The following is a 53,919-nucleotide window of genomic DNA, read 5'->3' on the forward strand; positions in this document are numbered from 1 at the left end:
ATTAGGCACGCCGCCAGCGTTCGTCCTGAGCCAGGATCAAACTCTCCGAAAAAGAGTAAGATTAGCTCTTAATTTTAAAAATAGAATTAACGTTGACGTATGGTTTGTTTAGTTTTCAAAGAGCAATATCAAAACAACTTTTATAATATAGCATTTCATTTCAAGATTGTCAACAGTTCTGCCGATGTTCCTTAAAAGAAACATTACTGCAAAAAACAGACGTTCATCTTACCAACGTAAAATATAAACTGTCAATTTCTATATTAATTTAAAAGAATAATATTCTACTATCACTCAATTAACTGTGCTATATCAATTCGACAAAATGTATATTACCATCAAAACCATTTCTATTTCAAGCTATTTTTTAAAGAAATATTATTAAAAATATTTGCAATCCTCCTAAAATGTTTTGGCTTCAAACCATAACTCAAAAAAAATCAACCATCTAAAATTCAGAATGGTTGACTTTTGACATAGACTTTTTAAATATCTAATCCAATTGAGATATATTTCACTTCTAAAAATTCTTCAATTCCATAGTGTCCACCTTCTCTTCCAAGGCCGCTTTCCTTAAAACCGCCAAATGGAGCTTGAACTGTTGAAGGTAGAGCATCATTTAAACCAATTATTCCATATTCCAAACCTTCAGTAATTCGAAAAGAACGACTTAGGTTTTCGGTATAAACATAGGCTGCTAAACCGTAGTTAGAGTTATTCGCTCGCATAATTACTTCCTCTTCGGTCTTAAAAGTGGAAATTGGCGCGATTGGACCGAAAATTTCATCTTTCATACATTGCATATCATCATTTACACGATCAAGAATAACAGGTGAATAAAAATAGCCTTCTTCTGTATCAGGTTTTTTTCCTTTAAAAACCACCTTCGCGCCATTTTTTAAGGCGTCTTTCATTAAGAATTCTACCTTTTCAATAGCTGATTGGTCGATTAGCGGACCAATATCCACGCCTTCTTCGAGACCATTTCCAACCTTAACCTTCTCAAGTTCCTTTTGAAAGATTTCGATGAATTCCTCTACTACTGATTCTTGCACATAAATTCGATTCGTACAAATACATGTTTGACCAGCATTGCGGAATTTTGATTGAATCAAACCTTCTGCAGCTTTTTGCAAATTTGCATCATCCATGACAATAAATGGTGCATTTCCACCTAATTCTAATGATACCTTTTTTACTGTATCTGCTGCACCCTTCATTAAAGTCTTTCCTACTTCAGTAGATCCTGTAAAAGTAAGCTTTGTTACTCTACTGTCTTTCAACCATGTTTCACCGATTTCAGAGGATCTACCAGTTACAATATTTAGAACTCCTGCTGGAATACCTGCCTCTTCTGCAAGTTCAGCCATCTTCAAAGCTGTTAGCGGTGTTTGATTAGCTGGTTTAACCACTGCCGTACAGCCAGCGGCTAAAGCTGGTGCAACCTTTCTCGTTATCATCGCAGCTGGAAAATTCCATGGGGTTATGGCAGCAATAACTCCAATCGGTTCCTTCCTTACTAGAATTCTTTTATTTGGATGGGAGGCAGGAATCGTTTCTCCGTAGATTCGTTTTCCTTCTTCAGCAAACCAGGAAATAAATCCATTCGCATAAGAAATCTCACCAGCAGCTTCCTTTAATGGCTTTCCTTGTTCAATGGTCATGACCTTAGCAAGCTCTAATTTATTTTCTTCAATTAGATAATGCCATTTCATTAAAATATGATAACGTTCTTCTGCCGTTTTCTTAGACCATGTTTGAAAAGCACGATGCGCTGCATCAACTGCCTTAATAGCTTCAAATTCACCACCTGTAGGAACTGCGCCAATAATTTCATTCGTTGCAGGATTTACAATTTCCGTAAATACTTCATGATCACTGCCAACCCATTCCCCATCGATATACATAGGATAAATCTGATATTTTTCTTTTACATTACTCATCTATTTCATCCCCTACTGATTTTGAAGAGCCAAAGCGGCTTCAATCGCTTCCTCGAGAATATTTAGACCTTCCTCAAGCTGTTCATCTGTAATAACTAAAGGCATTAGCACGCGAATCACATTGCTGTAAATTCCTGCATTTAAAAGAAGTAATCCTCTTTCATTAGCTTCTTTAATGATTTTTCCAACAATTTGTTTATTCGGTGTTTTATCCAATCGATTCGTGACAAATTCCATTGCGCACATCGCGCCAAGCCCACGGACATCCCCGATCTGTTCAAATTTTTCCGCAAGCTGAGACATTTTTTCCCTTACTCTTACACCAAGGTACTCCGCACGATTATTGAGCCCTTCTTCTTCAATAATGTCTAAAACAGCTAATGCCGCCTTACATCCTAATGGACTTCCTGAATAGGTTCCTCCAATTTCACCAACATCAACTGATTCCATTATATCTTTTCTACCAATGACTCCACTGATTGGAACTCCTGCTCCCAATGATTTTGAAATGGTCATTAAATCAGGAACCACATCAAAATGTTCTATCGCAAAATATTTACCAGTTCTGGCGAAACCAGTTTGAATTTCATCTGCCACAAATATTATCCCGTATTGCTTACAAATCTCTCTGACGGCTACCACAAATTCCTTATCAGGAACAATAAATCCCCCTTCACCTTGAACAGGTTCCATCACAACGGCAGCAATTGTTTCTGGTGCTACTTCTGCAAGTAAAAATTGCTCAAATTGCTCAATTGTAAATTGAATATACTGATTCTCACTCATTCCTTCAGGTCTACGGTATACGTATGGATATGGCGCCTTATACACTTCAGGTGCAAACGGACCAAAGCCAAATTTATATGGTTTTACTTTGCTCGTCATCGTCATTGTCATAAGAGTTCTTCCATGGAATCCTCTTGTGAAAGAAATAATTCCTTGACGCTTAGTATACTTTCTGGCAATTTTAACCGCATTTTCAACAGCTTCCGCTCCACTGTTGAAAAAAGCTACCTGCTTTGAAAAAGATCCAGGTGCTAATTCAGCTAGTCTTTCAGCTAGCTCTATATAAGAATTATACATCATCACATTGAAACTAGTATGAATAAACTGCTCAGCTTGCTCTTGAATGGCCTGCACGACCTTGGGATGCGAATGTCCCACATTTAGGGTTCCAATAGCACCAGCAAAATCAATATAAGTATTTCCATCAACATCTTCAACAATGGCACCCTCAGCTTTTTTTACAAATGATGTACAATTATTGCTGATTCCCTTTGGAACAATAGCGTTTCTTCTTTCAAGTAGACTTTTAGAAATTGGACCTGGAATTTCTGTTAATTGCTTTACAAATTTCTTAGTATCCATTTGACACCACCCCTTTTCTTTAACTTATGATTCCTATTTGTCTAATTGTGCTAGAACCTCTTTAAAGGTTTTAATGACTGTATCAACTTCTTCATAGCTGATTGTAAGAGATGGTTCCACTCTAATTGTTTTTGAATTAATTAAAGTACCTGCTACTAAAACTCCACGATCAAACATACCTTTAGAGACCTCATAGCCAATTTCGTCTTGGTGAAATTCGATTCCAATCATTAGTCCCTTGCCTCTTATATCAAGGACCGTATCTTCATGTCCAACCGCAGCCTCTCTTAAGCCATTTAAGAAGTATTCTCCTACTTGAGCAGCACGTTCAGGAAGTTTTTCTTCAATTAAAACACCAATCGTCGCTATGGCTGCAGCGCATGCCAGCGGATTTCCGCCAAAGGTAGTTGTGTGCATGAATGGATTTTCAAACCAACTTTTGAAAACTTCCTCTTTAGCCACAACAGCCCCAGCTGGCATTACTCCCCCTCCAAATGCTTTGGCAAGACAAATAATATCTGGCACAACATCATATAGTTCAGAAGCAAACATTTTTCCTGTTCGACCCATACCCGTTTGAACTTCATCAAGAATCAACAATGCACCATATTCATTACAAAGAGCTCTTACTTCCTTCAAATAATTATCTGGTGGAAGAATAATTCCACCTTCCCCTTGAATTGGCTCTAGAATAACAGCTGCTACATCCTCTCCTACTAAGGAACAAGTTTCAAAAGTCTTTCTCATCATATCAATGTCTCCGAAAGGCACATGACGAAAACCTGGAATTAATGGTAAAAACGGTTTGCGGAACATTCCTTTTGCTGTACCCGATAATGAACCCAAGCTTTTTCCATGAAAAGCTCGTGTCGTTGAGATAAATGTAGTCCGTTCACTATACATTTTAGCTAGCTTTAATGCTGCCTCCACACTCTCAGTCCCGCTGTTAGTAAAAAATGAATATTTCAAATCACCTGGTGTAATATCCGCTAGAATTTTTGCGAGCATAGCGCGAAGCGGGTCGAGTAAATCCTGACTATGCAGTGCTTGGCGATTTAATTGATCCGTAACAGCTTTTACAACCTTGGGATTACGATGACCAACATTATAAATTCCAAAACCTCCAAGGCAGTCAATATATTGCTTCCCATTTACATCAGTAAAACATGAACCCCCATCTGACCATTCCACTGCAGCAAATTGAGTATCCTTTGTTACCGTTTTACGATAATCCAAAAACCCTGGATTCACATGCTCACGAAATCCTTCTACTGTTTGTTGAGTAATCCATTTTGCATCTTCTTCTGTCACTTGCTCTTTTTCTATTAAACTTAAAACCTTATGAATATAATCCGTCACATCTGTTTTTTCCGTTGTTGGTACTACCTCTTTATTCAAATCAATACTCATCCTAATCACTCCTATTCATTTTTGTTTGCGAACCAACCAATAGGTTCAACTTGTAAATTGATATTTATTTGCTTAATTTCTTGAAATTCCTCTAAACCAAATGTTCCTAAGCTTCGTCCAATTCCACTCTGCTTGTATCCTCCCCATGGTGCCTCGTTATAAGTTGGGTGGTAAGCGTTAATCCAGGTGATGCCTGCCCGTAATTTTTTGATAACCCTTAAAGCCTTTGCCCCATCATTAGTAAATACCGCACCCGCAAGTCCATAATCGGTATCATTAGCAAGCTTAATAGCTTCTTCTTCATCCTTGAACTTTTGAATCACCACAACCGGTCCAAAGATTTCCTCTTGGACAATTCTCATGTCCTGCTGCACATCAACAAAAACGGTCGGCTCTACGAAATATCCGGTTTCCAAACCATTTGAAACAATTCGATTGCCACCTGCGGCAATTTTCGCACCTTCTTGTTGACCAATTTCAATATACTTAAGTACTTTTTCTAGATGCTGTTGACTTACAAGAGGGCCCATTTCAGAATCCGGATCATTACCAGGTCCCACCTTAATTTCATTAGCTCGTTCCACAAATTGGTTTACAAACTCATCATAAACACTCTCTTCAACGAGAATTCTTGATCCGGCTGAACAAACCTGCCCCGCTCCGGAATAGATTCCAAATAACGCATAGTCTACAGATGTTTCTAAATCTGAATCAGCAAAAATGATATTGGGAGATTTCCCTCCTAACTCAAGAGATACCTTCTTCATCGTGTCTGCTGCCATCTTCATAATATGTTTTCCTGTTTTGGTCCCTCCGGTAAATGAGACCATATCAACTTTGGAACTGGCAGCAATCTCATGCCCGACAACTGGACCAGCGCCAAATACCATATTGGCTACTCCTTTTGGAATTCCAACCTCATCCATAATTTCAAAGAGTTTTTTTGGAGTTACAGGCGTAATTTCTGATGGCTTAAAAACAATTGTGTTACCAGCGGCAAGTGCAGGTGCAATTTTCCAAACACTCATAAGAAGGGGATAATTCCAAGGGACAATTAATCCACATACACCAATTGGCTCTCGAACGACCATCGCTTGCATCGGATCTGCAACATGATAGGTTTGGCCATCTGGTTTTGTAATAAGACCTGCATAATAACGAAAACACGCTGCTGCATCTAAAATATCGTATCCTGCTTCTCTTAATGTCTTTCCGTTATCCAGAGTTTCAAGTCTCGTTAATTCTTCTTGATTTTCTTCAATTTTGCCGGCGATTTTAAATAAGTAGGAGGCTCTTTCAACAGCAGGTAAATCCGACCAAATCCCCTCATCAAAAGTTTTTCTTGCAACATCGATTGCTTCTCTGGCATCTTTAATGGTTCCTTCAGGTGCGTACGCGATCACTTCCCCATTTGCCGGATTTACAATTGGGCGTTTTTCATGATTACTTGATTCTTTCCATTCCCCATTTATATACATTTGTAGCTCAATCATTGCGTAAACCCTCCTTATTTAACTTCATAAATTATTAGATGCAAAAATCATGCCAACTAATCAACCCCATGTAAGCAGAAAGATACTCATAATCATCGGCCATTAATCTATTCAGATTTGCATAGGGTATTTATTTTTGCATAGTGAGAAAAGAAGAAAAAAGCTAATTTCCCCCAAAATGGAGAAAATCAGCTTTTTAATATAAGGAAAAACCATCCGCAATTTTCTTTTCACTCAATATTTTTTGATATTTTCTACTGACTGATGACTGACTAATTCCTAATGCTTTCGCTGCTTTTGTCGTTGTTTTGTATTGCTTCATCGCAAGAAGAATTAATTGCTCCTCGACGTGTTCCATTGCTTCCTGCAATGGAATTACTCTTGTAATAACTGGTTTGGATTTTTTTATATCATACCCGAGTGACAGAAATTGACTCACAAATTCCGCATCGATCGTTTTTGATTCTGCCGAAACAACTAATCTTTCTATAATATTTTGCAGTTCCCGAACATTTCCTGGCCAAGAATAAAATTCTAGTACATTGATGGCATCTGGAGTTAGGTGATAGTTTTTATTGTATCTTTCATTTAATTGTTGTAAAAAGTGAAAGGCTAGAACGGAAATATCTTCTGTACGTTCTCTTAATGGCGGTATATAAAGTGGTATAACATTTAACCTGTAAAATAGATCCTCACGGAAATTTCCGTTTTCGACCATCTTTTCCAAGCTCTTATTTGTTGCAGCAATAATTTGGACGTTTACTTTAATCGGGGTTGCACTTCCAATTGGAATCACTTCATGCTCCTGTAATACCCTGAGTAATTTTACTTGCAAATGAAGGGGAAGTTCTCCAATTTCATCTAAAAATAACACTCCTCCATCAGCCTGTTGAAAATATCCTTCCTTTCCGTTTTTATTTGCACCTGTAAATGAACCTTTTGTATATCCAAATAGCTCACTTTCTAATAAATTTTCTGGGATAGCTCCACAATTCAAGCTAATAAATGGTTTATTCGCTCTTCTTCCCAATTGATGAATTGCCTGGGCAATGACTTCCTTTCCTACTCCTGATTCTCCATTAATGAGTACCGTTGAAGAGAAATCAGCAATTTTTTTCGCTTGATTGATAATATGTTCCATCTTGGAACTGCGGTAAATCAATTTTTTCGTCAATTCCGATTGATATTTAAACGTATCAAGCTCTTTTTTATATTGTTCTGAGATTTTTTTCATCTCCTTAAGCTCCGTTTTTAAACGTGCTGTTTCTGTAATATCTCTTGATGCAATAATGATCCGTTCTAATTCGTTTTTTTCATTAAATACCGGATTCCCGACAGCCAGAATCTTCCTTCCATAATTCGTTACCTGTACGATGGAAACCTTCTTTTTCTTTTCTAATACTAACCGAGTAACCGACGGGGAAAATAATCCCTCATCCTCGAGTTTCAAAATGTTTTTCCCAATCAGTTCCTTTAAATCCACATTCCAGAAACCAGGAATAATATTATCACTAAACCGCATCAATTCACCCTTATGGTTTACAACTAGAATTTCATCATAGATACTCGATAAAATAGCATTTAAATCCTTATTCAAATTTTTTATATTCTCAATTTCTAAAGCCATTTCTTCAACCATAGGCAAATCTTGAACAATAATCACCATTCCTTCTACTTCATTCATAAAATTGATAATTGGGCTGTAATCAACAAGAATCCCCATTTCATCTGTTATTTGGACAGTATTAAGAATGGTATTACCAGAGGAAAAAACTGTATTGACATGATGACAATTAAAAATATCCTCAGCCTTCTTGTTGAATATCCTTTCATGGGACGACTTTATCATCTTAAGACCAGCATCATTATAATTAATAATCCGTTTATCCTTATCGACGACAAACATTCCCATCGGAATTGAGGCAAGAATAATTTTCAACAGATTCCCACTCGTATTTTCCTGCTTGAATAATTCTGCCAAGACATCTTCCCTTCGAATATATCCAGCAAAGTTAAAATCTTGGCTTTTAACAATCGCAATCGGTTCCCCTATAATTTGAAACAGGGCTGGGAAAGTAATGTTATTGGATAATTGACATAAACTTTCAATTTCTCTTGAATGTTCCAAAAGAGTCTTTAAAATTATTTTTTGGGTTTGAACATTCCCTTGGACTATTTCATTAATATGTACGTAAGCAAACAGGCGATTTTGTTTCTTTAGAAATAAAAAAGGATCCTTTAATTTTTCTATTGATATGACTTCATCCTCTCCCATTTCATCGATGACTAACTCTACCATTCCTCTGATTTTTTCCTTTTTTACTGAAAACATATCTCAAGCCATCCCCTTTGTTCCCTTAGCATCCTCATAAATATATTTTATATAATATTTTTTCAAAAGTCTAAAAACTCTATTTACTTTTCTCGACAAAAACCTACATATCCACACAAAAAGGAGATGAACACTCATCTCCTTTTCCCATTTATTTCAATATTGTTCTTGTAATGCCGAGGATTGCAGCACCATTTTGAAAAAGTCCTGAAACTCTTGGATATCATCCTCCTCAATATCCAAAGCCCTTGCCCAGTTTTGTTCGATAGAGATATCATCGGTACAAAGTAATACCATTCTTCCACTTTGAAGTGAAGTTACCATGGCCTTACCTAAAAAATAATTTGAATAAGTAATCGAGAGATCATAACGATGATTTTGCGTTAAAATACAGTAATAATGAACTGATTGTTTTTCATTTAGTTCTGATATAATTTCAAATTTCATTTAGTCATCTCCTCTTTTTAAAAATTAAAATTTCACCCATCCTCGTAAGCGTGATGCTTCGGCTATTTTTTGAATGCCTTCGATATATGCAGCAATTTTCATATTGACACGATATTTTTTCGCGGTATTGAAAACTTTGAGAAAACTAGTAGTCATTTTCTCTTTTAAACGTTCTTCTACCTCTTTCTCAGTCCAGTAATATCCTTGATTATTTTGGCACCATTCAAAGTAGGAAACGATAACCCCGCCTGAATTGGCGAGTATATCTGGAACGACCATGATTTTCTTTTCATTTAAAATTTGGATTGCTTCCTTTGTTGTTGGTCCGTTTGCAGCCTCAACGACTATTTTGCATTGTAATCTTTCAGCATTAAACTTTGTGATTACCCCACCAATCGCTGCCGGAATCAAAATATCACATTCCTTTTCCAATAATTCCTGATTAGAAATGGAATTTCTAAATAAATTTGAGACTACTCCAAATGAGTCTCTGCGGTCTAATAAATATGGGATGTCAAGGCCTTCTGGGTTATATACCGCCCCAACAACATCTGATATGCCGACAACTTTAGCACCATTTTCATGTAAGTACTGAGCAAGATAACTGCCGACATTTCCAAAGCCTTGAATAATGACCCTCATCCCTTCCATTGGAAGCTTTTGCAATTGGCTGATGAGTTGAATTGTATAGAAGACACCTAATGAAGTAGCAGTTTCCCTTCCTTTTGATCCCCCTAATAACAATGGTTTTCCAGTAATAAATCCTGGAGAATCAAATTCTCGAATATGATCATATTCATCTAGCATCCAAGCCATAATTTGCGAATTGGTATACATATCAGGAGCTGGGATATCCTTGGTTGGACCCACAACTTGACTAACCGCTCTAACATAACCCCTGCTTAGTCTTTCTAATTCATCCATACTCATTTGTCTTGGATCACAGACAATTCCTCCCTTTGCTCCGCCATAAGGAAGATCGGTGATTCCACATTTCAAGCTCATCCATCCCGCCAATGCCTTTACCTCTTCCGGTGTAACATCCGGATGAAAACGAATTCCTCCCTTAGTAGGGCCAGTTGCATCATTATGCTGCGCACGATAACCAATAAATGTTTTTGTCGTACCATCATCCATTTTGATTGGAATATTTACTTCCAGAAACCTCATTGGATTTTTCAAAAAATCATAAACTTCAGAAGGATATCTCAAAATTTGGATTGCCTCCTGTAAAATTTCCTGAAATTCTTTAAGGGGACTTTGCTCCTCTTTTCCCTTCTTCAATGAAGTACTCTTAACAATAGATGAATTTGTCGACATAATTAACACCTCTTTTATTCATTGTTATTTATAATAAATGCATTTTTCATGCCAAAGAAGGCAAATCACCATTTTTCTTGAGGTAACTCAAAATCATAATCTTGATTTTAAATTTTTATAACCCTTCCATATGTACATTTGCATGGGTTATTCATTTTTGCATGAGAACCATCAATATCCAAAAAAAGAACACATTCATCTTTTAAAATGTGTTCCAAAAATCTAATATGTAGTTCTTATCACATTTGTATTTCTTCCATCTCATATTGAGGAGGGGCTTCTTTAAACGCTTTAGTTATATAAATCAGATAGAAGAATCCTAACATAAACCAAATTAACCCCATTGTTAATGAGCTGCCTTCAATATTTATCCAGAGAATAGCAACAGCAAAGGCACCGAGTAATGGCATTACTAAATAGTTAAAAAATCCTTTTACTGTCTTATGTTGTTTTTCACGAATGACAAAATGACTGATTACTGACACATTGACAAAGGTGAAGGCCATTAGGGCACCGAAATTAATTAAAGACGTCGCAGTCACTAAATCTAAAAAAATCGCCGTTAAAGATACAATTCCTACGATGAAGACATTAATAGATGGAGTTTTGTATTTAGGATGAATGTAACCAAACCATTTGTCCGGAAACACATTGTCTCGACCCATAACATAGAGTAATCTTGAAACACTTGCATGTGAAGCAAGTCCTGAAGCAAGCGTATTTACGAATGTTGTACAAAGAAAAATAGATTGAAATAATTTTCCACCAACGTAAAGGGCAATTTCCGGTAAAGCCGCCTCAGAATCTTTAAATCTAGAAATATCAGGAAAAAAGGATTGAATAAAATAAGAAGTTGCAATAAAGATGACACCACCCCATAAAGCTGTTAAGAAAATGGCCTTTGGAATGGTTTTTACTGCATTTGGGGTCTCTTCCGATAAAGTTGTAACTGCATCAAATCCTAAGAAGGAAAAACAAAGAATGGTCGCCCCAGTAATCAAAGTCGAAGCCTGTAAACCATCATGGAAAAATGGCTGAATGCTAAATACTTGGCCCGTACCTTCACCACTATTAAGCCCTTTAATAACAAGAATTATGAAAACAACCATAATAGATAACTGGATTAGAACAAATAGCGTATTAAAATTGGCTAAAATATTAACACTTCGCAAATTCAAAAATGTAACTAATCCAACAAATAAGATGACCCAAATCCAAGAGGGAACAGAGGGAAATAAAGCATGTAAATAAATTCTACATAATAAAGCATTAACCATTGGCAAAAATAAATAATCAAGCAAGGATGACCAACCAACTAAAAATCCCAAATGACTATTAACTGCCTTTTGAGTATACGTATAAGCAGATCCCGCTGTTGGATAGACCTTCACCAGTTTTCCGTAACTTGATGCTGTGAACAGCATACAAATTAATGCAATAACATATGCCGTTGGGACATGTCCTCCTGTTTCACCAGACACAATCCCAAAGGTGTCAAACACCACCATTGGCGTCATATAAGCCAAACCCATCATGACGATTTGCCACAACTTTAGTGACCGATTTAATTGTGCTCCATTTTTCACCTATCATTCCTCCTATTATCTTTTTCTTTTAAACCGGCATTGCTTTAATCTTTTTCGCCTCCAACTTTTTAACTTCAATATATTTAATCTATTTGCAACTTTTATGCCAATTCACCCATATTTTTGTATTTCAACTAAAAAAGTGTAAATTTTCAGTAAATAATTTATTAATCTATTTCTTTTTTCATTAACACTATTTCAAAAAAAATATTCAAATATTCACTGCTGCATAGATTATTCAGTTTCACATATATCATCAGAAAATCTTACATAAGTCCTAGGATAATTGCGGAAAATCATTTATGATTAAAATAATTTTCAAACTTTTACTTTTCTAAAATCATTCCATTCTCAATTATCATTTTTCACAAAAACTTGAACTTTTACTTCTTGACCAAATTAAATAGCAGATACTCATATAGCAAGCAAGGATCATTTTCCTAGTTTGCTATATTTTTTTACTATATTAATTGTAATTATATAGAAATTTTTTTAAAAAATAGGAGGATTATCTTAGTAGAAGTCAGAATATAAAGAATATTAAGATGAATGACTATTCATTTTTTCATCTTAATAGGCATTTTATTAAAAACATGGGGGTAGAATGTATGAAATCATTACATTTGTTTTTGGCTGAGCTTGCCAAAATCAAAGAGAAGAAAGGAGTGCTGATATCTGTTATTGCTGTTTTGCTCATCCCAGTTGTGTATGCGGCCATTATCTTATCTCCAAGATGGGGTCCGTATGATCATCTCGACAATCTTCCAGTCGCAGTTGTCAATGAAGACAAGGGAGCAGCCTCTGGTGAAGAACAAATTAATGTTGGGAACGATTTAGTCACCGATTTAAAGAAGAGTAACTCATTAGGTTGGGATTTTGTCTCGAAAGAAGAAGCAAAGCAGGGCTTGAAGGACATGAAATATTACCTCGTAATCGAAATTCCCGAAAACTTCTCGCAAAATATTACGACGGTCTTAGATTCATCACCCAAAAAAGCTGAGCTTAAATTTACTCAAAATGAAGGTTTACATTTCATGGCAGCCCAAGTTACAAATAATGCCATGAATCAGCTTCGAGAACAGCTAGCTAATCAAGTTACAGAAACATATGCCAAAAATATCTTCTCACAACTTGGTGGTGTGGCAAATGGATTTAAAGAAGCGGCTGATGGATCTGAGCAAATCTACAATGGTTCTACAAAACTCAAAGATGGAACTTCCCAAATTTTAACCTCGCTAAATGAAAAATCAGATGATATTGGAACACTTGCTGAAGGCTCAAAAGAGCTTAAGGCAGGAACAGGTGAATTATTATCTAATATAACATCAAAGCAAGGAGATATTGCCAAACTTGCTGCTGGATCAACTGAATTAAAAGGTGGCACAGGTGAAATGCTTGAAAATCTGAAAGAAAAATCAAATAGCATTTCACAATTGGCAAACGGAGCAAAATCATTAGAAAAAGGTGCTAAAGGTTTAAGTAGTGGCTCAGATCAAGTACTTGATGGATTAAAACGAGCTCAAGTTGGAAGTTCTCAAATAAATGGTGGATTATCACAATTAGCACCTGGAACAAAGAGCCTTGCCGATGGTACTGGAAATGCTGAAGAGGGAGCGAAGCAATTAGCAGCACTTGCAAATGGTATTAATGACGGAATTGCTCAACTTGCCAATCACCCTTTATTAAAGGATAACCCTGATGTCAAAAAACTGCTTGCTTATAGCGCTCAGCTTTCTAGTGGCATGGATAATTTATCAACTAATATGACCTCATTAAAGGATGGAGCGAAAAAAATCGATGGAGGAATCCAACAGCTAGCTCCTGGTGCACAAACATTAGACGCAGGGATTAAAGATCTCGTCATTGGGCAAACACAGTTAAACGATGGAGCGAAACAATTAGCAAAAGGTGCAAGCCAAGTTTCCAGTGGGAATGCTACTGTTGAAACCGGTTGGAAGTCACTTACAGCTGGGGCCGCTAAACTTTACACGGGTTCAACCCAAGTCAGCGAAGGAAATCAATCTGTAAACAATGGATGGAAACAATTATCTGCTGGTGCTTCAAAAATTGATGATGGTATGGGGCAAGTCAGTTATGGAAATCAATCTGTTAGAGTCGGCTGGTCCACATTAACGGACGGAGTTAAACAAGTAGATCATGGGCTGTTTGACTTAAAAACAGGCAGCAATGAATTAGCTTCTGGCTTAAAGGATGGGGCCGAGCAAACAAGTCAATTAAAACCTAATGAGGATAACATGACGATGTTTGCAACACCTGTGGAATTTAAAGGAGATGTTATTCATAAATATCCATTCTACAGAGATTCCAATGCTCCTTATATTTTATCTCTTGCCTTATTTGTTGGAATTATCATTATGTCTTTTGTTGTGGAATTCCAAAAACCTGCTTTATTACCTGCATCTAGTTTTTCGTGGTTCTCCGGTAAATTGATGAATCTAGCATTACTAGCTATCGTTCAAGGCATAATTATTTCATTATTTTCCTTAATCTTTCTAAAACTCGAAGTTGAAAGCGCTTTATTATTTGTGCTATTCTCCATTGGCGTAAGCTTAACATTTCTAATGATTGTCTTCTTCTTTGTCACAATTGGTGGGAACATTGGTAGATTTATTATGTTAGCCTTTATTGTTCTCCAATTATCAACTACTGGTTCAAGTCTTCCAATCGAAATGTTGCCAGAAAATCTGCGCCAATTAAGTACGTATTTACCTTTAACCTACTCAATTGAAGGGTTTAGAAATATTATTACATTGGGGAATTTTAGTATTGTATGGTCGAATATCGCTGTCTTAATAGGATATTTGGTGATCTCAGCAATATTAGCCTACATTGTATTCATCTTTAAATTTAAACGACAGTCTCCTAAAACAGAATAACTTCCCAAAATTTGAAAAACCGCTATTATTAGCGGTTTTTCTTGATATATAACAGGTATTACTCAACTTCCCCTTCCCAAGCAAGCATTCCACCGAGCATATTAATGACCTTATATCCCTGACCTTCTAAAAATTGTGTGGCAAGTGCGCTTCTTCCACCAGAATGACAGACAATCGTATATTCCTTTGACTTATCTAATTCATGTAATCGAAATTCAAGTAAACCTAATGGTATATTTTCTGCCACGGGAATTTTCCCTGTAGCCACTTCTTCTACCTCACGAACATCGATAATATTTAATCTTTTTCCTTCATTAATTAAGTTTTCAACCTCTTTTGCCGTTACTTGTTTCATCATCATATCCCCCTATAAGTTTGCTCTTATACCCCTTAAGGTATTAATATAACAAAATAAAAAGGTGGTGACAACAACCTCGCCTTTTCCCACCAGTTATAAAAATTTCTTTTTCCTAAATGCATTAAAACAACCTTAATGATTGTTGTTACTTTAGAACATCCTTACAATCTCTTAACGAAGTTTAGAATTGCTTGCTTTTCGCTTCATTCAAGCAATTTGAATGAGCCCCTCATTCGAACTCTATGGTCTTTCAATTTATTCAATTAAGAGGCGTGCACCTGTTTATTCGCGAAAATTGAATTTTTTTTCGCGAACGTCCTTTTTATTCGCGAGTTCGGAAAAATACTCGCGACTTCTATGAAATGTGAGCGAAAAATTCAGTTTGTTCGCGAAATGATTGATTTATGCGCGAAAGCTCCTTTTTTATTCTCAAATCCATCACAATGCCCTTCATTTCATCCAAAGTTGTTCCAACTTATTTAATGTAAAAGCAACAACCAAAATAAATTACCTGCTTTTTACAAGAAGATTAACAGCTTCCTTCACTATTTCTTCTGTTTGATGATCTCCATGCTCTTCTGCATTCCTCACACAATGAATTAGATTGGAGCTAACGATAACCCCGATCGTACGATCAATGGCACTTCTTGTTGCAGACAACTGGGTAATAATATCCTTGCAATCCTTTTCTTCTTCCATCATCCGTAATATCCCGCGCAATTGACCTTCAATTCGTTTTACGCGGTTTTTCATTTTTACATCATATTCCAACATATTCCCTCCTTCTAGATTCTTTCACCTGATTATATTCATCATCATATACCCCCATCGGTATTTATGTCAATTAAAATATAAATAAAAAAAGATAACTAAACTTTCTCATCGCATGCTGTTTGATTCTATTATGGTGAAAACGAAATGCCATTATTCTAAAAAGAAAAAACAGGAGATCCCCCTGTTTTTTCTATCATTATAGATACTTCCGATGAATGCTCTTTCCATCATAGGTGAATAACATAACCTTCCCTTCAATCACAGTTTCGAGATGAACTCCTCTGCCCCATAATTGATAAATATAAGGAAGGACCTTTTCTAAATATTTCACATCCAGTTCAATTTCTTCGAACGAATGTTTTAGATATAATTCTCCATTTTTTTGATAATCTCCATCGTTCACAGTAATATATGGAAAACCGCCGTTAACTCTCATGCTGACTAGCTGATCTCTTACCTGTTCCCATGCTTTATCCACAATTTTATAATCCTTGCCCTGTTTTTGAAATAAGTACATATCTTCCCGATAAACTAAATCCTTCGTTAAATAATTACGAAGAAAGGAAATATCCGATTCAATTTCACGGACTTCAAAGATTTTTTCTCGACCGGAATTTGGTTTTACTCCATGTTTTTTCATTTCTTCAGTCGGATTATTATACCTTTCTTCAATATCTTCAATAATCTTTAGACCTAAATAATATGGGTTAATCCCTGTACGAGAAGGCTGAACAACTCCTGCATTCAGTTTTGCAAATTCTATTGATTCCGATGAGGTTAATTCCATCTCACGCAGAATTCTTTGATGCCAATAAGACGCCCAGCCTTCATTCATAATTTTTGTCTCAAGCTGTGGCCAGAAATACAGCATTTCTTCACGCATCATGGTTAATATATCCCGCTGCCAATCCGCTAATTCACGACTATAAAATTCAATAAATAATAACACATCCTTTTCTGGATGCGGCGGAAATTTTTTCACCTTTCTTCTTCTTTCCCGTTTTGCTTGATGATCCGATTCATCTAAATTCCAAAGTTCATCATATGGAGTGGATTGTACGGATTCTTCCTCCTCGTATTGGTCATCCTCCAAGCTCCATGAAAGCTTAGGCCTCATCAAGGATGGATCGATATGTTCTTCAATCGCGAGCACAGCATCCAGAAACGTCTCTACCTCCTGTTTTCCATATTCAATCTCATATTTTCGAATCCGTTCTGCCGTTGCTGCCATACTTTCCACCATATCTCGTTTCGTATTTTGAAAACGAACATTATTTTTGAAAAAATCACAATGGGCCAAAACGTGGGCAACAATTAATTTATTTTGAATGAGCGAGTTTGAATCAAGAAGAAAGGCGTAACATGGATTGGAATTAATCACAAGCTCATATATTTTGGATAATCCAAGATCATAATGAATTTTCATCTTATGAAATTGTTTTCCAAAACTCCAATGGCTAAATCTGGTGGGCATGCCATAAGCGCCAAATGTATAAATAATGTCTGCAGGGCAAATTTCATATCTCATCGGATAATAATCTAATCCAAAATGATCAGCAATTTCGGTAATTTCCTCGATAGCACGCTGTAGAGCATTCGGATTTTCTTTAGGCATTAGCATCTTCCCCCTTTTTGTTCTTATCACAATGTATGAGGGCAAAGAGAAAATGATGAATTATGAAGTTAGAAGTTGTTTCTTTTTTCAACAAAATGAAAAGAAGGATGACATCTCAACCTTCTTTTGTATCTTTTCTTCTTATTTTTCCTGCTCTTCTATTGAAAGGTTTAACAACTTTTGATTATTTAGATTATGAATAATTTTTACGATCACAAATTTCGGCTTCTTATTTTCAAGTACCTCAAAACGAAAAGAGTCCATTACTTCTGTAGCTGAAACCTTTTGTCTCCCCATGTATTGATATTCCACTACTTCTTTACCAGGATAATCCTCTTTGACAACTGAAATCGCAATTCTTCCGTATTTTTCATAATCGGTTTTTTGTGCATGCCCATTCCCTGATTGAAAAATTAAAAAGATACTAATGACAATAGATAATAAAATGGAAATCCTTTTCATCATGTCCTCCTAGTTTTATTTTGATATTAGCTTTGAGGCTTCTTCAATTAAAAGTATCCCCACATACTGATTGCGCTTCCATTCTTCTTCAAAGTAGGTTAATGGGGGATTTGTTTCTTTCGTATAAGGACAAATTTCAATCGTCATAGCTGGAAGATGAAAGGTTGTAATAAACCAATCCGTATATCCAGCACCTGTTGCTATCTTTGGTGGCTGACTCAAACGGTATTGAGTTGACTGCGCAATCTTTTCCGCAATTTTTCGATCTCTTTCGAAATTCTTGCCATTTTTATAGTTCCAAAATATTTCTCTCCCAGCGGAATGATAAGCCACGGCAATCGTAGGTTTTATTTTTTTCGTAAATTTAGTAATCGCTACCGTTTCCTTTGCCGCCAGTGGTTTTTTCCCTTTATAAAATTGATAAAAAGGAGTCTTAGGTCCACTATCAAGTTCCTTCCACCCGACTGGATATTGTCGATTTAAATCTATTCCTTTTGCATTTGCCTTCCATCTTGAAAAATTAGATGACCCATCATTCATTCTTTTTAGCAGCCAGCGTCGAAAAAAGGAAAATTCATCTAATCCATTTTGCTGAATCATAACTCCATCTGGATTTAACATGGGAACAAACCAAATCGAAACTTGATCAAGAAGTTGAAGAGAATTTCCCCCGTATTCGTCTCCTTGCTCATAGGTTTTAGCGTATTCTTCAATCATTTTCATTAAGATAGAGGTTGTGAGCCACTCTCTTCCATGATGAGCCCCAATCATCAAAATATTTTGCTCTCCTTTTCCAAGCCTTACTGCCCAAATATTTCTTCCATAGTGAGAAATTCCAATTGATTTCACCTGAATATGCTTACCATATTTAGATTGTAATTGGTTAAGGTCTGTTTCTAATTGAGAAAATGAATAGATTTGATTGGGATTAACCAATTCCCCTTTAGTAGGAGTTGGTATAGTTAAAAGAAATAAAAGAACAAGCAAGAAATAACACTTTTTCATCACATACCTCATTTATCCCACACTTAACGGACATTTTGACTCCCACTTCAAGATTCTGAGAATACGAAGAAGATAAGTGGGAGATCAACTGTCCGTAAAGGACTGATAAGAGAAATAAGATTTTTCTTTGAACTTCAGCCCTTAGAAAAATCAATCAGGCTTTGCGTGACTAACCATCAGTGGGGGATGAATGACAGACTAAAAGTGCGACGTCAATCGCAACGTCTGCACACTTCACGTCCTGTGCGTCGAAAACCCCCAACTGATGGAAGTTTCACTTTATACCTTCTTTTGCGCTTTTAATATTGCTTATTTTGGGCCATTTTATTCTGGAAATAACTGAGAACATGATTAAATCAAGAAGACCAACATTTACTGTATGTTTTTTTTAAAATTCCTCATATACTATTTTCAACTCCTTAAAAAGGAGGAGAAAACAAAAATGAATAAAATGGATTATGATCGAGCTTTGTATTATACACATAGATCTGAATGGGACAATTTATTAATTCTCATGGTACGAACAAAAGACCATTTTCTTTCAAAAAAAATAGAGCATTTCCTGCATGCCTATAATTTTGAAAAAGACTATTCTGTCATTGAAAAAAGTTTATATTCTCTACTACGATACATTGACCATGCAAATGAATCATCAGAAGATGAACTGGAAGAGACCATATATTGCCACACAACTTAACACAAAGAATTCCACTAATGAAAAAAAACACGGCGCTAGCGCCGTGTTTTTTCATTAAATAAAGTGAAACTTCCATCAGTGGGGGTTTTCTTCATCCCCCACTGATGGTTAGTTGAACCAATCACGCTCATAACGCCACGTCCTGTGGCTTCGCCTGACTAGGACATCCTGTCCGTCGTCGGACCTTTACGGGCAGTTGATCCCCCACCTATCTTCTTTGCATACGCAGAATCTTGAGGTAGGGGTCTTACTGCCCGTTAAGGCGGGATAAATAGGATGAATGAAGTTATTTTGAAATATTCTTTAGCCTTAATTGGATTTCATCTATAAATTGATTTTCAATCATTTGTAATGATTGCCTGCTACTATCCAACGAGTCGCTTTGAACACTAAAATAAAATTTCACTTTAGGCTCTGTACCCGATGGTCGAATACAAATCCAAGCTCCATCTTCAAGGAAATATTTAATTACATTTGATTTTGGTAAATGAATTTCCTCCCAATCATTTCCTTTGGTCAGACGTTTACTTGTGAAATAATCCTCACTTTGAATAATGCTCTTTTCCCCTAACATTTCTAAAGGATGATCGCGAAATGACGCCAATAATTTTTCAATTTGTTCAGCCCCTTCTTTTCCTTTTAAAGTTAAAAAACGCTGACCCTCTTGATAATATCCATATCGGGCAAAAATAGACATCAGTGCTTCATACAAGGACATTCCGTTTAATTTATAATAAGCACAGGCTTCAGTAGCCAGCAATGCTGCTTGAATCGCGTCCTTATCTCTTGCGAAATCTTTAATTAAATAACCATAGCTCTCCTCATAGCCAAAAAGAAATGAATACTCACCAGACTGTTCAAACTCCTTAATTTTTTCTGCAATAAATTTAAAACCCGTCAATACATCTTCTGTTCTAATATCATAGGAAGAAGCAATCACTCGGCCTAACTCGGATGTGACAATCGTTTTTAGCATGACCCCGTTCGTTGGAAGCGTACCCTTTTGTTGCTTCTGCGTTAATAGATAATGGAGCAGCAAAGCACCCGTCTGATTCCCGGTTAACACAACATATTCGCCCTCATGATTCTTAACAGCGATACCCAGGCGATCCGCATCAGGATCTGTCGCAATTAATAAATCGGCTTGGACTTCCATTCCTTTTCTTATCGCAAGTTCAAATGCAGCATGCTCTTCTGGATTAGGACTTTTCACGGTTGAAAAATTAGGATCTGGCTTTGCTTGCTCAGAAACAACATGAACATGACGATAATTCAGAGCTTTCAGTCCATTTTTTAAAGGGGCATATCCTGTCCCATGTAACGGTGTAAAGACAATTTGAATATCTGATTGATTAGCCAAATCAGGATTCTCCGAAATGGATTTGAGCTTTTCAATATAGGCCTGATCAACTTCAGTCCCAATGATTTGGATCAATCCTTTTTCTCGTAAGCTCATATCATCTTTTACCTCAATTAAGAGCTCATCCTCTATTTCATTCACCATCGAAATAAGAACATCAGCTGCAAGAGGAGGAAATTGTCCACCATCTGACCCATATACCTTAAAACCATTGTATTCGGACGGATTATGACTTGCGGTTATCACAATTCCTGAAAAGGCATTTAATAAGCGAACCGCAAAAGATAATTCAGGAGTTGGTCTGAGTTCATCAAAAACATAGGTTTGAATTCCTTTTGTAGCCAATGTTTTGGCCGCTTCCATTGCAAATTCACGCGACTTGAAGCGGGAATCATAAGCGATTACAACTCCTCTAGCTTTTTCCTCTTTTCCAAAGGACTGTATGTAAGTTGCAAGTCCAGCCGAAGCTTTGCGAACTGTATAGATATTCATACGGTTTGTCCCTACACCTATTACCCCGCGCATGCCACCTGTGCCAAATTCCAAGTCCTTATAAAAAGCATCCTCAAGGAATTTTTCATCTGAGAGAAGAGATTCTAATTCCAATTTTAATTCTTTATCTAAATCATGAAATTGCTGCCATCTTTTCATTTTATTGATCCAAGCCATTGCTACTCCTCCTATTCCCATGTAATTTCTTTTCTATCTAATATATAAATTAAACGCTTAAAAAAGACATAGTTTGTCCGTAAGCGAATAGCTTATTACTATATTCCCTACAAAATCTGTGGTAATATATTTGAATAATGCAACTCTTTTTCTTAGTAATTATATAGGGATTACATAATTTTTAAAATAGATATTAATCCATAATCTGTATGAATTGTCAATTCTATAATAACTAAAAGGAGTCTAATATGAAACCATCAAATAAGGACAAGCGGGAAAATCTGCTCTTTTTGGCATGGGCAGCATCTGTGATTGCTATGTTTGGTAGCCTTTATTTTTCTGAAATTCGCCAATATGAGCCATGTGAACTTTGCTGGTATCAAAGAATTTTGATGTATCCATTCGTGGTGATTTTAGGAATTGCGGTTGTAAAGAAAGATTTCCGAATTTCTTTTTATTCGATGATTTTATCTTTGATTGGAGCATGTATTTCTTTATATCATTACTCACTCCAAAAAATATCCATACTGGCTGAATCCGCACCCGCATGTGGACGAGTTCCCTGCACCGGACAATATATTAATTGGTTTGGATTTGTCACCATTCCTTTTTTAGCACTAATCGCCTTTATGATCATTTTCATTTGCAGCCTGGTAATTTGGAGAAATTCGAGAGGAGAACAGTAGATGAAAAAAATCATTATCTTCCTTGCAGTCATTATTATACTATTTGCAACCGTTGGACTTTTAACGAAAATGCAAAAAGATGAAAAAGTGTCAGAAAAAAATCCATATGGAAAAGATAATTTACATCCCGAAACCGTCGATCAATTAGATGATCCTAATTATCAAAATCTTATTTTACCTGACGAGTTAGCAAAGAAATTAAAAGAAAAGAAAGATGTGACTGTCTATTTTTACAGTCCAACTTGTCCTCATTGTCAAAGAACTACTCCAGTTGTCGCACCTTTAACAAAAGAGATGGGGATTAATTTAGTTCAATACAATCTGCTAGAATTTGATCAAGGCTGGGATGACTATCACGTTGAGGAAACTCCAACTATTGTTCAATATAAAAATGGAAAAGAAACAGCAAGAATTATCGGTTACCACGAGAAAGCAGAATTTGAGAAGTGGTTTAATGAGCATAGTAAGTAAAAGAAACAAAAAAGGGTTGAACTCTAAAAACTATTTTTTAGAGTTCAACCCTGTTCTTTAGATTGATTTATTGGATACAATACTAATAGATAAAAACTAATTTTTTTCGTTTAAGTTGATTGAAGTGGAAGATCCGAAGACTTTTGAGGGAATACAGGGCAGGGGAGACTTCCCGTCACACCCACAGAAAGTGAAGCACATAGAACGGAAATCAGCAGACAATTTAATAGAACCAAACAAAAGGGGTATCCCTAAAGGTTATACTTTAGGGATACCCCTTTTGCTTCTTATATTAAAAGTTCATTATCTGCTTTTGTATAAATACTAAATGTACCATTTTTCACATGCCTTGAATCTAAGAATTGATGAAATTCAAAAGGAAATGATAATCCAAAATCATTAAGTATTTCAATATTTCGATAAAAAATCACTTCATACTTTTCTTTTTCATCACATGATAATAAAATGTATTTAATGGTTTCTAGGCTCGCAATGACCTGAAAAGCTTCCTTTAATGTTCCAAAATATTCAAAATGCCGAGTTGATGTTTGCAACACCTTTAAACGCTCAAATTCCTTAATATCTTCATCTGAAAAATAAAGGGGAAAAATACTTGTATAATATTCCTGAATAAGTTCTTTCACTTTATTCTCTTGATCTGGAGTAGATGCATAAACGACCTTCACTAACAAACCCACCCTTAAAAAGAATCCTTATATCATTTATATACCTTTTTATATAAAATAGAATAACATATATTACTAAAGAGAAACGGTGGTAAATATACCCACGACATAGACATATTTTTCTAATTAAATAGGTGGAATTCATTATAGACAAGTGAATGAAAAAAAAGGAGATTTAACCCGTGATTCATACAGAAAATAAAGGGGAATGGTTTGAACTAACTGTTCCAAAGAATTGGCAAGGGCATACGATTACAAAAGTTTTTAAAGAAATTTGGATGGCCCCCAAAAAGCAAATACACTATCTGAGAATGAACAAACAAGTCAGGCTTAATGGAGAATCGGCCAATTGGGAGCAAGAATTGAACGCTCACGACAAACTTCAAATACAACTTTTTATTGATATTCCAATGAATCTGGTGCCCTTTTATAAGGATTTGAATATAATATATGAAGATTCTCATCTTCTAGTTGTTAATAAACCTGCAAATATGAGTACCCATCCTAACTCCCCTGAGGAAACAGATTCACTTTCAAATGCAGTTGCCTATCATCTTTTAGCACAAGGAGAGGCTCGGAAAATAAAGCATATTCATAGGTTAGACAAAGATACAACAGGAGCAATTCTTTTTGCAAAACATGACCTTATGGGTTCAATGCTTGATGGCATGCTTGAAAAAAGAGAAATTAAACGAACGTACCTCGCATTAGTTCATGGACTATTGAAACAAAAGAAAGGAGAGATTCATCTTCCAATTGGTCGTGATCGTCATCATCCAACGAGAAGAAGAGTATCTCCAAGTGGGCAAGATGCCATTACTCATTTTGAAGTATTAAAAAAAGACATAAAGAAGAATACGACATTGATTAAATGTAGCCTTGATACCGGTAGGACACATCAAATTCGGGTTCATTTAAGTCATATTGGTCACCCATTGGTTGGGGACAATCTTTACGGGGGACAACCGATTTTCCTCCGACCAGCATTACACGCTGTAAAAATGGAATTTCTTCATCCTTTTACCATGGAAGAAATCGTTTGTCATGCCCCGTTTCTCGACGAACCACCTATTTTTCAAGAAATTGACCCTTATGATCTATAAGAAGAATCGATAGAAGAAAAAAAAGCAAACCAATCAGAAATGATGGGTTTGCTTTTTGATTTATATATAGCCTCTTTTGGATATGATTCGATCTATTATTCCCCTTTTGTTTCAATTGTCCAAAGGTATAAATTCCTTTGAACGATCTTCTTCTCCATCCTATTGTCCTAATAATATTATGGTGTGAACATGTCCGGGGCTAAAAATCTCGTTTCATATAATCAAAAAAATAAAGGCTCCTCCAAATCTAGACAGTTCCCTAATAATTTTTCCTTCATCCCTCCACTCCAAATATATGAATAAAAAAATGATAGGTCGCGACATTATCATAATTTTAATATAACTTCGATTATTATTATATAATTAAATTTAATACTATCTTTTACTAATTATAAATATTATGTGAACAATTTAACATTTTCCTAAAGAATGCGCTGTTTCCTCAAAGATTGTTGTTTTTTGAAAAAAACATTTTAATCTCTTATCGTAACATTTGATTCAGATTTAATTACTTTGGAGTTCATTCTAGCTATCCAAATAGCTCTTCATATAACGTCACCGAAAGAAAAGCTAACCTTTCTTCACAAAGGAGAGGCTAGCTTTTCTTATAGTTATTTTTATAGAGGTATTTCTGATTTGCTTACTTCAGGCACTTCCCCACTCATACTTTCCAAAAAGGCAACAAGTGCTGAAACCTCTTCATCGGTCAAATTTAGAGGCTGAATTAAGGAATCCTTGTTTGTGTCGTTTCCTCCTCCTTGATTATAATAGTTAACAACATCCTCCAACGTTGCCAAACTTCCATCATGCATATATGGTGCCGTATGAGCTACACCGCGCAAAGCAGGAGTTCTAATCTTCCCTTTATCTGCTTTATCATTCGTTACAGCAAAACGGCCGTCATCTCCAGTCATGCCTAAATTATGATAGCTATTATCAGACAAAGTTGCACCAGCATGACAGGAAATGCAATTTGCTTTGCCGGCAAATACTTTCATTCCTTCTTTCGCTTCATCAGAGATAGCATTATCATCACCTTTGAGATATTGGTCAAAAGCAGTATCCTTAATGACAATTGTTCTTTCAAATGAAGCTATGGCTTTAGCAATCGTATCCGCTGTAATCTTATCATCGAAAACATTTTTGAAATCACTTACATAAGCTGGTACACCATTTAATTCTTTAATTAGCTGGTCAAGATTTGAATTCATTTCATGCTCAGCCTGAATTGGTCCTAATGCTTGAGCTTCTAAACTATCAGCTCTACCATCCCAAAAATAGTCCTCGTAATATCCTGCATTGATAATGGTTGGACTGTTCCTTGGACCCTTAAATCCATTAAATCCAATGAACGTTTTTAAACCATCACCAAAAGCAGCTCCCGTTGCGTGACAGGATGCACAGCTTAATTTGTTATTTCCAGAAAGTCTTGGATCAAAAAACAGCTTATTCCCTAATTCAATCTTTTCATCTGTCAATGCATTATCATCTGGAATTGGCATATCTCCGAGCGGTGCAAATTTTGCCTTTGCTGCCTCCAAGTCTTTATCCGCTTTTTGATTATCTTGATTTGATGAGGTTTTATCTGAATTCCCACATGCACCAAGTAAAAATAGTCCTAAAATAACGGAAAATACTAGAATTAACTTTTTCAAAAGATCCCCCCCGTTTTGTTATTTCTGAACGTAGAAAGGCATTGTTGCAGTTAAATGAATTATTGTCGCGACATTTTCCTAATTCATCATAACTTTGATAATTATTATATAATTAAATTAAATATTATTTACAGATAATTACAACTATTTTGTGAACTTATTCATAAAATATCTTATTTAGTGTGGGAATATTCATAACGGGAATTCAATTCGTATAATTGTATAAAATACTTATTATCCTTAATTGGACTTTTTGTAAAGATTATGTAAAGTTTATGTAAAGTTTTCTTAAAACACTTTTCCTTTATAAGCATTTTCGTATACAATTTTCTTTGGTCTTTAAAGTCCTATCATTCTTTGGATAATTTATTGGGGGTAAAAAACATGGCTTTCAAGAAAAAGGATAAATTTTCTGGTCTATTGAGCAATATTGCGACCAATTTAAAAGAAGGGGCAAACTTCTTTGCTGACTATAAATTAAAAAATGTATCCGATCTTAAAACCTTTTCAGAAACAATGAAAGATTATGAACACAAAGGTGATTCTTTTGTTCATGAAATGATCAAAGAGTTAAATAATGCCTTTATCACTCCAATTGAACGTGAGGATATTTTACAGCTTACCATGAGTATGGACGATGTACTGGATGGTTTAGAGCACACTTCTGCATTATTTGAAATGTATAATATCACACAAGCAGATGAGTTTATGCTGAAATTTGTCGAAGCGATTCGCAACTGTACAAATGAAATTGAAACATCTGTTGAATTACTAAGCACAAAAAAACTGCAAAAAATTAGAGAAAATGCAATTAAAATTAAAGATTACGAATCAAAATGTGATGGCATTCAACGTCAATCCATTAAAAATCTATTTACTGTGGAAAAAGATCCGATTCGAATCATTCAGTATAAAGAAATATATGAAAGCTTGGAAGATATCGCGGATAGCTGCCAAGAAGTTGCAAACACCTTAGAATCAATTATCATGAAAAATGCATAAGGAGCCTAAGAAAAATGGATGCTTTATTAATTCTCACCTTGTTGATTGTGATAGGCGCCTTTGCATTTGATTTTATCAATGGGTTTCATGACACAGCTAATGCGATAGCAACTGCCGTATCGACCAAGGCTTTAAAACCAAGACATGCTATTATTTTGGCGGCAACAATGAACTTTCTCGGCGCTATGACGTTTACCGGTGTTGCTCAAACAATTACAAAAGATATTGTAGATCCTTTTACCTTACATAATGGATCTACCGTCATTTTAGCTGCACTTATTGCTGCTATACTATGGAACTTAATTACTTGGTATTTTGGCATACCATCCAGTTCTTCACATGCCATCATAGGTGCTATAGCCGGAGCAGCCATTGCTGCAGCTGGTTTTGGCGCATTAAACTACAAAGGATTTATCAAAATTATCGAAGCGCTAATCATTTCTCCCATTTTAGCTTTCGTTGCTGGATATATTGTCTATAGTATTTTTAAAATTATCTTTAAAAATCATAACCTATCCAAAACCAATCGAAATTTTCGTTTCTTCCAAATTGGAACAGCTGCTATTCAGGCATACACACATGGAACAAATGATGCCCAAAAGGCAATGGGTATTATCACAATGGCTTTAATTTCTAATAACTATATCCATACATCTGATATTCCTATATGGGTTCAAATTGGATGTGCGACTGCCATGGGATTTGGAACCTCAGTTGGTGGCTGGAAGATCATCAAAACCGTCGGTGGACAAATTATGAAAATTCGTCCAGTAAACGGGGTTGCAGCCGATTTAACTGGTGCCATGATTATATTTGGTGCTACCTTCATCCATTTACCAGTTAGTACAACCCATGTTATCTCATCTTCGATTTTAGGAGTTGGAGCTTCCCACCGCCTTAAAGGTGTCAAATGGGGTACTGCACAAAGAATGCTCATTACATGGGTTATAACACTTCCAATTTCTGCCTTTGTATCTGCGTTAATATATTTATTATTAAATTTATTATTTTAAATTTAAACTATTAGATAGTAAAAATAGGAAAGGTATCCAATTGGATACCTTTCCTATTTTTTTTAATATGCGGATAAAAAATGGAAAATTCCATTGTATTTTGGACATAAAATTGTTAAAATTACTATTCTAGAATAGGGAAAAATCGTTATTTCAATACTAACTTCTTTCTTGTTTCTCCTATAATTTACCAAATTATTTTATTTTGAATAATGGAATATATTTTAAAACATGCACTATTCTCTTTATTTCTAACATATCTACTATTTTTACTTTTCCTCAAACTATTGACCAACTATTTATTAGTAAATTAAAATTATTAACATATTCTAAAAAAATAAATTAGGGGGTTTACGATGGAAGCGACATTAAATGCTAAAGAGCAAGAAAAAGCCAGAAAAAAACATCCTCCTGGATTATATCTTCTTTTCTTTACAGAAATGTGGGAAAGATTTAGCTATTATGCCATGAGAGCAATTTTGGTATTATATTTAACTTCTTCCTTGATTGATGGCGGTTTAGCCATGAAGGAAGGCTTTGCCATGAGTCTATATGGATTCTTTACTGGTGCTGTTTACTTAACACCAATGGTGGGTGGATGGTTAACAGACCGGTACATTGGAAGAAGAAAAGCTATCACTATTGGTGGAGTTACGATGGCTCTTGGGAATATTGCATTATTTGCAAGTCAAACCCATTGGGCATTATACTTAGGTTTAGCACTTTTGATAATCGGAAATGGATTCTTTAAGCCAAATATTTCTACGATGGTCGGAGAGCTTTACGAAGAAAATGATCATCGCCGCGATGCAGCCTTCACCATTTTCTACATGGGTATTAACATCGGTGCCTTCTTCTCACCTCTTATTGTTGGACTATTCACTGAATTCCGCTATGGATTCCTAGTTGCTGCTTTAGGTATGATTATTGGACAATTACTCTTTAACTTATTAAGTAATCGTTATTTAGGTGATATTGGAATAGCTCCGGTTGGACAAGCAACGAAAGGAACTAATTCCACCGAATCAGCGAATCATCCGTTAACCAAAAAAGAAAAACAAAGAACAGCTGTTGTCATTATTATTACAGTTTTTGTTATTTTCTTTTGGGCAGGTTTCGAACAAGCAGGTAGCTCATTAACTCTATATACCGATCGTTTTGTTGATAGAAGCATTGGTAGCTGGACAGTACCTACTGCTTGGTTCCAATCTTTAAATCCATTATTTATTGTCATTCTAGCTCCAATACTTTCAGGATTATGGGTTAGACTAGCAAACAGCAAACGAGGAGACATTAAAGTACCAACTAAAATGGGACTAGGAATGATTTTTCTTGGTTTAGGTTACATGGTATTATTGATTGCTGTATTAAAAACGGGTAGTGATGAAGGCAATATTACCCTTAAAGCCAATATGATGGTCATTGTCATAACCTACTTATTGCACACATTCGGAGAACTAGTCTTATCTCCAATTGGTTTATCATTAGTTAGTAAAATTGCCCCTGTGAAGCTTGCATCTTTATTAATGGGTGTTTGGTTAGCAGGAAGTGGAATAGCTAATATTCTTGCAGGTCAATTAGCATCCGTCACTCAATCTCTAGGTTACTTTGAAGTATTTAGCCTAATTGGGATGATGGCAATTGTCTTAGGATTTATATTAGTCTTAATTTCCAGAAAATTAGTGAAGATGATGGAATAGAGAAAAGACTGACTCCAACGAGTCAGTCTTTTTCAGAATCTTATGGATTTCCATAAAAAAAAGAATAACTAGTGCTGCAATTCAGTCAGGTCAAAGTTACTCATGTTGATTCAAAAGTTATTATTAAAAATCCCCTATTTTCCCCCTTTCCACTCAATCCGTGCATTCTACCAATTTTCCCTTCATTCCAATTCCTCTTAGATAACCTATACTATTTTTTCCTAAATAAATAATAGCAGCGAACATAAATAGTCCACTGCTATTACAACAAGACCCGATAAAAAACCATCCCTTTAATATTATAGTTTTACTCTTTGCAGTCTTAACGCATTTAGTACAACAGACACAGAACTAAATGCCATTGCCGCACCTGCCAACCATGGGGCTAATAAACCGAAGGCAGCCACAGGGATTCCAATGGAATTATAGGCAAATGCCCAAAAAAGATTTTGTTTAATGTTGGTAATGGTTTTCTTACTCATATAAATGGCATCGGCTATACTATTTAAATCACCGCGAATTAAAGTAATATCTGCTGCCTCCATGGCTATATCGGTACCTGTTCCAATCGCCATCCCAATATCAGCTAATGCTAACGCCGGAGCATCATTGATGCCATCCCCAACCATTGCTACCTTTCTTCCTTGATTCTGCAGCTTTTTAACTTCCTCTGCCTTTCCTTCTGGTAAAACCTCAGCGATGACTGAATCAATACCGACTTTAGCTGCTATTGCCTGAGCTGTTTGGACATTATCTCCCGTTATCATGATAACCTCAAGCCCCATGTTTTTAAGTCGTTGCACTGCTTTCTTAGACGTATCCTTCACCGTATCAGCTACAGCAATGATTCCGGCATATAAACCATCAATCGCAACAAGCATCGCTGTTTTTCCTTCACTTTCTAGTGCAGACATCTCATTTAGTCCAACGCTTATGTCTATTCCCTTTTCTTTCATCAACCGCTTCGTGCCAACATAGATGAGCTTTTGATTGACTATTGCTTTAATACCGAAGCCCGTAATTGCTTCAAATTCCTCCGTTGCACTGAAATTGGCGCCTTTTTCCTTTATCCCTTCGACAATTGCCTGAGCCAACGGATGCTCCGATTGCTTTTCTGCAGATCCCACCAAACTAAGAAAATCTGTTTCATTTTGTCCTAGCGCAGGGATAATATCTGTTAATTTCGGTGCCCCATTGGTAACCGTTCCAGTTTTATCTAGAATGATCGTATTAATTCGATGCGTCAGTTCAAGATACTCTCCACCTTTAAAGAGAATTCCAAATTCTGCGGCACGGCCAGAGCCTGCCATAATGGAGGTTGGTGTAGCAAGTCCGAGTGCACAAGGACAAGCAATGACTAGAACGGCAATTAATTTTTCCAAGCTTTCCGCAAAATCCCCTGGTGTTACCCAAATGATCCAGATTAAAAAAACTAAAAGCGCAATTCCTACCACAATGGGTACGAAAATGCCGGAAATTTGATCAGCTAATCGTTGAATAGGCGCTTTTGAGCCTTGTGCATCCTCGACAACTTTTATTATCTGAGCTAAAGCTGTATCCTTTCCAACCTTTGTGGCCTTAATTTTCAAGAATCCATTCTTATTGATTGTTGCCCCAATCACAGAATCGCCAATCGTCTTATCAACTGGAATACTCTCACCAGTTAACATGGATTCATCAACTGCTGATCTTCCCTCAACAATCTTTCCATCAACCGGTACTTTTTCACCGGGTTTAATATGAACAATATCATCAACTTGTACCTGCTCAAGTGGAACTTCCATTTCTTTTCCTTCTCTTACTACAGTTGCTGTTTTGGCCTGTAATCCCATCAATTTTTTAATTGCATCAGAGGATCTTCCTTTTGCTTTTGCCTCAAATAGTTTCCCAAGAATGATTAAGGTTATTAAAACAGCACTCGTTTCAAAATATAAATCCACCATATGATGCATAGTTCCAATTGTTTGAATGGTTAAGTATAAGCTGTAAAAATAGGCAGCGGATGTCCCCAATGCCACTAAGACATCCATATTGGCACTTTTATTTTTCAATGCTTTATACGCTCCAACATAGAATTGCCTTCCTATCCAAAATTGTACAGGGGTGGCAAATGCAAACTGTACCCATGGATTCATTAATATATCTGGTAAATAAATAAAGGAAGTAAACTTAAAATGACTAACCATCGACCATAGTAATGGAAACGATAAAATCAATGAAAAAATAAACTTTCTTTTTTGATTCTGAATTTCCTTTTCCCGGTAATCAGCGATTTCTTGTTCTTTCCCAGCTTCTTTTCTACTTGCCTCATATCCGAGATTTTCTACCTTTTTAATCAACTGTTGAACATTTGTGCTCGATGGATCATATTCAACCGTTGCTTTCTCTAAAGCTAAATTCACATTTGCTTTAGATACTCCCTCAAGCTTTTTCAGTCCTTTTTCAATCCGCGTTGCACAAGCCGCACATGTCATGCCGATGATGTCTAATTCAACTTTTTCCGTGAATACATCATAACCAAGATCTCGTATTTTATTTTGAATCGCGGGAAGAGATGTCTTTTCAGGTTCATATGCTACGGTTGCTTTTTCTAATGCTAAATTCACATTTGCCTGAACAACTCCATCCATCCGCTTAAGACCTTTTTCAATTCTTGCTGCACAAGCCGCACAAGTCATACCTGTAATCTGTAGGCTTGCTTCCTTTGCTCCCTGGCTCATCTTTATCTCCCTTTCTATCGTGACTCCTAAGATGAAAGATTGAAATATAGGTTATTTCTTCTATATTTCCTTGTATCGTTAAAGAATATAAGAACTATATCGATGTTGGACTTGATAAATGACGTCGGAAAATTCACGTGATCATTCATCTGTGAATCTCTATACTATATTTTTATCATACCCCCTATAGGTATGCAATTATTTTGTGTAAAAAAATAAAATCGACACATTTCTCAGTTATTCAATTTCTTCCTAAGAAGGAAAGTTTCTTCTACAAGATCATATAGTTTTCAACAAAAAGACCAGCCATTCTCTAGAAAGAAATTGACTGGCCCTTCATTCCTTACTTAATTAAATTTTTTGTTTTATTTGTACAACTGTCCATCGCCATTAACACCGCTGATCGAAATCCATTCTTCTCTAATGAGGCAACCGCCTCAATGGTGGCTCCACCCGGAGTGCATACTTCATCCTTTAGCTCACCCGGATGCTTTTGTGTTTCTAGAACCATTTTTGCAGCTCCTAATACTGCCTGAGCGGCAAAAGTATAAGCCATGCTCCTTACCATTCCTTGTTTAACTGCGCCATCCGCTAATGCCTCAATAAACATGTATACATAAGCAGGAGAAGATCCACTTATAGCCGGGATTGCATCCATTAATCTTTCCTCAACAACCTCCACCTTTCCAAAGCACTCGAAGAGAGAGGAAACCATATCAATTTCATCCTTTGTAACAAATTGATTCGCGCAAATGGCACTCATCCCTTCTCTAACTAGGGATGGTGTATTAGGCATTGCTCGTATTAATTTCATTTCTTGCGCAAATGCCTGCTCAAGGTCATTTAAGGTTAAGCCAGCAGCGATCGTTACAACAATTGTGCTTGAATTTATTTCATTTTTTAGCTCTTGAATCACTTCAGCATGAAGGTTGGGCTTAACAGCCAAGATTAATATATCTGCCCAAGATGCCACTTCCATGTTGTTGGTCGATATCGATATATTCAATCGTTTCTTCACACTTTCAACAGTATCTTCCGTTTTAGCACTGGCTTTAATTTGTCTCGGCAGCCATTTTTCTGATTTAATAATCCCTTCAATCATAGCCTGTGCCATTTTCCCACAGCCAATAAATCCAATATTTTTTTTCACAAGTTCACTTCCTATAATCAGTCTAAAACTTATTATACAGAAATGAGCTAATTTAATGAGGAATTTTGTTTACTAACTTTCATTTACATTTTCATTCACTTACGATTTTTAACAATGGCATAACATCCATCATCTGTCTCTATTAACGATAACTAATTGGCATTTCTTTAATGGCATTTAACCATAATATATTTGTACGGCAAATGCCGACAAAATATAGGTAGGGGGTAGAGCAATGCAACAACAAATTAATAATAATCAATCAATGGCAAATATGACTTCAGAGAACATTTCACCTAATTTAAATCATGGTGCTCATGAAATTCTTGATATCCATGAAGTGCTCGGGGGAACCATTATTGCCTTAGATTCCTACCTCATGTTTGATCAACATGCTAAAGATCCGGTATTAAAGGATATGATTCAACGTCAGCGTCAATTTATTACCAATCAATACAACACACTAGTTGAAAGCTTTAAAACCGGAAAAGATCCTTCGCAACCAACGACGAGCTATAAAATGGCACAGTCAAATGATGTTATTTATGGATTAACTCCTTCTCAGCCAAAACATCCAGCCACATCCGTATCAGAAATTAGCGATGAGTGCATTTCTTCTCATATGTTAACAAGTATGAAAACCATCGCTGGAGATATGGCAAAAGTTGCTGGAGAAGTTAATAACCCTGTGGCAAGACGAGTACTTCAGGATAGCATTCCGAACTATCTTGAAATGGCATATGAAATTTTCTTGTATCAAAACAAGAATCGCTATTACCAAGTTCCACAATTCGATCAACAAGATGCAGTAGCCATGGTAAATACCTATGCCCAAGCTACAATGGGAATTCAGCAACAAAATCAAACAGCTATGCAGCATACAAATATACTTCAATAATTTCCACATAAAAAAGAGGATAATATGGTTTTGAAACCATATTATCCTCTCTATTTATGTTAATCGCTTAGGACTTTTTATGCGACGTATGAGATTATGACTTTTTGAGGAATTTCACTGTTATCATCTTGAGTTTTGATTCTTCCACAGGATGGAAGCTCATAGGAGAAATCTTTCACATTTTTAGGGACTACTCCCTCATCCTTTAGCTTCTCAAAAACCACTTGCATAGCGTCTTCTGTCTCAATTTGGCCAGATTCTTCCGAATGAAATCCATTTACACATGTTTCGACCACATCATCCATAATGTGTTCTTCCACAAAAACCATTTTCGCCCCTGCCATCTGCTCAACCTCGCGATTTTCCATTTCAATAATCGTGGTTATATTCATAATTTTCGCACCTCCCAATGTCAATTCCATTATATAGAATCTGTAAACACTTTGGAGATATTATTTATTATTTCGCATTTTCTTCAAATATTTTTGACAAAATTTCAAAATTTATCTTTTTATCTTTTCAAATGGAAATATTTTTTCTAAAATCTTTCAATACACATACAGAAAAAGAAGGAATCCCTCTATAAGATTCCTTCTATCCATTCTTTATGACCTGTAGATTCAAATTTATTTCATGATTTTCTCATCGCTTCAGGAATATAGACACAGAACGGTTCACTTTCTAAGTAATCCCCTGTAACGGCATAGGTTCTAGAACGAGACCCTCCACAAACGAAACGGAATTCACAAACTCCGCATTTTCCTTTATAAAGGTTAGGATTTCTAAGTTCTTTTAACACAGGAGATTCTCGATAGATCTCTGCAAGCGGTTTTTCTTTTACATTTCCCACTTTTATCGGCAATAGTCCACTTGGTAATACATCCCCTGTATGGGAAATGAATATAAAACCATTACCATCATTAACCCCTTTAGGCGCCCTCTTTAATCCATCAATGATAGATGCTTTATCTCTCGTAATCGTATCCTCGTAATGAATTTCTCCCTTTTCAATCAAATGTTCTCTTGCTTTTTGCTGGAGAACCACACGACGATAATGCTGTGCAGCAGTTGTTTTGATATCAAATGGAGCCGTTTTTCCTAATTCATAAAGCCATAAGAATACTTTTTCATGTTCCGCTGGTGTTAAACAATCTTTCATTTGACCTCGGCCAGTAGGAACTAATAAGAAAATATACCACATGATTGCTTTTAATTCTTTTACTAGCTCAGCCATTTGCTCTAGATATTCATAATTATAACGAGAAATAACCGTATTAATTTGCAAAGGCATTCCTAAATCGGTTAGGAATTTAATTTTTTCTACGGTTAAATCAAAAGATCCTGGAGTTCCTCTAAATTGATCATGAATTTCAGGCGTTGGTCCATCTAAGCTCAGGCCCCAACGAGATAATCCTACTTCTTTTGCCCGTATCATTCTTTCCTTTGTCACATTTGAGGTTGCACTTGGTGTCATGGAAACCCTCATGCCCTTTTTAACGGCATAATCGGCAAGGTCAAAAATATCCTCACGCAGCATACAATCTCCACCGCTAAATACAAGCATGGGATTATTCATTTCATAGATTTGATCAATTAACTGAATTCCTTGTTCATGGGTTAGTTCATCTGGATGTGGTTTTAATTGTGCATCTGCGCGACAATGAACACATTTAAGCTCACATGCCCTTGTGACTTCCCAAATAGCAATAAAAGGATTTTGATCATAATCCATCTTGCTTACGTGTGGATGGCCATGTGGATGAACCCCTTTTGATTTTAAATCATGCATACTTTTATCACCCAATCTCCAAAATATTTTGAGTCAAAAAAACGTCATCACTTAATGAAGTCCAACTTCTTTTCGTTATGTATGTTTTTTCCAGCTAAAAGAAGTCCTTAATTAAATTGTAAAGTTAATTTAATGAAAAATCTGTTTCAATAATGTGAAGAAATTAACACAATTTATTGATTCTTTTTTCATATTTTTGAAAGGTTAGATTGGAGCCTTTTGTTTTGTTGCAAGTCAATTTAAGAAACCATTCCTTCAAATCTATTTCACCACAGATATATATACGATCACACTGTAATATCAATAGATCAGATTCACAAAGCTAATATTCATTACCATTGTTAACAATGTGTATTTTACTAGTTCATTCATTCAAAAAAGATAGTAGGACAAACTAATCTTACTATCTCTAATCTTTGATAATCCTCATCTATAAGATAGATATGGTCATATAAGAACTGGTCTCACAAAGTTCTTATTATTCTTCTGCTTACTATTAAGCTAATAATAATATATCTTTATCCAATTTATTCAATAGATAGCCATTCAGGAAAGAGGATTCTTAATACATTCCATATATGATTGCAACAGGTTAATAAAGCTTGCTTATTACAAGATTGACATAATTTGGTTTACTTACTTCTTTGTTTCCCTTCGTATTACGGGTGCTATTTCTGTTGCCAATCGTTCAATATTTTCGGCGACTTTTTTAAAGGGCATACCACCTATATCCAACTGTGCAATAAACCTTTGATGACCAAACAGCTCGTATTGACTCAAGATTTTTTCGATAATCTGCTGGGAGCTTCCAACTAAAAGGGCTGTTTCTTTTCCTGTCATCTGCTCAAATTCAGCTCTTGAAAAAGCCGTATTTATCCCCTGGCGGCGATTAAGTTGGAGCCAATAATTTGAATGATAAGGATAATATTCTTCTATGGCCTGTTGATTCGTTTTTGAAATATAAACGTGCCCTGTCACTCCCACTTTCAAGTTTTCAAAATTATGACCGGATTGAGCAGCTGTAACGTGATATCGGTCTACAAGCGGTTTATATAAGCTCGGATCACCGCCAAGTATCGCTAATACTAGACCTGTACCTAATCTACCCGCTCGTTCAGCACTTTCCGAAGACCCACCGACACCTATCCAAACCGGGATTTTTTGTTGAACGGGACGTGGAGAAATTTCAGCATCCCTCAAGGAAGGACGATAGTGTCCATTCCAAATAACCACTTCCTCTTCATTTATTTTTAATAGAAGCTCCATGTGTTCTTCAAACAATTCATCATAATTCTTTGGGTCATATCCGAAAAGTGGGAACGATTCAAAAAAAGCCCCACGCCCGGCAATGATCTCAGCACGTCCATTTGACAACAAATCAAGTGTTGAAAAATCCTCGAATAAACGAACGGGGTCTATGGTGTTCAATACTGTTGTAGCACTTGTCAGTTTAATTTGTTTTGTCACTTGTGAAATTGCTGACAAAACAGTTGCTGGAGCAGAAACTGCGTAATCCAAACGATGATGCTCTCCTATTCCAAATACATCTAATCCAGCTTCATCTGCCATTTTTGCTGCTTTTATGATTTCATCAATACGCTGCTTAGAGCTAATGGTTTTACCTGTTTGTGGATCCGGGTATAAATCCGCTAATGAATAAATTCCAATTTCCATCCCGTTTTGTTCCCTAGCCTTCAATTTTCTCTCCTCCACATTCGTCTAAATTAGATTTTGTTTAATACTATTCATAAACATTTTTTAAAGGAACTGATTATTAGCTAAAAATTCTCACTTTTGTAAAAGGATTCTGAAAAATATACATAAGCTTCAAATTATGGATAGATTGTGTTTCCATTTATTAAGGAAAGGAGCAGATTAGTGATTAAAAAACAAATAAAACCGCAACAACACCTAGAAACCATCTGATGTTTATTTGCAAGAGTTTTAGTAAAAATTTAAAAGCTAAAGAGCCGTTATTATTTTCCCTCCATAAAAACTTGTTGCTTTGTTTAGCCATACTCAATAGTTAAATAAATTAGTATTACTATTTTTTATAGATTTCAAATAAAAAAAGAGATAGACTTTGCCTATCCCTTCATTCGTAAATCTATTAATCATAATTCCATAACCCAAGCTTGCCTTTTGCTGCAATTGGTTCATTCAACATTTTCACATCACATAATTTCCAAGCATATCGTCCTTTACGGTAATCACCAAAATGATATTCATTTCCTGATACCATCAATCCTTCATATAATAATGCTGAATCCTCCAAATCCTCTCTGACTTCAAAACAATTTACAATTTGGCACGTTGCAAGAATCATACCTAATGGCAAATCATGAGGAAGAATGAATCCATGTTTATGCAATACTTCTATAACGAGTGATTCTTGACAGGCCATTCGATCAATATTCTTACTCGCATGAATAGCCACTTCTCCGCGAAAATTAGTTTGCCAGGAACGAGTTTCAAAGCTTTTTTCTCCAAGAGCAATTAATGTTGCCCAAGGCTGCTTTACAGAAATGACTTTCATTTGTCCCTCTCCTTTTACATCTTGAATGACTGCCATAACATTTCCTTCACAAAAGACTATTTATTTACTATTATTAGAGCATAGTTATGGAAAGAATTTTTTCCAAATCGTTGCTCAAGAAAATCTGTTTAGCTCTAATAACTGAAAAACAACACCTTGATTAGGAATACAATTTTAGGTGTTTTGTTACTTTTTAATGAGGTGTTTATAAATGAATATCGTCGCATTAGATTTTGAAACCGCTAATTCAGCACGCTCTAGCGTTTGTTCCATCGGAATTGTAGAATATCAAAACGGTAAACTGATAGATGAATATTATTCCTTGGTTAAACCGAAAAAGCTTGTATTTTATTCCTATAATGTCTATGTTCATGGGATAACAGCAGAGGATGTTCAACATTCGCCTGAGTTTGATGAACTTTGGGATAATATCCAACCAAGACTGGAAAATAAGCTAGTTATTGCTCATAACGCCAGTTTTGATTTGAGTGTTCTACGCGGTGTTTTGGATGAATACAACATTCCCTATCCTACATTATCCTATAATTGTTCCGTCAATATTGCGAAAAAAACTTGGCCAGGACTATCAAGTTATAAATTAAATGTGATTTCCAGCTATTTAGGTATTACTTTTCAGCACCATCACGCACTAGAGGATGCACATGCAGCAGCACAGATTTATCTTAAAGCATATGAATTGATTGGTGCAACAAGCCATGAGGATTTACGAAAAAAATTATCCATTTCTCAAGGACAATTAGATAAAAATGGGTATACCCCTGCTCGGATAAACGCCAAAAAAATAAAATCAATCTGATCTTTCATTTTAAAAATCAGCAAATGATTGCTGATTTTTTTCTTTTTACCTGCTGAAGGGAATGTAACTTCACTTTGGTCATGATTGCTGATGTAAAAAAGAACAAGGGACATTATTTTTCCCTTGTTCTTTCATTTCCACTGTTTTTGCAGTGATTATTGTTTTTTCAAACAGATTTGATTTTTTCCCCTCATTAATGGGTTTCTGATTTGGACTCGATTGCTTTGGATTTCGCAAAAACTGTCCGAAAAAGCTACGAAAAGAGCCGCTATTTTTTCAATTGGCTATACTCTTCAACAATTCCATTAAATAATGAAGAGCTTGAATCTAATGTAGTATATTTGTTGATAGCAGCTTCAAGTCCTTCTTCTTTAATGGTATTCTGAACCTGAACGGCTTCTTCATCTCCTTGAAAATCATAACTAAGAGCAGCTGCTATTCCTTTTAATAGGAATTTCGGTTCTTCACCAATGACTTCAACATATTGCCTTGCTGGACTGACAAGGCGATCATTTGGTCCTAATTTGCGAATTGGAGAACGTGCTACCCTTGTCACCTCATCGACAATAAAGGAGTTTTGGAAGCGAGAAATAATTTTTTGAATATATTTTGCATGATCCTCTGGGTTAAAGCCATATTTTTTCACTAGGAAAGCTCCACTTTCCTTAAGAGCCCCCTCAACTAAGTCACGTACTTGTTGATTGTCCATCGCTTGGTTAATTGTCTCCATTCCAAAATGGTAGCCAAGATATGCAGCAAGGGCATGCCCGGTATTTACTGTAAATAACTTTCTTTCGATATATGGCACTAGCTCTGGGACATAAGTAATCCCTTCAATTTCCGGCTTTTCTCCAACGAGTTTGGTTTCTTCCACAACCCATTCATAAAAAGGTTCTACCTTAACCATTAGTTTATCCTCATTGACCTGATTCGGTACAATCCGGTCAACAGCGGAATCAGGAAAACCAAAACGCTCTGCAAATTGCTTTCTTTCTTCCTCAGTTAGTACTTCAAAAATTTTCTCTTTTAACAAGCTTGTTCCGCCAATCATATTTTCACAAGCGATGATATTTAGTGGTTTCTCAGATTGCTCTAGGCGCAAACGTAAACCATCTGCGATTAATCCAGCAATCATTGGAAGAATCGTTGGACCAATAGCTGTCGTAACAAGATCAGCTTCTGCAATTGCCTTAATAACCTCTTCAGGATTTAAGCGGCTATTAATCGCGCGAACATTTTTGATTGTCATCTCTTGTTGAGATGGCTCTGCAAGAACCACTCGATATTCTCTTTTTTCATTAAGAAGATTAACAATTTCTTCATTCACATCAATAAAACAAGTTTCATATCCTGAATGATATAATAAATTTCCAATAAATCCTCTGCCAATATTTCCTGCTCCAAAGTGTACAGCTAACATATTAGTTCACTCCTTCAAAAATTGAAATGACTTCTTCAGGTGATTTCGCAGAAACAAGCTTTTCGACATTCTCCACTTCTGATAAAACGATGGCAATTTTTGAAAGGATGTCTAAATGCTCGCCATCTTTACCAGCGATTCCAATCAGGATTTTGACAATATTTCCTGATCCAAAATCAACACCTTGAGGGACTTGGACAAAAGAAATTCCAGATGACTTTACTAAGTCCGCGGAGTCTTCTGTTCCATGAGGAATAGCGACAAAATTCCCCATATAAGTAGAAGTTAACTCTTCTCTTTCCATCATTTTTTGGATATATCCTAATTCTACATAGCCGTTTTCAACTAGGATATTACCCGTAAATTTTATTGCCTCTTCTTTAGTTGACAAAGCTACATTTAACTTAATATTCTCATTGACTAAAATACCCTTTGACATTTTATACACTCCTTATTTGTGCTAATTTTTCATTGAAAAATTGATCTAATCTTGATGTAAGTAAACTTTCTATTTGATCCCGATTATTAGATTGAAAAATAGCTGTACTCTCTTCACTTTCTATTAACAAAGTACTTAATTGACTTAATACTTCCAATCCTTTTTCGGGGAATACTAACGGTGATAAGAGCAGTGCTACATATTTCATATCTACAGCGCTTTCATCCATGCCGACAATAGTGATGGGTTCTTTTAAAACTCCAATAAGAAAACTCGGTTGTATCACATGAGAGGAGCGCGCATGATATAAAGCTAGTAGTGTGCCCGGGATTCCTAATCCACCAAGCTTTTCTCTATCCAAAAGGGCATTCACTACCTCTTCTGGTTGGTTAATCTTCTGATTATTCGATAGTTGTATGCAAAGTTTATGCAATATTTCTTTGATGGATTGAGTATCGCTTATCTCAACCAATTCGAAGCCTTCAAGAATCGTAGCAATTGTACCTGCATATTCATGGATACTTTTCATTTCTTCAATAAAGGTGGAGCGATCTTTTTTCTTGTTCTCATGATGTAAAGGAATCGAGAGCCTTTTTTCAGAACCATGTACCAGCTTATATTGATTAATATAGGACCGAATTCGGCCAACTTCCTCTGTAGTTAAAAACGGGCTCACTTCAATATAATCTACGGTCTCATCTGGAATGGGAATCGTAGAAATCACTAATTGATAGTCATGGTCTCCTTTCAGCCTATTAAATTCCATTAAGGAGACATTTTTGACTTGCGTTAGCTCTGGAAATTCCTTCTGTAATTTGGTTGCTAACAACTTCGATGTTCCAATACCACTAGAACAAATGACAAGTGTTTTGAGATTCTTTATTTCTCGGTTCCCCATCAAAGCGGCTCCAAAGTGCATGACGATGTACCCAATTTCCTCGTCCGGTATCTGAAATTCATGAAACACCTGTGTAATCGCTTCCTTTACGATGGTGAACAATTCAGTGTAATCTCGCTTAATTTTTTCTAACAAAGGATTACTGATGCCCATTTTATGTTTAATTCGATATACGGCTGGCTTTAAATGAAGCGTTAAGCCTTCAAATAATGAACGATTATCAGAAAGATCGATTCCTGTTCTTTTTCCGATATAATCAATCAGATTTTTCGTCTTAATCCCGACCTGGAGACTTGAATCCTCGATTAAGTATTCATGGTCATGCCTTAATTTTGCACCCTTTAAATGCATTGTAATGTATGCAATTTCAGTTTCAGGAATGGGTATCTGAAAAATTTTCTCCAGTTCCGAAACCATTCTTTCTGCAAATTTATATTCCTTAGATAGCTTTTGATCTTCTAGATATACGGAAGAAATCGTAATGCCCTCACCTTTTTGGATTCGCTCAAGAGCCAATGCCAAATGAACGACAAGGCCAATAAAAGCACTGTCAGCCATCGTAAAAGGCAATTCCTGGACAACAGATTCTACGATTTTTTCAACAATCACGAGCTTTCTTTTTTCAACAAGGCCCATCAATCGTTCCGAAATGGAATGAATTTGCTGTGTAGACCACTTCTGGATATTTTCTCTTGTAAGGGAGAGAATCTCGGATTCATCTAGGTATTCAGAGATCAGATTGCTCATAGCTCTCCTTTTTGCCCCTTCATCACCTTCGATTTCCACTCCATATCCTCGTTTACGAATGAGGGATAAACCATATGTTTTTAATCTCTCTTCCAGCTTTGTCAGGTCTGTACTGACCGTGGCAATGGTGACGTTAAGGTCATTGGCAAGACCAAGCAATTTCACCGGTCCATTTGTTTCAAGCAACTCACATAGGATAATCGTTTGCCGTTCATCAGGTGTATATTCATTATGGGAGAGATTAAACAAAAACATTTCCAATTCTCTTATTTTGCTTCGGTCTCCCGTAATATTAACACCGACACCCGATTTTTTTTCTAAAAATAAGTCATATTCCTTCAGAATATCATCTACGTTCTTTAAATCCCGATGAATCGTTCTCTCACTTACTCCAATTTGATCAGCAAGATGTTTCACTGTGGTTTGATCCATTTTAGATAGCAGGATTTCAAGAAGCTGTCGTTCTCTCGCGGATATATACAATTTCATCACTCCGTGTCAGGTAGTATCTAATCTTAGATTGTTGCAAAAACTTAAATTACATACTATCTAATAATTATATTAGAACTTGAAACCCACATATACAACAATACTTAAATGCTATTTAGTCAATGGAGTTGTTGACATTTTTTAAATAAGTCTCTTTAAATGTTAATGAATAAGCAAGCCTTTTCCTCTTAAAAGACTCAGGAAATCTCTTGAATTTATGTAAAAAAAGTAAAAACACTCTAATGAATCAGCCTATCAAATTAAAGAAGCCTAGATATTGCTCTAGGCTTCTTATTGATTTTCCTTTACTTTTTTAAAGAGTTCACTAACTCATCATACTTTGGACTATTTAAGAAGTTGTCTACAGAAATATGAGTAGCTTTAGGAAGTTTCGAAATCGCGCGGTCTGTTAAATCTTTATGGGTTACAACAACGTCGGCATCATCTGGAAGATTACTAATAGCTGTATTAATAACCGTTATATCCAAGCCTGCTTTTTGCACTTTATTTCTAAGGATTGAAGCACCCATTGCACTGGAACCCATCCCTGCATCACATGCAAAGACAATTTTCTTTACTTCGTTAGGGTTAATTGTATTTGTTTCAGTTTGCGCTAATACGGAAGAAACAGAGCTTTTCTTTCCTTTCATTTCTTCCATTTTCGTTGTTGCTTCTGAAAGATCTTCTTCAGTTGATTTACTTGTTTTTAAGATTAATGCTGCTACTAAGAATGAGACAATGGTTGCAACTAGTACACCTGCAAGTACTCCAAAGTAACCGCCTTTTGGCGTCATTGCTAGGTAAGCAAAGATACTTCCTGGTGATGGAGCTGCTACTAATCCGGCATTAAAGATTGAAAATGTAAATGTTCCGCTGACGCCCCCAGCCATAGTTGCAAGGAGAAGTTGAGGCTTCATTAGAATGTATGGGAAATAAATTTCATGAATACCACCAAAGAAATGAATAATGGCTGCACCAGGTGCTGTACTTTTAGCTGTTCCTTTGCCGAAAATCATGAATGCAAGTAATACACCAAGTCCAGGACCAGGGTTTGATTCTAACATGAACAGGATAGATTTTCCTGCATCTGAAGCTTGTTCTAATGCTAATGGAGTTAAAATACCATGGTTAATCGCATTATTTAAGAATAGGACTTTCGCGGGTTCAATGAAAACGTTTGCTAATGGTAAAATATGATGGTCTACAATAAATTGAACGCCTGATGCTAATACATTACTAATCGCTTCAACAACTGGGCCAATTCCCTTATAAGCAATTAGGGTTAACATACCACCAAGGATACCAGCAGAAAAGTTATTGACTAACATTTCAAAACCAGCTTTAATTTTTCCATGAACTAGTTTATCAAATCCTTTAATGACAACCCCACCGATAGGACCCATAATCATAGCTCCTAGGAACATTGGGATATCCGTTCCGACAATGACACCCATTGTGGCAATTGCACCAACTACTCCACCTCGGATATCATAGACCATTCTACCTCCTGTAAAACCTATTAATAATGGCAGTAAGAATTTGATCATCGGATCAACGAGAGTGGCTAAATCTTTATTAGGAATCCATCCGGTCGGAATAAATAGTGCTGTAATAAGACCCCAAGCAATAAATGCTCCAATATTTGGCATGACCATTCCGCTTAAAAAGCTACCAAATTTTTGCACTTTTACTTTAAAGCCCGATTTATTTTCAATTGTGTTATCCATATATCTTTTCTCCTTTCGTTTTTGTCTTACTTTATGATTTTATATTAAAGCGTTTTCATTTCATTATCCATCTTTACAAAAGTGTAATTTGTCAAAACGATTGTTGCCATTTTCTAAAAAAAGATCGTATGGGTTGACATTTGACCCTGGATACATATTATAAAAAGGGCTAAAATTGCGATAAAACACAGAGGGGACATTGCTAACAACTCTAGAATGGCGGCTAAAATTAAGGGGATTATATCTCTTATAATTACCACTTAAACTGAGGTTCCAAGTTTGGTTATCCGATTAGGTAGGTAATGAATCGGTACTTTTGTCGCATCATGTGCACAATCATTTTTTCCTTTTATTTCTGCTTTGTTGCTATAAGTGGTACTATGCCAAAAAAAGGGCCAGTTTCACTGCTTTTTAGCAGTTAAAACTGACCCCAAAGTATCATCATTCTATTGGATTATAGATTTGGATCGAAAATACCTTTTGCATGTCCTGCAATATCCGTTATTAATCCATTTCTTAACTGTTTTGCTTTTGTGATGGCATCTTTAGCTGTGTCATTACTATATTTGGTTAAATACTGATTAGCTTTTTGTTTGTCAGTCTTATAAAGTAATGTAGCTCTTTTTTCAACCAAATTTTGATTTGCAATTAATTGATTCTCGTATTTATTCCAATAGTTTTTCAATCCTACTCCTAGTGTATCTGGGCTTGTTGCAGCTAAAGCAGCTGGTGCACGGAAAGCCCAGTAAGCGGATTGATCATCATATTGGTCATTGCCAAGTTTATAAGCAGCTGGTGTGTCAGTTGCTCCTTGATAGAATGGCAAATAAACACTGTATTCAGGGTTTGCTAGGCTAAGCCACATAACATTGGCAATATCAGCCGGCATATTAGATCTTAGTTGAATAACATGGGATTCCACAGTACGGTCTACCCCAACAGCACGTTCATCTTTTCCTGTACTTGTTGAAGGATCATATGGAGTTCCTTCATAATGAGAGCCTAAGAATTTCATCACTTGTTTTGGTGTGATTTTCTGATCTGGAATCATAAATAATGGATAGCGCTTCAAATCTGCATTTTGGACTTTTGATGGAGTAAAAGTCTTTTGACCCCACCACTCCCGACGAGTATTGTATAATTGACCGATATCACCGTAAGCTAATGCGAAATCAAATGTCGAACTATTGTCATTGCTTGATACTAATCCATTTTCAACTGCATAAGAAACTAAAGTTTTAGAGCCCATGAAGTTTTTCGTATCGGATAAATTCACATTATCGATTCTTAATCCATTTGCCACAATTAGATATGCGTTATCAGGTACTCTTTCAGCAACCCATTGATGTCCTGATCCCATCTCTAAATACCAAATTTCATTCTTATCTGCAATGGCTAGACCATTTGCTTCAGTAGACCCATATTTTTCAATGTACTTTCCAAGTAATTCAGCTCCTTCATGAGCTGTTTTAGCGCGTGGTAAAACTAAAGATGGAATAACAGACTCAGTTACACCATTATCAACAAATGGATCAGATGCTATTGCTTTTTCATTTGCATCTGCACTGTTTGTAGCTGAAATAGCGACTCCGTATTCGTTTATTCCTACTTCTTCAAAAGGCCCATCTGAAGGATCCCAATCTGGAACAGCAATATACTTATAGGAAACACTAGGTTGATCTACTGTTAGTCCAGTTACAAATTTTTGCTGTTCCCCTACTTTATGTACCTTACGAGGGAATACCTTTACATGTTTTGCCCATGCACTTGATACATCCTCATTACGTGCAACCATAACTGAACCATCTGCAGTTGCTTTTTTTCCAGCAAAAACCGATGTGCAAGCGCTTGCAGGAAAAGCAAATCCTCCGACAATTAAGGCACTAATGGCTGCTGCTACACATGCTTTTTTCATACCATGCATCTTCATTTGCCTTCCTCCTCTATTATCTCTAAGTTCATCGTTATTCTAACATATTAAATTTAAATTGGAAGGGTTTTCATATTTTGTTCACATAGAAATACCTTGTCCAAAATCATTAAGCGAGAAGGAATAAATGATCCTTTTTTCTTTCTCGCTTATCTCCTTATTTTTCAGCACTTTTTAGGATTTTCTTCCCGTTTTTTCTCCCCAACTAAAAAATTATGCATTTAGAAAAAATCACTCTCTAGGATTGTTAAGTTTGAAATTATATCAGAATATTTTTTAAAATAGATATTTGTTCACATTCTCTTCATCAAAATAACAAAATTGATCTCGAATATGTGTCTTAATCTTTATTCTAAATGCCTTTATCTGAAATGGAAGTCTCTACTATATAATTATTTTTCAAATAATCCATAAATCTATTTAATAGAATATCTTGACAGAAATTTAATTTGGTTTACAATTGAGTAAACACTCAAATTTTCAGACTAATTGTAGGTGGATTTATTGATATCAAAAAAGGATAAGATTGCACAAACTGCATTGAAGCTTTTTACAGAACAGGGATTTAAAGCAACAACAACAAAAGAAATTGCATTAAAAAGTGGTGTAGCAGAAGGTCTTATATTCTATTATTTTAAAGATAAAACTGAACTACTTAATCATTTAATTCGTGAGTTTTCTTTTATTGGGTCAATGCGCAAGGAGATGAAGGAATTATCGGAAATGGATCCCATTCCGGCTTTAATTCAATTGGGACATCTATATTTCGATTTTTTATCTCGTAATAAAAGTTTCTTATCATTTATTTGGTCCCCCGAAATGATACAGAACAAAGATATAAATGTGAAGGTTATTGACCTTATTCATTCAATGTCTCAACAAATCAACATGCATCTGACAAGGGCTTCTTCTGGTTCTGTTGAAAAAGAGACAATTGAATTGGCAGCTTCAATGTTTCTTTCAACCTTATTAACGCATTTTTTAGTTGGAGAAAGAGCACCAGTTGAATTTCATCTAAAAAGTGACGACTATATTAAGAATGCAGTCACTTTAATATTAAAAGGACTTGATATTTCTGATTAAGCATACTTTTTTTGAACGATATTGAGTATTTACTCAGGAGGCGTATGACAAATAAAATTATTTTTCAAGGATTAGGACGATTTTTACCAAAGTGTATAAGGTTACCACTATTTGAAAGTCTTATGAAGAAATTCCAAAGGCAAAGCAAATTAGGTTACTGTTGCAAATAGATTCGTTAATTTCTACATAATGGATCCTTTATTATAAGTTACTGGTTTTAAGGTTGTAATACAGAATGATTAACGTAGAAAAAGAGTGTAAAGAGGTGTTAATAAATGAACAATATGCAAGTCATTATATGGCTTTTCCCTATACTTTTTATGTTCCATGATTTTGAAGAAATTATTTTTATGAGAGCATGGGTAAGTAATAATAAAAGTTATATAAGTGAAAGGTTTCCTACATTATCCAAAAAGTTACTACCTCATTTTGATCATATGACAACATCTGCTTTCGCTTTAGGGGTAGCTGAAGAATTCATTTTAATTAGCATCATTACTGTTGTTTCCTATATGACAAAATGGTATGACTTATGGATAGGTTCATTTATTGCTTTTACTTTACATTTATTCATACATTGTTTTCAAGCATTGATAGTAAGAAAATATATCCCTGTTATTGTTACAAGTATTATTTGTTTACCCATTTGTATTTATATTATTAAGCAAATCATACAGATATCTTCGTTATATACCATTATTTTGTATTCTATTTTGTGCTTTATTATTATGGTTATCAATATAGGCCTCATTCATAAGTTAATGGCTATATTTAGCCAATGGATAGTCCGATATGAACATAAACAGAAGTTTTGATAATGAACAATATTCTTAGGGTCCATAGGGACTACGGGGATAACCTAATCAATTAGAAACCTTAGTTATTAACCATATAAAAAATAAATTCATAAGATACTTTGTGACAAATAACTAAAAGGTGTGATTCAAATGATTAAGGAAGAAGTTCAAAAGCTGCTTAATAATTTAATTCAACTCGAAAATTTATCGTCTTCCATCTATTTAGCCATGTCTGCCGATGCGAATCGTAAAAACTATACTGGTATGGCACATTGGTTAAAGCTTCAGTCAGACGAAGAGCGAACACATATGTTAAAGCTTATTGATTACTTAGCAGGTAAAGATGGAATCGTACAAATACTTGAAATACCAGCACAACCTGCAGATTTTGGTACACCACTAGAAACTTTTGAGAAAGCGTTAGAACATGAACGTTTTGTAACAAACGCATACCGGCAAGCTTATGATTATATTACTCAAGTAGATTCTCAAACCCTGATTATTATTCTAGATTTTTTAAGGGAACAAATTGAAGAGGAAAATCAAACCTTAACCATTGTAGAGAGGTTAAAAATAGCAAAGGATAATCCATCTGCTTTATTGTTGTTAGATCAAGAGTTGGGGCAAAGGAAGAACGGTGGAGTTGTAGAAGCAAACGGATAAACTACTCCCTTAGTATTAATACATTCTTTTATAAACTCAATTCCGTTATGAACTCAGATACCAAATTTTTCGAAATCTTTGTTCAATAATATGGCCCTAAAATGAAAAATGGGAGTTATCCTTGTTCTAGGATAGCGTCCTTTAATAGAATAACTTTATTAACTCTTAACAGTTCCTTAATCGACATTTCCATTCAGTTGTTCTTTTCTTTTCATTATAAAAACTCCCCTTAAGATAACCATATCCAAACGGGTAAAACGGTGCAACTTTATTTTAAACTCACAATATGTTAAAGAATCACAAATTAGCCAAAGCGATCAGTGAAGTATCTTGGACACAATTTAGAACGATGCATGAGTACAAAGCAAAATGGTACGATAAATGAATAGTTATCGTTTCTAAAACCTTTGCAAGTTCTCAGGCTATGTTCGTGTTGTGACTACCAAAACAAATACGTTAAGAAAAATTATTTACTTTACTACACTTCCTGCAACAAACCTGTCAATAGCTTCATTAAATTCTTCACGTTTCTCAATATTACTCAAATGTCCAGAACTTAATATCACACTCTTTGCATTTCTAATAAACATCTTCATCATATGTACGTTTATGAACGGTGTTACTTTATCGAAATATCCTCCAATCAATAATACTGGACATTTAATTCTTGATAACTCATAAAAATAATTTAACCCCATTGCACTTTTAGCTGCTTCGATATATCTATCTGTTATGTAAAATGATTTTTTCGCTTCATTTATGTACGCTTTATTATGCAATCCTCTATTTGCAATACAATCAATCAATGTTCCATTATCTATGTACTGTTTTGATCCATTTACTATTCCATAAGCAAACATTGGTATGTATGAACATGTATTTGCTAAGATTAATCCTTTAACTAAATCAGGTCGCTGTCTGTATATTTCTTGTGCTACAATTCCGCCCAATGACAAACCACATATGTATGTTGATTGGATATCTAATCGTTCCAATAATTTAATAATATTGGATGCAAAGTTATATATAGTTATTTCATCGTTTATTTCACTATCACCATGTCCAATTAGATCGGGTACGATTAAACGATATTTATTTGATAATTCATGTTGTGGATTCCAAGAATATTTCATTTGACATAACCCATGTATAAATACAATTGGTGTTCCAAATCCTTTATCTAAGTACGAAAACAATACTTCACCTTCCTTAATTCTTTTTTATCCATTTATTTCCTCTTTCTGTTTTAAATATGCAAATGAAAGAGAAATCAATTAGATACCGATAAGTTTCCGTACTTAGGAATCTTGCGACTTCAGTCGTGAGAAGTTCAATTTTTGAAGGAACATTATTGCAAATTAAAAAACCGATCATTCAGAGATCGGTTTTCATTTTGGTTTATTTTGCTCTCAATGATCTACGGAAAGTGTTTAAGGACAACACATTGAACGTAAAAGAAGCGATTCATAATGGGATGGATAAATTCAAATAAAATAACTTAAATTATCCGGAAGGTAATAAAACCTTCTTTTTTTTAGTAGCCCGATATGTTGCTCCACAATCTGGCCATTTAATGGAATAACTTAAATATCACTTAACAGGTTCTTAATTCACAAGAAAAACCGAAATCCCTTCTTTAAAGAGATAGGGAATTCCGGTGCATCTTTTTTATAAACGGTGCAACTTTATTTCAAAGCCAGAACAATTGTGGCTTTGAAATAAAGTTTGATCAAAAATATCTCACAAGCCAGCATTTTACGATATACAAAAGAATCCATTTTGAAAAAAAGATTGATCAAAATGTATTCATTTCAGCAGTTCTAAGTTTCGTTTTTATAAAAAAGTTTGATCATTTCGTAATGGTGTTGCTACACAATTGCATCGATTGCTGAATATTGAAAAATATGAAAAAATCTGTAAAAATAACCTTTCAATTATTTTACTAAAGTTATTAGTTAATTCAACAAGAAAAAAAAACTATCAATATCGTTAAGGATTCTAGTCTTCCCTTTCTTTTGCTATTCTGTTATTCAAATTTACGGTAAGCTTAATTCCCTATTTAACTGTCTTAATATTGATTTCAAGAAGACACAAGGATAAATAAGCAAGTATAAATTGAAGAGCCACCACATCCAGTCAAAATCCAATCGTATGATCCAAAAGGCAATTGCTTGCAAACCAGAGCAAAAGGTTAGTGCTAATGAGATTAGTGCAAAACTACACCAAAGCTTGTTTTGCTTGGCGAAAAAATAAAGGCTTAAAAACCCCGTAATAGAGATAAGTAAATCGAGAGGTAAAAATGACCAGTTCCATGCAACAAGAATTGGATGATTGTAATCTTTGAATAAATACTGCTCAGGGATTACATGAACAAGTGTTATCAACCAATAAATCAGAAACATCAGTAATAATAAAAAAATACTTTAACTTCTTCATTTGTTTGCTCCTCATTTGTTTGTATGTTGGATGATTCTTAAACCTTTCCAGTAAAGTTTAAAGTAACTACTCCGATAATAATTAATAAGATTGAAATAATCTTGACGATACTCAAACTTTCTCCAAAATACAAAAAACCGATAAGTGTAATCACAACAATTCCCATCCCTGACCAGACCGCATAAGCAATTGATATCTCTATGTTTTTTAAAGCTAGTGTTAGAAAACTTAGACTGCTAATATAAAAAACAATCATTAAAGCACTTGGAATTACTTTTGATAATCCGTTTGACAGCTTCATAGTAGTAGTACCTGCTACTTCAAAGAAGATAGCCAAACATAAAAATATCCAATACATACGCATTTTCCCCTCTATTTCTTATTTTTTGTTTGAAATTCCATACAAAAGGATTTCCATAATTGATTGCAGCATTTCTCCGACAGTGAATTGGTGTTTTACAAAAAATTTTGGATCATAGATTTGATTAATGGCACCTAAATATAACTCTATAAATAACGAGAGGTTGATAGGTTTGATGTAGCCGTCTTCGATACCTTTTTCCATAATTAGAAGAACTATCGACCACTCTTCTTTTAAAAATTGATCTAGCTTTACCCACTGATTATAGTGATATCTTTTTAAATCAGACAATAAACGAATGTCCATTAAATCAAATTCTATTGGAATACAGATAAGAATCTGTTTAATCTTTTCTAATAAATCTAACTCTTCATTTTCTGCAATTTGTTTTTCTTTCTCTTTAATTTGAAAAATAAGCCTATTTATTACTTCTGTAATAAGCTCATCTTTAGAGGAAAAATGTTCATAAACTGTTCTTTTACTGATAGTTAATTGTTTTGCCAAATCACTAATGGTAAATGTAAATCCTTTTTGATGGATTTGATGAATGGTTTCATTTATGATTCGCTCTTTCACCCTTCTGCCTCCTTAACTATTGGTACCTTAATATTTTTTTGGGTACCATTAATACTATATATTTTCAACTTTCAAAAGTAAAATTTTATTAAGGGATAGCACCAGGATGTTGCAATTAACAACGTTAAGGAAATCTACATAAAAAAAGCCTAATATCCCGTTTTAAATACCAAGAAATTAGGCTTTTATTTTCTTCAAACAAGGATAGGCCCTTTAATGGAATAACTAAAATATGGCCTCAGCCTTAAAATCACGTAATTGTTCTTATAGTGATAGGTAAGCATTTGAAGTTATCGCCAGCTTTTCCCCCACTTCACACCGTACAAGCGAGTTTCCCAGCATACGGCGTTCCAACTAATCCAATTCATTCAATTTTTATGTGTATGCAAGA

43 protein-coding genes and 2 pseudogenes are annotated in these 53,919 nt (G+C 35.4%); 14 read left to right on the top strand and 31 right to left on the bottom strand.

The genetic code is table 11. The features are described 5' to 3' along the window. Positions 1-485: 485 nt before the first annotated feature. From ACE38V_RS21225 to ACE38V_RS21260, 8 genes are all read right to left on the bottom strand, one after another. Complete coding sequence (locus ACE38V_RS21225; RefSeq protein ID WP_375844505.1) at positions 486-1,943, bottom strand: NAD-dependent succinate-semialdehyde dehydrogenase; 1,458 nt, start codon at positions 1,941-1,943, stop codon at positions 486-488. A 12-nt stretch (positions 1,944-1,955) separates the two neighbouring features. Beyond that, complete coding sequence (gabT, locus tag ACE38V_RS21230) at positions 1,956-3,311, bottom strand: 4-aminobutyrate--2-oxoglutarate transaminase (protein ID WP_375844507.1); 1,356 nt, start codon at positions 3,309-3,311, stop codon at positions 1,956-1,958. Positions 3,312-3,344: 33 nt separating this feature from the next. Then, a complete protein-coding gene (locus ACE38V_RS21235) occupies positions 3,345-4,721 on the bottom strand; it encodes a putrescine aminotransferase (RefSeq protein ID WP_375844509.1) in 1,377 nt (458 codons plus the stop codon). An 11-nt stretch (positions 4,722-4,732) separates the two neighbouring features. Continuing rightward, positions 4,733-6,214 carry an aldehyde dehydrogenase family protein gene (locus tag ACE38V_RS21240; RefSeq protein ID WP_375844511.1) on the bottom strand — a complete coding sequence of 494 codons (1,482 nt, stop codon included), beginning with the start codon at positions 6,212-6,214 and terminating at the stop codon, positions 4,733-4,735. A gap of 196 nt (positions 6,215-6,410) precedes the next feature. Further along, positions 6,411-8,546, bottom strand: coding sequence for a sigma 54-interacting transcriptional regulator (locus tag ACE38V_RS21245; protein WP_375844514.1), 2,136 nt, complete (start codon positions 8,544-8,546; stop codon positions 6,411-6,413). A 156-nt stretch (positions 8,547-8,702) separates the two neighbouring features. Then, on the bottom strand, positions 8,703-8,993 hold the full coding sequence (locus ACE38V_RS21250) for an SAV0927 family protein (protein ID WP_375844515.1): 291 nt from the start codon (positions 8,991-8,993) through the stop codon (positions 8,703-8,705). A gap of 24 nt (positions 8,994-9,017) precedes the next feature. Continuing rightward, positions 9,018-10,313, bottom strand: coding sequence for a Glu/Leu/Phe/Val family dehydrogenase (locus ACE38V_RS21255; RefSeq protein WP_375844518.1), 1,296 nt, complete (start codon positions 10,311-10,313; stop codon positions 9,018-9,020). 239 nt (positions 10,314-10,552) lie between these two features. Beyond that, a complete protein-coding gene (locus ACE38V_RS21260) occupies positions 10,553-11,848 on the bottom strand; it encodes an APC family permease (RefSeq protein ID WP_483863922.1) in 1,296 nt (431 codons plus the stop codon). Positions 11,849-12,507: 659 nt separating this feature from the next. Between ACE38V_RS21260 and ACE38V_RS21265 the strand changes: the two genes are divergently transcribed. Next, positions 12,508-14,796: a YhgE/Pip family protein gene (locus ACE38V_RS21265; RefSeq protein WP_375844522.1), complete on the top strand. Its 2,289-nt coding sequence runs from the start codon at positions 12,508-12,510 to the stop codon at positions 14,794-14,796. Between the two features lie 58 nt (positions 14,797-14,854). Here ACE38V_RS21265 and ACE38V_RS21270 read toward each other — a convergent pair whose 3' ends face one another. From ACE38V_RS21270 to ACE38V_RS21290, 5 genes are all read right to left on the bottom strand, one after another. Next, positions 14,855-15,151, bottom strand: a complete 297-nt coding sequence (locus ACE38V_RS21270; RefSeq protein ID WP_375844525.1) for a rhodanese-like domain-containing protein — start codon at positions 15,149-15,151, stop codon at positions 14,855-14,857. Positions 15,152-15,661: 510 nt separating this feature from the next. Further along, positions 15,662-15,925: a metal-sensitive transcriptional regulator gene (locus ACE38V_RS21275; protein ID WP_375844527.1), complete on the bottom strand. Its 264-nt coding sequence runs from the start codon at positions 15,923-15,925 to the stop codon at positions 15,662-15,664. A 199-nt stretch (positions 15,926-16,124) separates the two neighbouring features. Next, positions 16,125-17,543 (bottom strand): SpoVR family protein, encoded by a 1,419-nt coding sequence (locus ACE38V_RS21280; RefSeq protein ID WP_375844530.1) that lies wholly within the window; start codon positions 17,541-17,543, stop codon positions 16,125-16,127. A 141-nt stretch (positions 17,544-17,684) separates the two neighbouring features. After that, positions 17,685-18,005 (bottom strand): DUF3889 domain-containing protein, encoded by a 321-nt coding sequence (locus tag ACE38V_RS21285; protein WP_375844532.1) that lies wholly within the window; start codon positions 18,003-18,005, stop codon positions 17,685-17,687. A 15-nt stretch (positions 18,006-18,020) separates the two neighbouring features. Next, the gene (locus tag ACE38V_RS21290; protein ID WP_375844534.1) at positions 18,021-19,010 is read right to left on the bottom strand and encodes a M14 family metallopeptidase; all 990 of its coding nucleotides are present in this window, start codon (positions 19,008-19,010) and stop codon (positions 18,021-18,023) included. A 442-nt stretch (positions 19,011-19,452) separates the two neighbouring features. Between ACE38V_RS21290 and ACE38V_RS21295 the strand changes: the two genes are divergently transcribed. Then, positions 19,453-19,707 carry a YhdB family protein gene (locus tag ACE38V_RS21295; protein WP_375844536.1) on the top strand — a complete coding sequence of 85 codons (255 nt, stop codon included), beginning with the start codon at positions 19,453-19,455 and terminating at the stop codon, positions 19,705-19,707. A 286-nt stretch (positions 19,708-19,993) separates the two neighbouring features. Here the strand turns inward: ACE38V_RS21295 and ACE38V_RS21300 are convergent, their stop codons facing one another. Beyond that, a complete protein-coding gene (locus ACE38V_RS21300) occupies positions 19,994-21,736 on the bottom strand; it encodes a phospho-sugar mutase (RefSeq protein WP_375844538.1) in 1,743 nt (580 codons plus the stop codon). A gap of 248 nt (positions 21,737-21,984) precedes the next feature. Between ACE38V_RS21300 and ACE38V_RS21305 the strand changes: the two genes are divergently transcribed. Next, positions 21,985-22,422, top strand: a complete 438-nt coding sequence (locus ACE38V_RS21305; RefSeq protein WP_375844540.1) for a disulfide formation protein C — start codon at positions 21,985-21,987, stop codon at positions 22,420-22,422. After that, entirely contained in the window at positions 22,423-22,893 is a 471-nt protein-coding gene (locus ACE38V_RS21310) for a thioredoxin family protein (RefSeq protein ID WP_375844542.1), read from the top strand. Positions 22,894-23,180: 287 nt separating this feature from the next. Here ACE38V_RS21310 and ACE38V_RS21315 read toward each other — a convergent pair whose 3' ends face one another. Next, positions 23,181-23,579: a YhcU family protein gene (locus ACE38V_RS21315; RefSeq protein WP_375844543.1), complete on the bottom strand. Its 399-nt coding sequence runs from the start codon at positions 23,577-23,579 to the stop codon at positions 23,181-23,183. A 182-nt stretch (positions 23,580-23,761) separates the two neighbouring features. Between ACE38V_RS21315 and ACE38V_RS21320 the strand changes: the two genes are divergently transcribed. Further along, positions 23,762-24,682 carry an RluA family pseudouridine synthase gene (locus tag ACE38V_RS21320; protein WP_375844546.1) on the top strand — a complete coding sequence of 307 codons (921 nt, stop codon included), beginning with the start codon at positions 23,762-23,764 and terminating at the stop codon, positions 24,680-24,682. 617 nt (positions 24,683-25,299) lie between these two features. Here the strand turns inward: ACE38V_RS21320 and ACE38V_RS21325 are convergent. Then, complete coding sequence (locus ACE38V_RS21325) at positions 25,300-26,337, bottom strand: cytochrome-c peroxidase (RefSeq protein ID WP_375844549.1); 1,038 nt, start codon at positions 26,335-26,337, stop codon at positions 25,300-25,302. Positions 26,338-26,721: 384 nt separating this feature from the next. On the opposite strand from ACE38V_RS21325, the gene ACE38V_RS21330 reads away from it, so the two are divergent. From ACE38V_RS21330 to ACE38V_RS21340, 3 genes are all read left to right on the top strand, one after another. Further along, a complete protein-coding gene (locus ACE38V_RS21330) occupies positions 26,722-27,339 on the top strand; it encodes a DUF47 domain-containing protein (protein ID WP_375844552.1) in 618 nt (205 codons plus the stop codon). Between the two features lie 14 nt (positions 27,340-27,353). Next, positions 27,354-28,352 (top strand): inorganic phosphate transporter, encoded by a 999-nt coding sequence (locus ACE38V_RS21335; RefSeq protein ID WP_375844554.1) that lies wholly within the window; start codon positions 27,354-27,356, stop codon positions 28,350-28,352. Positions 28,353-28,708: 356 nt separating this feature from the next. Continuing rightward, on the top strand, positions 28,709-30,052 hold the full coding sequence (locus tag ACE38V_RS21340; protein WP_375844556.1) for a peptide MFS transporter: 1,344 nt from the start codon (positions 28,709-28,711) through the stop codon (positions 30,050-30,052). Positions 30,053-30,351: 299 nt separating this feature from the next. Here ACE38V_RS21340 and ACE38V_RS21345 read toward each other — a convergent pair whose 3' ends face one another. Together ACE38V_RS21345 and proC are read right to left on the bottom strand one after the other, a co-directional pair. Further along, complete coding sequence (locus tag ACE38V_RS21345) at positions 30,352-32,772, bottom strand: heavy metal translocating P-type ATPase (protein ID WP_375844557.1); 2,421 nt, start codon at positions 32,770-32,772, stop codon at positions 30,352-30,354. Between the two features lie 343 nt (positions 32,773-33,115). Beyond that, positions 33,116-33,922 carry a pyrroline-5-carboxylate reductase gene (proC, locus tag ACE38V_RS21350; protein ID WP_375844558.1) on the bottom strand — a complete coding sequence of 269 codons (807 nt, stop codon included), beginning with the start codon at positions 33,920-33,922 and terminating at the stop codon, positions 33,116-33,118. Between the two features lie 235 nt (positions 33,923-34,157). On the opposite strand from proC, the gene ACE38V_RS21355 reads away from it, so the two are divergent. Next, positions 34,158-34,820, top strand: a complete 663-nt coding sequence (locus ACE38V_RS21355) for a spore coat protein (protein WP_375844560.1) — start codon at positions 34,158-34,160, stop codon at positions 34,818-34,820. A 77-nt stretch (positions 34,821-34,897) separates the two neighbouring features. On the opposite strand, the gene ACE38V_RS21360 is transcribed toward ACE38V_RS21355, so the two are convergent. The 4 genes from ACE38V_RS21360 to ACE38V_RS21375 form a co-directional block, all read right to left on the bottom strand. After that, positions 34,898-35,212 (bottom strand): hypothetical protein, encoded by a 315-nt coding sequence (locus tag ACE38V_RS21360; protein ID WP_375844562.1) that lies wholly within the window; start codon positions 35,210-35,212, stop codon positions 34,898-34,900. Positions 35,213-35,451: 239 nt separating this feature from the next. Then, the gene (locus ACE38V_RS21365; RefSeq protein ID WP_375844564.1) at positions 35,452-36,609 is read right to left on the bottom strand and encodes a TIGR04053 family radical SAM/SPASM domain-containing protein; all 1,158 of its coding nucleotides are present in this window, start codon (positions 36,607-36,609) and stop codon (positions 35,452-35,454) included. 636 nt (positions 36,610-37,245) lie between these two features. Further along, on the bottom strand, positions 37,246-38,307 hold the full coding sequence (locus tag ACE38V_RS21370) for an LLM class flavin-dependent oxidoreductase (protein WP_375844566.1): 1,062 nt from the start codon (positions 38,305-38,307) through the stop codon (positions 37,246-37,248). 412 nt (positions 38,308-38,719) lie between these two features. Beyond that, complete coding sequence (locus ACE38V_RS21375) at positions 38,720-39,181, bottom strand: ASCH domain-containing protein (RefSeq protein ID WP_375844567.1); 462 nt, start codon at positions 39,179-39,181, stop codon at positions 38,720-38,722. A gap of 175 nt (positions 39,182-39,356) precedes the next feature. On the opposite strand from ACE38V_RS21375, the gene ACE38V_RS21380 reads away from it, so the two are divergent. Continuing rightward, the gene (locus ACE38V_RS21380; RefSeq protein ID WP_375844569.1) at positions 39,357-39,962 is read left to right on the top strand and encodes a 3'-5' exonuclease; all 606 of its coding nucleotides are present in this window, start codon (positions 39,357-39,359) and stop codon (positions 39,960-39,962) included. A 268-nt stretch (positions 39,963-40,230) separates the two neighbouring features. On the opposite strand, the gene ACE38V_RS21385 is transcribed toward ACE38V_RS21380, so the two are convergent. The 5 genes from ACE38V_RS21385 to ACE38V_RS21405 form a co-directional block, all read right to left on the bottom strand. Next, positions 40,231-41,382 carry a mannitol-1-phosphate 5-dehydrogenase gene (locus ACE38V_RS21385; RefSeq protein WP_375844571.1) on the bottom strand — a complete coding sequence of 384 codons (1,152 nt, stop codon included), beginning with the start codon at positions 41,380-41,382 and terminating at the stop codon, positions 40,231-40,233. Between the two features lies 1 nt (position 41,383). After that, the gene (locus ACE38V_RS21390; RefSeq protein WP_375844573.1) at positions 41,384-41,821 is read right to left on the bottom strand and encodes a PTS mannitol transporter subunit IIA; all 438 of its coding nucleotides are present in this window, start codon (positions 41,819-41,821) and stop codon (positions 41,384-41,386) included. 1 nt (position 41,822) lies between these two features. After that, positions 41,823-43,949, bottom strand: a complete 2,127-nt coding sequence (locus tag ACE38V_RS21395; protein ID WP_375844575.1) for a BglG family transcription antiterminator — start codon at positions 43,947-43,949, stop codon at positions 41,823-41,825. 311 nt (positions 43,950-44,260) lie between these two features. Next, the gene (locus ACE38V_RS21400; protein WP_375844577.1) at positions 44,261-45,682 is read right to left on the bottom strand and encodes a PTS mannitol transporter subunit IIBC; all 1,422 of its coding nucleotides are present in this window, start codon (positions 45,680-45,682) and stop codon (positions 44,261-44,263) included. A gap of 454 nt (positions 45,683-46,136) precedes the next feature. After that, a complete protein-coding gene (locus tag ACE38V_RS21405; RefSeq protein WP_375844578.1) occupies positions 46,137-47,612 on the bottom strand; it encodes a C69 family dipeptidase in 1,476 nt (491 codons plus the stop codon). 504 nt (positions 47,613-48,116) lie between these two features. Between ACE38V_RS21405 and ACE38V_RS21410 the strand changes: the two genes are divergently transcribed. From ACE38V_RS21410 to ACE38V_RS21425, 4 genes and pseudogenes are all read left to right on the top strand, one after another. After that, positions 48,117-48,695, top strand: coding sequence for a TetR/AcrR family transcriptional regulator (locus tag ACE38V_RS21410; protein WP_375844580.1), 579 nt, complete (start codon positions 48,117-48,119; stop codon positions 48,693-48,695). A gap of 275 nt (positions 48,696-48,970) precedes the next feature. Further along, positions 48,971-49,510, top strand: coding sequence for an HXXEE domain-containing protein (locus ACE38V_RS21415; RefSeq protein ID WP_375844582.1), 540 nt, complete (start codon positions 48,971-48,973; stop codon positions 49,508-49,510). A 132-nt stretch (positions 49,511-49,642) separates the two neighbouring features. Further along, positions 49,643-50,155, top strand: coding sequence for a ferritin (locus ACE38V_RS21420; RefSeq protein ID WP_375844583.1), 513 nt, complete (start codon positions 49,643-49,645; stop codon positions 50,153-50,155). A 283-nt stretch (positions 50,156-50,438) separates the two neighbouring features. Continuing rightward, positions 50,439-50,616: pseudogene (locus ACE38V_RS21425) on the top strand (zinc ribbon domain-containing protein); the annotation flags it as partial. Positions 50,617-50,625: 9 nt separating this feature from the next. Here the strand turns inward: ACE38V_RS21425 and ACE38V_RS21430 are convergent. The 4 genes and pseudogenes from ACE38V_RS21430 to ACE38V_RS21445 all read right to left on the bottom strand — a co-directional run bounded on the left by ACE38V_RS21430 (position 50,626) and on the right by ACE38V_RS21445 (position 53,528). Beyond that, positions 50,626-51,351, bottom strand: a complete 726-nt coding sequence (locus ACE38V_RS21430) for an alpha/beta fold hydrolase (protein ID WP_375844585.1) — start codon at positions 51,349-51,351, stop codon at positions 50,626-50,628. An 840-nt stretch (positions 51,352-52,191) separates the two neighbouring features. Then, positions 52,192-52,591 (bottom strand): annotated as a pseudogene (locus ACE38V_RS21435) (DUF5360 family protein). 37 nt (positions 52,592-52,628) lie between these two features. Then, entirely contained in the window at positions 52,629-52,949 is a 321-nt protein-coding gene (locus ACE38V_RS21440; RefSeq protein ID WP_375844587.1) for a DMT family transporter, read from the bottom strand. 21 nt (positions 52,950-52,970) lie between these two features. Continuing rightward, positions 52,971-53,528: a TetR/AcrR family transcriptional regulator gene (locus ACE38V_RS21445; RefSeq protein WP_375844589.1), complete on the bottom strand. Its 558-nt coding sequence runs from the start codon at positions 53,526-53,528 to the stop codon at positions 52,971-52,973. Between the last annotated feature and the right edge of the window lie 391 nt (positions 53,529-53,919).

The organism is Cytobacillus sp. Hz8 (assembly GCF_042263505.1).
Classification (GTDB): domain Bacteria; phylum Bacillota; class Bacilli; order Bacillales; family Cytobacillaceae; genus Bacillus_BE.

Bases quoted from the DNA above. Each gene is read 5' to 3' on its own strand.
- ACE38V_RS21415 (WP_375844582.1), top strand. From the start codon at position 48,971: ATGAACAATATGCAAGTCATTATATGGCTTTTCCCTATACTTTTTATG.
- ACE38V_RS21290 (WP_375844534.1), bottom strand. From the start codon at position 19,010: ATGAAAAAGTGTTATTTCTTGCTTGTTCTTTTATTTCTTTTAACTATA.
- ACE38V_RS21285 (WP_375844532.1), bottom strand. From the start codon at position 18,005: ATGAAAAGGATTTCCATTTTATTATCTATTGTCATTAGTATCTTTTTA.
- ACE38V_RS21300 (WP_375844538.1), bottom strand. From the start codon at position 21,736: ATGGCTTGGATCAATAAAATGAAAAGATGGCAGCAATTTCATGATTTA.
- ACE38V_RS21440 (WP_375844587.1), bottom strand. From the start codon at position 52,949: ATGTATTGGATATTTTTATGTTTGGCTATCTTCTTTGAAGTAGCAGGT.
- ACE38V_RS21420 (WP_375844583.1), top strand. From the start codon at position 49,643: ATGATTAAGGAAGAAGTTCAAAAGCTGCTTAATAATTTAATTCAACTC.
- ACE38V_RS21265 (WP_375844522.1), top strand. From the start codon at position 12,508: ATGAAATCATTACATTTGTTTTTGGCTGAGCTTGCCAAAATCAAAGAG.
- ACE38V_RS21380 (WP_375844569.1), top strand. From the start codon at position 39,357: ATGAATATCGTCGCATTAGATTTTGAAACCGCTAATTCAGCACGCTCT.
- ACE38V_RS21365 (WP_375844564.1), bottom strand. From the start codon at position 36,609: ATGCATGATTTAAAATCAAAAGGGGTTCATCCACATGGCCATCCACAC.
- ACE38V_RS21335 (WP_375844554.1), top strand. From the start codon at position 27,354: ATGGATGCTTTATTAATTCTCACCTTGTTGATTGTGATAGGCGCCTTT.
- ACE38V_RS21245 (WP_375844514.1), bottom strand. From the start codon at position 8,546: ATGTTTTCAGTAAAAAAGGAAAAAATCAGAGGAATGGTAGAGTTAGTC.
- ACE38V_RS21240 (WP_375844511.1), bottom strand. From the start codon at position 6,214: ATGATTGAGCTACAAATGTATATAAATGGGGAATGGAAAGAATCAAGT.
- ACE38V_RS21260 (WP_483863922.1), bottom strand. From the start codon at position 11,848: ATGATGGGTTTGGCTTATATGACGCCAATGGTGGTGTTTGACACCTTT.
- ACE38V_RS21280 (WP_375844530.1), bottom strand. From the start codon at position 17,543: ATGCCTAAAGAAAATCCGAATGCTCTACAGCGTGCTATCGAGGAAATT.
- ACE38V_RS21390 (WP_375844573.1), bottom strand. From the start codon at position 41,821: ATGTCAAAGGGTATTTTAGTCAATGAGAATATTAAGTTAAATGTAGCT.
- ACE38V_RS21225 (WP_375844505.1), bottom strand. From the start codon at position 1,943: ATGAGTAATGTAAAAGAAAAATATCAGATTTATCCTATGTATATCGAT.
- ACE38V_RS21295 (WP_375844536.1), top strand. From the start codon at position 19,453: ATGAATAAAATGGATTATGATCGAGCTTTGTATTATACACATAGATCT.
- ACE38V_RS21250 (WP_375844515.1), bottom strand. From the start codon at position 8,993: ATGAAATTTGAAATTATATCAGAACTAAATGAAAAACAATCAGTTCAT.
- ACE38V_RS21310 (WP_375844542.1), top strand. From the start codon at position 22,423: ATGAAAAAAATCATTATCTTCCTTGCAGTCATTATTATACTATTTGCA.
- ACE38V_RS21235 (WP_375844509.1), bottom strand. From the start codon at position 4,721: ATGAGTATTGATTTGAATAAAGAGGTAGTACCAACAACGGAAAAAACA.
- ACE38V_RS21385 (WP_375844571.1), bottom strand. From the start codon at position 41,382: ATGTTAGCTGTACACTTTGGAGCAGGAAATATTGGCAGAGGATTTATT.
- ACE38V_RS21270 (WP_375844525.1), bottom strand. From the start codon at position 15,151: ATGAAACAAGTAACGGCAAAAGAGGTTGAAAACTTAATTAATGAAGGA.
- ACE38V_RS21340 (WP_375844556.1), top strand. From the start codon at position 28,709: ATGGAAGCGACATTAAATGCTAAAGAGCAAGAAAAAGCCAGAAAAAAA.
- ACE38V_RS21405 (WP_375844578.1), bottom strand. From the start codon at position 47,612: ATGAAGATGCATGGTATGAAAAAAGCATGTGTAGCAGCAGCCATTAGT.
- ACE38V_RS21375 (WP_375844567.1), bottom strand. From the start codon at position 39,181: ATGGCAGTCATTCAAGATGTAAAAGGAGAGGGACAAATGAAAGTCATT.
- ACE38V_RS21360 (WP_375844562.1), bottom strand. From the start codon at position 35,212: ATGAATATAACCACGATTATTGAAATGGAAAATCGCGAGGTTGAGCAG.
- ACE38V_RS21400 (WP_375844577.1), bottom strand. From the start codon at position 45,682: ATGGATAACACAATTGAAAATAAATCGGGCTTTAAAGTAAAAGTGCAA.
- ACE38V_RS21330 (WP_375844552.1), top strand. From the start codon at position 26,722: ATGGCTTTCAAGAAAAAGGATAAATTTTCTGGTCTATTGAGCAATATT.
- ACE38V_RS21345 (WP_375844557.1), bottom strand. From the start codon at position 32,772: ATGAGCCAGGGAGCAAAGGAAGCAAGCCTACAGATTACAGGTATGACT.
- ACE38V_RS21255 (WP_375844518.1), bottom strand. From the start codon at position 10,313: ATGTCGACAAATTCATCTATTGTTAAGAGTACTTCATTGAAGAAGGGA.
- gabT (WP_375844507.1), bottom strand. From the start codon at position 3,311: ATGGATACTAAGAAATTTGTAAAGCAATTAACAGAAATTCCAGGTCCA.
- ACE38V_RS21305 (WP_375844540.1), top strand. From the start codon at position 21,985: ATGAAACCATCAAATAAGGACAAGCGGGAAAATCTGCTCTTTTTGGCA.
- ACE38V_RS21355 (WP_375844560.1), top strand. From the start codon at position 34,158: ATGCAACAACAAATTAATAATAATCAATCAATGGCAAATATGACTTCA.